At 48.3% G+C, this 57,671-nt stretch carries 47 protein-coding genes (1 of these 47 only partly in view); 25 read left to right on the top strand and 22 right to left on the bottom strand.

Features of this window, described 5'->3' with window-relative positions:
- Positions 1-8: 8 nt before the first annotated feature.
- The 3 genes from EL633_RS27140 to EL633_RS27130 all read right to left on the bottom strand — a co-directional run bounded on the left by EL633_RS27140 (position 9) and on the right by EL633_RS27130 (position 3,825).
- Positions 9-2,444: a phosphoketolase family protein gene (locus tag EL633_RS27140; protein WP_126630401.1), complete on the bottom strand. Its 2,436-nt coding sequence runs from the start codon at positions 2,442-2,444 to the stop codon at positions 9-11.
- A 254-nt stretch (positions 2,445-2,698) separates the two neighbouring features.
- A complete protein-coding gene (locus EL633_RS27135; RefSeq protein WP_126630400.1) occupies positions 2,699-2,959 on the bottom strand; it encodes a hypothetical protein in 261 nt (86 codons plus the stop codon).
- 230 nt (positions 2,960-3,189) lie between these two features.
- Positions 3,190-3,825, bottom strand: a complete 636-nt coding sequence (locus EL633_RS27130; RefSeq protein ID WP_126630399.1) for an RNA polymerase sigma factor — start codon at positions 3,823-3,825, stop codon at positions 3,190-3,192.
- Positions 3,826-4,154: 329 nt separating this feature from the next.
- On the opposite strand from EL633_RS27130, the gene EL633_RS27125 reads away from it, so the two are divergent.
- Positions 4,155-4,919, top strand: a complete 765-nt coding sequence (locus EL633_RS27125; RefSeq protein ID WP_126630398.1) for an SDR family NAD(P)-dependent oxidoreductase — start codon at positions 4,155-4,157, stop codon at positions 4,917-4,919.
- A 121-nt stretch (positions 4,920-5,040) separates the two neighbouring features.
- Here the strand turns inward: EL633_RS27125 and EL633_RS27120 are convergent, their stop codons facing one another.
- The 4 genes from EL633_RS27120 to EL633_RS27105 all read right to left on the bottom strand — a co-directional run bounded on the left by EL633_RS27120 (position 5,041) and on the right by EL633_RS27105 (position 12,666).
- Positions 5,041-5,403, bottom strand: coding sequence for a hypothetical protein (locus EL633_RS27120; protein WP_126630397.1), 363 nt, complete (start codon positions 5,401-5,403; stop codon positions 5,041-5,043).
- Positions 5,404-5,576: 173 nt separating this feature from the next.
- Entirely contained in the window at positions 5,577-6,359 is a 783-nt protein-coding gene (locus EL633_RS27115; RefSeq protein ID WP_126630396.1) for an SDR family oxidoreductase, read from the bottom strand.
- A gap of 80 nt (positions 6,360-6,439) precedes the next feature.
- On the bottom strand, positions 6,440-7,528 hold the full coding sequence (locus tag EL633_RS27110) for a hypothetical protein (protein ID WP_126630395.1): 1,089 nt from the start codon (positions 7,526-7,528) through the stop codon (positions 6,440-6,442).
- 116 nt (positions 7,529-7,644) lie between these two features.
- Positions 7,645-12,666: an NACHT domain-containing protein gene (locus EL633_RS27105; RefSeq protein WP_126630394.1), complete on the bottom strand. Its 5,022-nt coding sequence runs from the start codon at positions 12,664-12,666 to the stop codon at positions 7,645-7,647.
- Between the two features lie 343 nt (positions 12,667-13,009).
- On the opposite strand from EL633_RS27105, the gene EL633_RS27100 reads away from it, so the two are divergent.
- The 10 genes from EL633_RS27100 to EL633_RS27055 all read left to right on the top strand — a co-directional run bounded on the left by EL633_RS27100 (position 13,010) and on the right by EL633_RS27055 (position 24,991).
- Positions 13,010-14,662 (top strand): RecQ family ATP-dependent DNA helicase, encoded by a 1,653-nt coding sequence (locus EL633_RS27100; RefSeq protein WP_246039267.1) that lies wholly within the window; start codon positions 13,010-13,012, stop codon positions 14,660-14,662.
- A gap of 607 nt (positions 14,663-15,269) precedes the next feature.
- Positions 15,270-17,546, top strand: a complete 2,277-nt coding sequence (locus EL633_RS27095) for a S53 family peptidase (RefSeq protein WP_246039266.1) — start codon at positions 15,270-15,272, stop codon at positions 17,544-17,546.
- Positions 17,547-17,869: 323 nt separating this feature from the next.
- Positions 17,870-18,643, top strand: coding sequence for an ABC transporter ATP-binding protein (locus EL633_RS27090; RefSeq protein WP_246039265.1), 774 nt, complete (start codon positions 17,870-17,872; stop codon positions 18,641-18,643).
- 12 nt (positions 18,644-18,655) lie between these two features.
- Entirely contained in the window at positions 18,656-19,912 is a 1,257-nt protein-coding gene (locus EL633_RS27085; protein ID WP_126630392.1) for an ABC transporter permease, read from the top strand.
- 115 nt (positions 19,913-20,027) lie between these two features.
- Positions 20,028-20,708, top strand: a complete 681-nt coding sequence (locus EL633_RS27080; protein WP_126630391.1) for a response regulator — start codon at positions 20,028-20,030, stop codon at positions 20,706-20,708.
- A gap of 92 nt (positions 20,709-20,800) precedes the next feature.
- Positions 20,801-22,096, top strand: coding sequence for a sensor histidine kinase (locus EL633_RS27075; protein WP_161982481.1), 1,296 nt, complete (start codon positions 20,801-20,803; stop codon positions 22,094-22,096).
- Between the two features lie 105 nt (positions 22,097-22,201).
- Positions 22,202-22,648 (top strand): DUF1622 domain-containing protein, encoded by a 447-nt coding sequence (locus tag EL633_RS27070; protein WP_126630389.1) that lies wholly within the window; start codon positions 22,202-22,204, stop codon positions 22,646-22,648.
- Positions 22,626-22,973: a DUF1622 domain-containing protein gene (locus tag EL633_RS27065; RefSeq protein WP_126630388.1), complete on the top strand. Its 348-nt coding sequence runs from the start codon at positions 22,626-22,628 to the stop codon at positions 22,971-22,973. Before EL633_RS27070 ends, EL633_RS27065 begins: the two co-directional genes overlap by 23 nt.
- Before the next feature lie 425 nt (positions 22,974-23,398).
- Positions 23,399-24,331 carry an LLM class F420-dependent oxidoreductase gene (locus tag EL633_RS27060; protein WP_126630387.1) on the top strand — a complete coding sequence of 311 codons (933 nt, stop codon included), beginning with the start codon at positions 23,399-23,401 and terminating at the stop codon, positions 24,329-24,331.
- Positions 24,332-24,787: 456 nt separating this feature from the next.
- Complete coding sequence (locus tag EL633_RS27055; RefSeq protein ID WP_126630386.1) at positions 24,788-24,991, top strand: helix-turn-helix domain-containing protein; 204 nt, start codon at positions 24,788-24,790, stop codon at positions 24,989-24,991.
- Positions 24,992-25,597: 606 nt separating this feature from the next.
- Here EL633_RS27055 and EL633_RS37235 read toward each other — a convergent pair.
- The 3 genes from EL633_RS37235 to EL633_RS27040 form a co-directional block, all read right to left on the bottom strand.
- Positions 25,598-26,380 carry a hypothetical protein gene (locus tag EL633_RS37235; RefSeq protein ID WP_176599712.1) on the bottom strand — a complete coding sequence of 261 codons (783 nt, stop codon included), beginning with the start codon at positions 26,378-26,380 and terminating at the stop codon, positions 25,598-25,600.
- An 88-nt stretch (positions 26,381-26,468) separates the two neighbouring features.
- The gene (locus tag EL633_RS27045; protein WP_126630385.1) at positions 26,469-27,080 is read right to left on the bottom strand and encodes a DUF6230 family protein; all 612 of its coding nucleotides are present in this window, start codon (positions 27,078-27,080) and stop codon (positions 26,469-26,471) included.
- Between the two features lie 146 nt (positions 27,081-27,226).
- The gene (locus tag EL633_RS27040; RefSeq protein ID WP_126630384.1) at positions 27,227-27,826 is read right to left on the bottom strand and encodes a DUF6114 domain-containing protein; all 600 of its coding nucleotides are present in this window, start codon (positions 27,824-27,826) and stop codon (positions 27,227-27,229) included.
- Between the two features lie 637 nt (positions 27,827-28,463).
- Between EL633_RS27040 and EL633_RS27035 the strand changes: the two genes are divergently transcribed.
- The 11 genes from EL633_RS27035 to EL633_RS26985 all read left to right on the top strand — a co-directional run bounded on the left by EL633_RS27035 (position 28,464) and on the right by EL633_RS26985 (position 40,212).
- Complete coding sequence (locus tag EL633_RS27035; RefSeq protein ID WP_126630383.1) at positions 28,464-29,936, top strand: MDR family MFS transporter; 1,473 nt, start codon at positions 28,464-28,466, stop codon at positions 29,934-29,936.
- 411 nt (positions 29,937-30,347) lie between these two features.
- The gene (locus tag EL633_RS27030) at positions 30,348-31,724 is read left to right on the top strand and encodes a cytochrome ubiquinol oxidase subunit I (protein ID WP_126630382.1); all 1,377 of its coding nucleotides are present in this window, start codon (positions 30,348-30,350) and stop codon (positions 31,722-31,724) included.
- 14 nt (positions 31,725-31,738) lie between these two features.
- Positions 31,739-32,764, top strand: a complete 1,026-nt coding sequence (locus tag EL633_RS27025; protein WP_126630381.1) for a cytochrome d ubiquinol oxidase subunit II — start codon at positions 31,739-31,741, stop codon at positions 32,762-32,764.
- Between the two features lie 5 nt (positions 32,765-32,769).
- Positions 32,770-33,009: a hypothetical protein gene (locus EL633_RS27020; RefSeq protein ID WP_126630380.1), complete on the top strand. Its 240-nt coding sequence runs from the start codon at positions 32,770-32,772 to the stop codon at positions 33,007-33,009.
- A 215-nt stretch (positions 33,010-33,224) separates the two neighbouring features.
- Positions 33,225-34,496, top strand: coding sequence for an acyltransferase family protein (locus EL633_RS27015; protein WP_126630379.1), 1,272 nt, complete (start codon positions 33,225-33,227; stop codon positions 34,494-34,496).
- Between the two features lie 166 nt (positions 34,497-34,662).
- A complete protein-coding gene (locus tag EL633_RS27010; RefSeq protein ID WP_126630378.1) occupies positions 34,663-35,151 on the top strand; it encodes a hypothetical protein in 489 nt (162 codons plus the stop codon).
- A gap of 119 nt (positions 35,152-35,270) precedes the next feature.
- Positions 35,271-36,695: a PQQ-binding-like beta-propeller repeat protein gene (locus tag EL633_RS27005; protein WP_126630377.1), complete on the top strand. Its 1,425-nt coding sequence runs from the start codon at positions 35,271-35,273 to the stop codon at positions 36,693-36,695.
- A gap of 113 nt (positions 36,696-36,808) precedes the next feature.
- On the top strand, positions 36,809-37,246 hold the full coding sequence (locus EL633_RS27000; protein WP_126630376.1) for a DUF5946 family protein: 438 nt from the start codon (positions 36,809-36,811) through the stop codon (positions 37,244-37,246).
- A gap of 1 nt (position 37,247) precedes the next feature.
- Positions 37,248-37,946 carry a response regulator transcription factor gene (locus EL633_RS26995; protein ID WP_161982480.1) on the top strand — a complete coding sequence of 233 codons (699 nt, stop codon included), beginning with the start codon at positions 37,248-37,250 and terminating at the stop codon, positions 37,944-37,946.
- Positions 37,947-37,969: 23 nt separating this feature from the next.
- The gene (locus EL633_RS26990; protein ID WP_126630375.1) at positions 37,970-39,445 is read left to right on the top strand and encodes a sensor histidine kinase; all 1,476 of its coding nucleotides are present in this window, start codon (positions 37,970-37,972) and stop codon (positions 39,443-39,445) included.
- Between the two features lie 26 nt (positions 39,446-39,471).
- A complete protein-coding gene (locus EL633_RS26985; protein ID WP_126630374.1) occupies positions 39,472-40,212 on the top strand; it encodes an SDR family NAD(P)-dependent oxidoreductase in 741 nt (246 codons plus the stop codon).
- 222 nt (positions 40,213-40,434) lie between these two features.
- On the opposite strand, the gene EL633_RS26980 is transcribed toward EL633_RS26985, so the two are convergent.
- Together EL633_RS26980 and EL633_RS26975 are read right to left on the bottom strand one after the other, a co-directional pair.
- Positions 40,435-40,842: a hypothetical protein gene (locus tag EL633_RS26980; protein ID WP_126630373.1), complete on the bottom strand. Its 408-nt coding sequence runs from the start codon at positions 40,840-40,842 to the stop codon at positions 40,435-40,437.
- Positions 40,843-41,086: 244 nt separating this feature from the next.
- Positions 41,087-41,575 carry a pentapeptide repeat-containing protein gene (locus EL633_RS26975; RefSeq protein WP_126630372.1) on the bottom strand — a complete coding sequence of 163 codons (489 nt, stop codon included), beginning with the start codon at positions 41,573-41,575 and terminating at the stop codon, positions 41,087-41,089.
- Between the two features lie 1,105 nt (positions 41,576-42,680).
- Here EL633_RS26975 and fdh point away from each other — a divergent pair.
- From fdh to nrfD, 3 genes are all read left to right on the top strand, one after another.
- Complete coding sequence (gene fdh / locus EL633_RS26965) at positions 42,681-45,785, top strand: formate dehydrogenase (protein WP_246039340.1); 3,105 nt, start codon at positions 42,681-42,683, stop codon at positions 45,783-45,785.
- A 91-nt stretch (positions 45,786-45,876) separates the two neighbouring features.
- On the top strand, positions 45,877-46,647 hold the full coding sequence (locus EL633_RS26960; RefSeq protein ID WP_126630369.1) for a 4Fe-4S dicluster domain-containing protein: 771 nt from the start codon (positions 45,877-45,879) through the stop codon (positions 46,645-46,647).
- 76 nt (positions 46,648-46,723) lie between these two features.
- Positions 46,724-47,803 (top strand): NrfD/PsrC family molybdoenzyme membrane anchor subunit, encoded by a 1,080-nt coding sequence (gene nrfD / locus EL633_RS26955; protein ID WP_126630368.1) that lies wholly within the window; start codon positions 46,724-46,726, stop codon positions 47,801-47,803.
- A 123-nt stretch (positions 47,804-47,926) separates the two neighbouring features.
- On the opposite strand, the gene EL633_RS26950 is transcribed toward nrfD, so the two are convergent.
- The 10 genes from EL633_RS26950 to EL633_RS26905 all read right to left on the bottom strand — a co-directional run.
- Complete coding sequence (locus tag EL633_RS26950) at positions 47,927-48,832, bottom strand: class I SAM-dependent methyltransferase (protein ID WP_161982479.1); 906 nt, start codon at positions 48,830-48,832, stop codon at positions 47,927-47,929.
- A gap of 304 nt (positions 48,833-49,136) precedes the next feature.
- Complete coding sequence (locus EL633_RS26945) at positions 49,137-51,488, bottom strand: glycoside hydrolase (RefSeq protein WP_161982478.1); 2,352 nt, start codon at positions 51,486-51,488, stop codon at positions 49,137-49,139.
- A 186-nt stretch (positions 51,489-51,674) separates the two neighbouring features.
- The gene (locus EL633_RS26940; RefSeq protein ID WP_161982477.1) at positions 51,675-52,724 is read right to left on the bottom strand and encodes a LacI family DNA-binding transcriptional regulator; all 1,050 of its coding nucleotides are present in this window, start codon (positions 52,722-52,724) and stop codon (positions 51,675-51,677) included.
- Positions 52,725-52,831: 107 nt separating this feature from the next.
- Positions 52,832-54,736: a serine/threonine-protein kinase gene (locus EL633_RS26935; RefSeq protein WP_126630364.1), complete on the bottom strand. Its 1,905-nt coding sequence runs from the start codon at positions 54,734-54,736 to the stop codon at positions 52,832-52,834.
- Between the two features lie 331 nt (positions 54,737-55,067).
- Complete coding sequence (locus EL633_RS26930; protein ID WP_126630363.1) at positions 55,068-55,292, bottom strand: KOW domain-containing RNA-binding protein; 225 nt, start codon at positions 55,290-55,292, stop codon at positions 55,068-55,070.
- Positions 55,293-55,308: 16 nt separating this feature from the next.
- On the bottom strand, positions 55,309-56,043 hold the full coding sequence (locus tag EL633_RS26925; protein ID WP_126630362.1) for a hypothetical protein: 735 nt from the start codon (positions 56,041-56,043) through the stop codon (positions 55,309-55,311).
- A gap of 8 nt (positions 56,044-56,051) precedes the next feature.
- On the bottom strand, positions 56,052-56,252 hold the full coding sequence (locus EL633_RS26920; RefSeq protein WP_126630361.1) for a hypothetical protein: 201 nt from the start codon (positions 56,250-56,252) through the stop codon (positions 56,052-56,054).
- 5 nt (positions 56,253-56,257) lie between these two features.
- Entirely contained in the window at positions 56,258-56,728 is a 471-nt protein-coding gene (locus tag EL633_RS26915; RefSeq protein ID WP_126630360.1) for a pentapeptide repeat-containing protein, read from the bottom strand.
- A gap of 107 nt (positions 56,729-56,835) precedes the next feature.
- Entirely contained in the window at positions 56,836-57,090 is a 255-nt protein-coding gene (locus EL633_RS26910; protein ID WP_126630359.1) for a hypothetical protein, read from the bottom strand.
- Between the two features lie 397 nt (positions 57,091-57,487).
- Positions 57,488-57,671 carry the 3' portion of a hypothetical protein gene (locus tag EL633_RS26905; RefSeq protein ID WP_126630358.1) on the bottom strand. Its footprint extends 50 nt past the window's final position, so only the last 184 of its 234 coding nucleotides appear in the window; its start codon lies beyond the right edge, outside the window — the gene reads right to left on this strand; it ends in the stop codon at positions 57,488-57,490.

Here is a 57,671-nt window from a genome sequence, read left to right as displayed (position 1 = left end):
GTTGGGTTTTACGCCTGCCACTGCCATTCTACGATTTCGCGTGGATCTGAGCCATGATCCTCAATATATTTGCGATGTGCCTCCAGACGATACTCATAATCGCTCACACGTGCATTGGCTAATGCTGCTACCTTTGGATTATGGGCTGCCGCTTTGCGAATGGCCTGAATAACAATCTGGTAACGGCTGGTGCCATTACGCACATTCATATCGAATGGCGTTGTCGTGGTGCCTTCTTCTCGATAACCATTGATGCTTATGCGTCCAAGATTAGGGCGTCCAAATAGCAGTTGCTCAACCGCTGATGGATAGCCATGAAAATTGATAATTACCGGACGGTCAGGTGTGAAGAGGGCCTCGAACATTTGCTGGTCTAGACCGTGTGGATGCTCGGTGTTTTCCTGTAGTATGAACAGGTCTGTGACATTCACGACGCGGATGCGTAGTTCTGGCAACTCATCGCGTAAGATTTGCGCGGCCGCCATCACTTCCAGGGTGGTATTGTCGCCAATGCCCACCAGCACAATATCTGGATCAACACCATTGTCGGTACTTGCCCAGGGCCAGATTGAGGCGCCGGCGCGACAATGGGCGATGGCCTCATCCATCGATAACCATTGTGGCATGCGTTGCTTATTGGCAATAACCAGATTAACCTTATCTTCACTTTGCAGACAATGATCCATCGTCGAAACCAGACAATTCGCGTCCGGTGGAAGATAGACACGTGCGACCGCGGCTTTTTTATTCAGGATGGAATTGATAAAGCCAGGATTCTGGTGTGAGAAGCCGTTGTGCTCCTGCCTCCACAAGGTGGATGTCTCCAGGTAGTTTAACGATGGTACCGGTAGACGCCAGGCAAACTCTTTTGAAAGTTTTAAGAACTTGGCGAATTGATCCGTCATCGAGACGATGATATTTAAGAAGGCTTCATAGGATGGGAAGAGTCCATGGCGGCCGGTGAGAATATATCCTTGTAGCCAGGCTTCACAGTCATGTTCACTCAAGACTTCAATGACCTGACCACCCTGTGCAGCGACTTTTTCATTATGGGGTGGTACCGGCCATTCATATTCTCGAGGTTTGACATCCAGTACCGCACCTAACTTGTTCGATTGCAGTTCATCCGGACTAAAGATGCGGAAGAGGTGAGGATTGCGCTTAATAACTTCGCGTAAGTAGAGAGCCACTTGCTCCATCGCGCTGACATTGTTTCCTCCCCGGCGGGTGGGCATCCCACGATCTTCCTGCGCGGCAAAGTCTTGAATTGGCGGCAAATCTAAATCCCTGGCGATTTTTCCGCCATAGGTATGTGGATTACTACCCATTCTCTGATCTCCGATGGGACACAGATTGAGTAGTTCCTGGCGTGGTCGGCCCTGCTCATCAATAAGTTCTTCAACGCGATAAGAGCGCAGCCATTGCTCAAGTAACTTTAAATGCTCAGGATTCGACTGGGGATCTGTAATGGGTACCTGGTGTGAGCGGTATGAGCCAACGAGCGGCTCTCCATCCATCTCAGCGGGTGCGGTCATTCCTTTAGGGGTACGCAAAATGATCAGGGGCCACTTTGGCTTTTCTATGCGCTGACCAGAACGGGCCGCTTGCTGAATCGCTCTAATCTCCTGATAGCCCCAATCCATTGCACCATACAACTGGGCATCCAGGTCCGCATCTTCTCCACCCTCGACGAACTGCACTTTATAGCCGTAGCCAGTGAATAGCGAGAGCAATTCATCATCTTCCATCGTACCGTAGATAGTTGGATTGGAGATTTTGTAGCCATTGAGATGAAGAATTGGCAGGACTGCGCCTGACTCAACCGGATTGATGAATTTGTAGGAGTGCCAGGCTGTAGCGGTGGGACCCGTCTCTGCTTCTCCGTCACCAACGATGCAGGCGACAACCAGATCAGGATTATCCATAGCGGCACCAAACGCTGTAGCCAGGGCATAGCCCAGTTCACCACCCTCATGGATAGTACCGGGCACACCAGGATAAAGATGGCTGGGGAAGCCGCCGGGCCAGGAGAAGTTGCGTACAAAGGTATGTAAGCCTTTTTTATCGAAGGTCAGAGCAGGATAGTATTTGTTCAGCGTTCCTTCTAGATAAAGATTGGCTAAATTCGCGGGAGCGCCATGACCGGGTCCGGTGACCAGAAACATGTCCAGATTATTCTGTTTGATCAAGCGATTGAGGTGAGCATAAACAAGATTGATGCCTGGACTTGTTCCCCAGTGTCCCAGCAGCCGATCTTTAATATGCTCAGGTTTTAATGGCTCCTGCAGAAGCACATTATCGCGTAGATAGATTTGCGCCACCACCAGGTAATTAGTTAAGCGACGATAGCGGGCGATTTCATCTAGTTCATTGGTATGGGTTTTACGAATATCCCCTACCGCGATCTGTCTTTGTGTCGCTGGCTGGGTAATGTCTTTAACCATAAAAAAATCTCTCTTTTCGTATCACTCAACTGTAAGAAATACAAACAAACAGTTGCCTTACATTTCGCTATAGCCATTGTGTTCTGATGCACTCTTTACTGGTCTGTGCAGTATCAGAAGTACTCACAATCTGTACACGAAACTGTCGGATAAAAAAGGTACTCCCGTTTCATGATAGCGCGAGATCGAAAATTGGACAAAATAAAAGGGCGGATCGAGTACTCTCTTTAATCCGCCCTTGATAGTTTACCCTACTAAGAACTGGTGCCTTGATGGATGTGCTTGCTTAACTCTTTCTGGCTCTTTTTGTCCAGATGCGTTGAGAGATCTACACCACCACCAGTGGCGGCACCACTGGCATCATACAGGGAATCCTGGCTGACCGCGTCACCCTCATCACCTGTATCTGGCATGGTCACTTTATCATCTGTATCGGCCATTTCCTGCCGACGTTGATCCTGTTGCGCATGCTTCGAAATATGGTGAGTTTTCGCTTTTTTCTGTGGCTCGCTCATGGTAAATCCTTCCTCTTGTACTAGTACTACCCTTATAACACGATTGTAGACAGCAAAAAGAGCCTCATCCATTGCCCTGTAAACAAAGATAGATTGCCTGATCGCTCATGACCTTTCGTGCCTGTCGCACTCACTTCTTTTTCGTGTGTGAAATTGAGCGGTGGGTGCACCCACCGCTCAATTTCACACACGAAAAAGAGCTAGTACTGAAATATGTGTAGATAATGTTCTTAATATGCGTGGCTGTTAATAATGCCCTCTTTCATAAGCTCTTCGCGCAAACGTGCCTTAGCACGATTGAAATAGGTCTTGACCGTTGGTTCCGGTATGTTGAGAATGTGCCCAATTTCAGCAAAACGTAAATTTGATGTATAGCGCAAAATAACCACTGCCCGGGATTTGAGTGAGAGGGTGTTGATTGCATTTTGTAGGATTTCTTGTAGTTGCTTCTGTTCAACTACCTGATCGGCACTTAAACCGGTATCCGGTATGCTAAAAATACTTTCTTCGCTCTCCTCATCATCTAGCGGGGTACACTGCGAAAATGTGAAGGTAGTGCGAGCGCGTTTCGTGCGTAGCTCATCTATACAACAATTATGTGCAACTTTGAATAGCCAGGGTTTTAATGGTTTGTCCAGATTAATCGTTGGTAATGTGGTGTAGAAGCGTATAAATACGTCTTGTAATATATCGCCAGCCAGATCTGGATTATTGATAAACCTGGAGATAAAGCGAAAAAGCAAAGGAGTATAGTGTTGTACTAATATCTCAAAGGCGTTTTGATCGCCGTTCATGGCTTGTCGTGCTAATAATGCCTCTTGTACGTGTGTGTTCTGGTGGTGAGTTGCGTGTTGTTGCGTATACATAATGACTTTCCCTATTTCTCCCTACTAAATCAATTGGCTTCGCTTTCAGCGTATCATGTTCATATGGAACATTTCCATGGAATTTCTGGTAAGTAGCAGGGAGAAATAAAATTTTAAGCATATATTAATCAGGCTAAGTTTGGCCTTAGATATTGATGAGTTTACATTCCAGGATTGCAGTACTGGAGGTTGGAATGAAAATGTGCTGTATGGAAAGATTTTTAAAAGAACTTACGTATATAATGTGTTCGTATGTTTGACTATTTTGTTATTGCGTAAAATTAAGTAGAATGCATTTTATTGTTGTTTTCTATGAAGGGAGCAAAGTGATGCGCCTGGAGAACAAAGTAGCTTTAATTACCGGATCTGCTCGTGGCATGGGGCGAGCAGCGGCAGAACTATTCGCCCGTGAAGGGGCCAGCATTATTCTGACAGATATTGCAGAACAAGAAGGAGTTGAGACGGCTCAAAGTATTCAAGCCGCAGGTGGTAAGGCACTCTTTGTACCCGCCAACGTTGCCAGGGCGGCAGATGTCCAGCATCTGGTAGAGACAGGCGTCAGTACTTTTGGCGCGATCGATATCCTCTATAATAATGCGGGTATTATGCCAGCCGCGGATACCAGCGTGATTGAGACCAGTGAAGAGACCTGGGATCATATTATGGATGTGAATCTGAAAAGTACTTTCCTCTGTTGTAAATATACGTTACCTTATATGCAGCAGCAAAAAGGTGGATCAATCATTAACATCTCTTCAATGGTTGTTTTTCTCGGCTCTACGGTGCCTCAAGAGGCCTATGGCGTCTCTAAGAGCGGATTACTGGCCTTAACAAAATCCCTGGCGGTCCAGTATGGTCCCATGGGCATTCGTTGTAATGCCATCTGTCCCGGACCGATTAATACTGGTTTGCTTGATCATCTTTGGACCAGTGAGGAAGAGCGCAATCGTCGTCTTCAGCGTATCCCACTTGGTCGTTTTGGATTGATCAATGATATCATTTATTTTGCCTTATACCTGGCCTCAGACGAGTCCTCCTGGACAACTGGCACCTGGATGACGATCGACGGAGGCATATCCTCTAATTACTTCTAAGGTGTCCAGGATCGTTGCAGATAGGTACGGTACTCTACGTCAGGAAGAGCTCAATGTAGATGGGGCGTAGAGTCTCGATGGCTCCTGTTTTGTCTCCATGCTCTTAATTTGGCCTGTTTCACTATTGTTCTTCAAGTGGGGCAGAAGGTTTGCGATATTTGCGATCCCATTCGGCCTTCCTACGTTGTGTCTGGGCTTGTTCTGCCAGGTTTGTATACAGGTTTTCGCGCTCATGTTTGGTGGCTGAAGCTGACGAAAAAGGATGTTCCTCTGCATAATGGTCAAACCACCAGAGTTGCTCCTGCGCACGTTGCGCGATCAAGCTGAGGAGTTTGTCTGCTTGCAAGGAACTGGCGATATAAAATGCAGAGACCAGTGCATGGTATGAAGCTTCGAAGTGACCTTTGGCAAAGGTTTCACGATTAAGCGCCATGAGTTGATCATATATTTTCTCAATATCGTCATTGTCTTCGGTCTGAGACATACTAGTTTCCTTATGCTGCATAACTTATTTTATATTCCAGTTCTCTTAGTTTATTACAAAAGGGCAAGCCGAGGAAATAGTTTTTATGCTGGTTTGAGGATAAGAGAGGTAATGGTGGGGAGATGTTGCCGGAGCGATCCGGAAATACTATGTCCGGATCGCCTGGTTGGGGATTAGCCTGTGATGAGTGAGGAGGCTCCGTCGATCCAGATTTCAGTGCCAGTAATATGGCTGGAAGCATCTGAAAACAGGAAAAGCGCAAGTTGTCCGACTTGTTCCGATGTTGCCGCTTTCCCTTCACCCAGTGGAATACGGCCTTTTGGATAGTCAACGGGAAACTTGATACGGTCCAAATCTCGCTGCTGTGTATTGTCGTTGATTTCTGTATCAGTGGCGCCAGGACATATGACGTTGACGCGAATATTGTGTGGTGCCAGTTCTACTGCTAGCATCTTTGTCATGGCGACCTGACCGGCTTTGGTGACTGAATAGGCGGTGGCGCCAGTATTGCTGAATACACGCGTTCCATTTACGGATGCGGTGATTACGATAGCGCCACCCTGCTTCTTTAAATGTGGGACGCTATGTTTGATCGTCAGGAATGTGCCGGTGAGATTAGTATTGATGGTTTTTGACCAATCGGCCTCAGTGAGTTCTTCGATTGGTGCCCAGACGCCGTTGATACCGGCATTGGCGAACACAATATCCAGCCGCCCCCAGCGATCGATCGTCTGTTGGATGGCTTTTTGTAGCTGATCTTCCTGAGCAATATCAGCTGTGATTGGCAGCCCTTCTTTGCCATATTGGCGTATCTCGGCGGCCGTGGCTTCAATTTCTTCCGCTGTATGACTGATCAGCGTAACATTGGCCCCTTGTTGAGCCAACAAGACTGCTGTTGCTTTACCTATCCCCGAGCCTGCACCTGTTACCAGTGCTACTTTGCCGTTAAGATCCATTTTTCATTTCCTTTCTACATTTTACAGGATCAGTATTAAGATCTTATGTAAGGCACGAGCGAAACAAAAAAAGGTTTCACCTACTCTGGTTTATCGTCCATGTGATAACCAAACAAGGTACTGATGAAGTAGTGGTCGGCATTGGCAAAATTATAGAAAACATTGTTCTCAATGATATCGAATTTATTTAATGGTGCAAGTTGGCCATCAGGCATCATCGTGAAGTCCCGAAAAAATTGATGATCCAGTTTTCGTTCGCCCCATTTGCTGCCGGTGGTGACATCAATGGCATCGATGGCAGAGTTTACCACATGGCCCGCCAGTTTCATCATGGATGTTTCTTTTTCTAGAAATTCTTGCTGAATACTATGTGGTAGATTGGCCGTGACATTGATCTCGGCAGTCGCTTCCTGTACCTGATCTCCCAATCCTCTTTTGAGTGCCTCAACGCGATCAATCTGCCAGCGAGTCCCGACCAGACCGCGCGTATTACCATCGCCGCTAAAGGTAATTAAACCTTTTAAGCCAGTCATCGGGCGTTGAATGGTCGCATCAGCAGGCAGATCAGCGGGCAGACCTATATCTTGTTGAATCAATTTATCTACGCCGCGCTTTGTTTCTCTGGCTTGTAGACGGCTGATACGAGTGCTGGTTGAGGTTAAGCCCAGATCATAGTGAAAGCCAGTCGTTTCCAGGTAGCCTTGCTCATGATTCGGTAAGATAAAATCAAAGCTGGTATTAACTGCGACACGTTGATTGCGCCGCATCATCTTGCGCTCAACCATTGGAAGATGAACCGTACTGCGTGCTCGTACCGATAGATGTTTGGAGGAGACCAGATATTGATCCAGCCCGGCGCGTATCTGACCATTGGTCTCTTCATGACCATAGCGGAAAATGGTAATCTCATCACCAAAGACATCCTCAAGCAGTCTGGTCATGCCAACACTGGATTTACCAATCGCGCCAGCCTCTTGAAGATGCATGGTAAATGCGACACCATTGCGATGGGCCCGTTGTCTCATTGCTTTAAGGATATTAATAGTTGGAATATCTCCCCGCAGGAGTTGTCCTGCATTACCAGAGAAAACCATGACAGCCGGGACACTTTCGGTAGGATGTTCAATCGTTAATATACGACCTTTCGTATCCGATTTATTGATAAGCATAGAAGCAATAATCCTTTTAAGGTAACATGAAAAGGGCGACTCTTATCGCCCTCTACATACGTTATATCTTATTATGGCACGGTTTAGCCTGCTAAAGGAGATACTTTTTTATCATATTATGGCCACCAGAGACCAACCTCTAATACTGAACCTGCAACATTGAGTACCGTCTTATCTCCCCCCAGGTGATGGATGGCGGGGATGAGTGTCGTTAGTTCAATGAGTGCTTCCCGACGAGCCGTGCGTGCCAGTAGATGGAGTATCTCGCCCAGAATAGGATAAAGGATGCTGGCGTTCGATTGCTCGACCCATGCAGGAGCTTGTTTAAGTAATTGTATAACAACATGGGGATCATCTGTTTCGTGCATATGTCGGACAACTAACTCGAGTAGACGTAACCAGCCAGCCGGAGAGAGATCCGCCTGGAGTGCCGCAAGGACTTGATCTTGTTGCTGCGTACTGTGTAACGACCAGATTGCCTGTAACATCTGGTCATAAAGATCCTCTGGTAGGTTTGGCGCCAGATATGTCAGGTTCCATCCCTGCTCATCTTCATTGCTCAGGCGATCTAACAGATCTAGAATCTCAGCTGTTACCACGCCTCGCTGCTCATCTGAAAGGTGGGTTGTCAGTACTGTGATGGAACGGAGCCGTAACTGTTTTTCCCATCGATCCCCGATAAATCCCTCAACATATTGTTGGATCGATTGGGAATTGACAACAATCTGCAACATTGCCATACATTCCTCTACAGTAAGATAGCTGACCAGCACTTCAATGATCTCAAGTTGTTGTTCGGCAGAGTCTAAGCGCATTGCATCATATTGTATCTCTTTGAGCTGTTCCTCTGTTGCGTAAGGTAAGAACGCCTTGATTACCTGCATCCATTCAACCGTGCTCTTGATCTGACGTAGTTCAGTCCAGACATTATCTAGCATGCTTTGGGAAAGGTGAGGTATCAATGTTAGCAGTAAACGTGTTTGCAGGCTTTTTGAAGATAGCTTATATAAATAACGCTGGATTGACGCGAAAAAATCCTCTGAGAGATATGGAAGCAGTATATCAAGAGCATGTGGAAGTAGTCTTTCTAAAATATTGAGCAGCATATTTTCTTGTGGGATCGTTTCGATGGCTGTGAAAAACGCATAGAGTTCTGCTTCAGGAACGCGATCCGCCAGGCGCGCTAACATGCTCCAGTAAGAATAGGCGTGGAAAAGTTCGGGTAGCATGTCCCAGACTGGCTTAAAATAGCTTTCTGGTACATAAGGCGCGAGGATTGTTAATATTTCCGTCCTTATTTCAGAATTGTCTAGTATCTGCGCCCTCTCCCAGATACGCACAAACAGTGTCGCGGATAGATGCGGTGCTATGGTTCGTAAGAGCAAGGTGGACGGATTTTCTTCGGCGTTCGTTAAAATAGCGGACCAGAGTGAAGGGAAAAAATCATCCTGCATGCGTGGTATTAACAGGCGGAAAAGTTGTGTCTGTCTCCCCTGATTGGAAAGGGCGAGGACCGCTTCCCAGGCGCGGGTAAGGGATGCTGTAGGGATGCGGGGGATAAGCATCTCCAGCAGGTTGATGCGCCATTCAATATCCTGTGTGGCTAACGCTATTTCTAATAAGCGTGCAATTTCTGTTTGTGATGATACTTTGCTTCTATTGACCAGGATCTGGGTACGCCAGCGTGGATTTTGTAATTTGTGGGTTGCGTTGAGAAAAGCGACAAAATGTTCTTGTGATACATATGGTGCCATTTTTTCTAAGATCAGGGTTTGCGCGCCTTCGTTCTGCATGCCTACCACGATGTCCAGTACCTTTTGATCATTTGTTGAGGATATGTATGGTACAAAGGTGCGCAGGATAAGTGCCTGGTTTTTCTCCTCATGCATTGTTAGGCTGGCATCTAGCATGATGTGTGCTAATTCAGGTGACAGCTTTTCATGCAAGAAAGGTGTACAGGCTTGAATGAACTGAATGCGTGGCGCCGCATCCTTGATGAGTTGGAGTACCTGTAATATTTCCTGTATTCTTGTGGCTTGCTGTGCTTCTGGCAGTGTGGCGACCAGCGCTTCCAGTACCTGTGCGCGTTTTTCTGGTTCTTGCATATTACGGATGATGGCCAGGGCTGAGGATAAGAGCTCATCATGTAACTGTGGTGCCAGGGCCAGCAATACTTGTGCCTGATTGGCCTCATTAAAGAAGGCCTGTACCGTTTCTAGGGCTGTGGCAATACGCTCTAAAGGCAGGCGACCACCTAATTTTGTGAGAATATGGGTCTGCTCTTCTTCACTACGGCTTTGCCAGGCGATATTAAAGATTTCTGCGAGCATAAACTCAAACAAACGCGCCAGGGCGGTATCAGATAAACGTGGAGCGATCGCCAATAGCGTTTGCAGGCGTTTTTCAAGGTTGGGCATCACCTGGAACGAAGCGGACATATTAAACTGAGAGGTCACAAGCTTATCCTGGAGTGGTTCCTCCAACTCTGCCAGTAACCATACACGGTAGCCAGGATCCTTGATGGTCCAGATAACTTCCAGCAATTGAGGTAGTAATGATTCCGGGATGATGGGACCAAATTGCGCTAACAGCGTGGCCCGGTAGCCTTCATCCCAGGTGATAGTAGCCGCATCCAATACCGCTGCGAGCGCTTCTGTAGAGAGCCGTGGCAATAATGGCAGCAGCACATTTGTACGTGCCTCTTCACTTTTAAGCTTCAGGACGGCTTGTAAGAAAGGAGAGAGCAGGTCATCCGGCATATGTGGCATTAACGCAGCCAGGGCATTGGCCCGTACCCTTTCATCCCAGTGATAGTTGATCTCATCCAGGGCATACTGCAATTTATCCGTGGATAGAAATGGTGCCAGTTTTAGCAGCATCTCGATGCGATAATCAAGATCCTCGATATTTTTTTCCAGGGAAAGTGTCTCCTGCAAATACTCTGTTTTTAATCTGTCAGGCAGGTAGATAACCAGTTCTGTTAGTAAGCGCATCTGCGACAGACCATCTTCGATGGAACTGGCATGTTGTGAGATGGTTTGTAGTGCCTCTTCTGGTAGATGTGGAATGAACGCGAGTAGGGCCTGAATTCTATAGCGTTCCTCTTGTAATGCTTGTATATCTGCTAACAGCCGTGCCTGTAGACTGGCTGGCAGATAGGCCGCCAGTCCTTCATAGGCCAGGCCGCGATATTCTTGTTCCTCGATTGCCTCGGCCATCTCTAGAAGGTGTACCAGCAGGCGTGGATATGCTGCGCAGAAAGGAGCTATTTCAGCCAGCATGCCAGCGCGGTCAGCCTCGTCTTCAAAGCCTTGAATCACATCCAGAATTTGTAACAGCAGATCTTCTGGAAGCCCATAAGCCAGCGCAAGGAGCGCATCGAAACGCAGATAATCATCTTTGATCTCCATGGCAGTATCTAACGCTTCATGGAGAATATCTGTCCGTAGTGGTTCCTGCACATACGAGGCCAGACCCACCAGTTCCAGTGCCCTGGCTGCAAGATCATGTAGCAGGCGGATACAGGCCAGTCCCTGTGCCGGTGTCCATACGCCTGTTTTAACTGCCTCTAGCATCAGCCTGGGAGAGATGCTGTTGGTCATGCTATTGACGCTGACCTGGCAGAGCAGGCCGCGTATTTCGTCTCCAAGATAGGGAAGGGGCTCAGAACTGGATGCCGCCTCTTTATCTTCCAGCTCAGCCGCTTGTCGGGCCCGTTCAACATCGCTCAAGAAACCAGATTGTGCCCGATCCAGCGTTTCCCAGGCTCGTCGCCAGCCATTGCTGACCAGTGAGAGAAGTGTCTCTGTACTGGCTTGCGCTCGGTCCAGGTGGGCTCCATAATACTGGATGATGTATGGTGAGGCAGCCTGTGGTGCCAATGTTTCTGTATTGAGTGCCGCGAGCGTTTGCTCGCCCCAGTTCAGGAAGCGCTGTTCAATGGCCTGTCGTTCTGCTGTGTTCAGGCGTTCCTCATAAAAATAGCTACCAAGTCGAGGATGGCTAAAGACATAACCTTGATGGACGCCATCGCCGGTGACAAAGCGTGCCAGCGGGGCCAGATGTGGCTCAATTTCTGCCTCACGAAAATTTTCCTGCTGTGCTGTCAGACTGACAAGGTCGCGTTTGCTTAATGGGCCTAGCGCACTGGCCAGAAGATTAAGCATTGTCTGCATGGTTGCTTCACGTTGCGGGGCCTCATCTTGCCAGAGTTGGCGTTGATCTTTCCACCAGAGCTCAAAATAGCCGCTCAGGCCAGGCTGAATGGAATGTAGATCGGTAGTCGTAAACTGCGATGTCTGCTCACCACGTTTCCATAAATCATCGACATAGAGGCGTACTAATAATGGGTCACCCTCGCTTAAACGATAGAGCTCAGAGATCATATCGATACGCTCACTTAAAAGATCCAATGGAAAACCCATTTGCGCGAGAACATTGGCGATACCAGGACGATCCAGTGGCATGAGCTCGAGTGTGCGGGCTAATCCTTGCTCGCCCCATCCCAGGCGTGCTAACCAGGCGCGGGTATCTTGATCATTGGCAAGTGAGCGGGCAGATACAACGATGCGTAGGCCCGGTGGTGGATTGGATGGGAAAAGCTGAGCGCCAGCACTCCAATCGGCCGCCTCATCCACGCCATCCAGCACCAGCAGGAGGCGCCGGCCTGCTGGCAGTGGGCGCATTAGATAAGCGGCCAACAATGAGCGCCAGACTTCCTCCGAGATATTAGGATCAGCCGGAATGTGTTCTCCATGCAGTGATGCCAGTAATGCGACCAGAGCAGGAAAGGTGACGCCTGCGAGATTCGTGCGAAAGCGGATGCTGACTGGAAAATATGCGATGGCCAGTTGCTGGCGAGCAAAGAGTTGCTGGCACCAGCGTAAAAGTAACGCTGATTTCCCGCGGCCCGCAGGAGCGGCAAGAAGCAGATATGGTTCGGCCCGTGGATCTTCAAGCCACCGATCCAGACTGGCAACGTCTTTTGTCCGCCCTCCAAATGGGACCGGTTGTTGTGGGTGACCCAGATATTCAAGCAGGAAATTTTTTACACGGGTCACCACATCCATTGGCAGATCGCGTAAACCTTGCGTAAAGGTGTTAATGAGATAGTTTGTATTGCTCTTCCCATCCTGCATCTTGAAATCCTTCTCTTGCGCTAAATATATACAAATAGTAAAGTTAGAAATACATATCAAAAATACAGTCCATTACTTAAATGCATCTCGTAAAGTGAAGTCTACCATAGAGTTTAATGGCTACGCAAGGACAAAGGGACGGAAAAAGCAGGCTGGATTTTGTTGGTGCTGATGATAAAATGCTACCTATTTTTAGCGGGTTTTGTCACCACTATGCATTGTAATACGTATCTGAGGGTAAACATAATCTATGTATTTTTGTGTGTCAGGTGATCCTGTTTTTTGCTAGCGTTTATGAGTTGTTTAAGTTCCAGCTGATAGAGGTACAACAAAGGGATTTCCAGTGAAGAAGCCAGAAACAAAACAGAACTATATTGATGGTTTTATTCATAATATACTTGGCTATGAAAAACTACGCCCAGGACAAGAAGATGCGTTGCGTTCTTTGCAGGAAGGCCACGATACATTAGCTATTATGCCAATCGGTTCGGGCAAATCCTTGATTTATCAGGCGGCCGGTGCTTTGATACCAGGTCCAACGATTGTTATCTCTCCCCTTATGTCCTTACGATACGATCAACTCCACTCGATTCAGGACCAGCACATCGGATCCGCGGCTGTGATTGATCCCTCGCAAAATCCGGCAGAAACCTCTCTTGCTTTTGAGCAATTTGAAGGTGGTCAGCTTGAATTTTTGTTTCTCGCTCCTGAACAATTCAATGATCCTAATATTCTTGAGCGCCTGCTAAACATGAAGCCCTCACTCTTTGTTGTTGATGAAGCCCATTGTATCAGCGAATGGAGCCATGATTTTCGGCCAGCCTATCTGGTGCTGGGTGCCATTATCGCATCCCTGGGTCATCCCAGAGTGCTTGCTTTAACGGCCACAGCCTCACTGCCGGTTCGTAACGAAATTATTGATCGTCTCGGTCTCCAGCAGCCTCGAATTGTTGTCAAAGGTTTTAATCGTCCCAACATCTGGCTCGGCGTAGAGTGCTTCCAGGATGAGGCAGAGAAAATGCAGGCATTACTCAAGCACGTGCAGGAAGCCCAGATGCCAGGAATCATTTATACGGCCACCCGAAAACAAGCCGAGTCCCTGACAAAAATGTTGCAAGCCAACGATCTTAAGGCGCAGTTTTACCACGCTGGACTCAAGGCCTACGACCGCAAGTATCGACAACGGGCCTTCATGGCTGACGAGATTGATATTATCGTTGCCACCACTGCCTTTGATATGGGCATCGACAAGTCCAATGTGCGCTTTGTCTTCCACTATACTATCAGCGACTCCGTGGATTCTTATTATCAAGAGTTTTGCCGCGCCGGATGCGATGGTGAGTCAGCCAGGGCCATCTTATTCTACATGTCCAGGGATTTCGGTGTGCGTCAGTATCTAGCCAGCGGTGGCTACATTAATACGGACCAGATTGCATTAGTTGTTGATGCCCTCCAGGCACATGCAGGGCCAGTAGATCAAGCTGCGTTAAGGGCCGAACTGAACCTCTCGCAAACAAAATTTACCCACATGATTACGCGTCTGGAAGAGATTGGTGCCATTACACTTTTGGAGGATGGCTCTATTCTGCTGACAAAGGATCAAGAAGATCTGAAATCAAGCATCATCGAAACCATGAGTAAGCAACAGGCACGGCGCCAATTTGAGCGCTCACGTATTGAAATGATCCGGGGGTATGCCGAGTGCGGTAGCTGTCGTCGTGCCTACCTGCTCAACTACTTTGGGGAGCCATTTGAAGGTTCATGCGGTTTCTGCGATGTCTGTGTCAGTCATCGGGAGCAACCCATACAACCAGACAGTATGCCTTTTCCAATTACCAGCCATGTACTCCATGCATTATGGGGAAAAGGCATGGTGTTGCGCTATGAAGATGATAAGATTGTAGTCCTGTTCGATACCGTCGGCAATAAATCCCTTTCGCTAGAAGTTATCAAGGAAAAAGGATTGCTCACGCCCATTTCCACATTTTATCAATAATCTCCTCGCGTAAATTCAAGCGCAGACACTTCTCTAATTTTTTCCTCAAAAGAGTTGCCATTCAGGAAAATCGCATAGAACATTGATTATGCTGATTTTAGGGTTGACAAGTAAAGCAGATCATTTGCTATAAATCAAATGATCTGCTTTACTTGTCAATCTTCCTCCTCATAAATACGTAAGCGAGTGCCGTAGACGTGAGGTGTTCGCAATCATGGGTAACTCTTCTTTTTATAATAGATCACATAATTAATGGTGTGAATAGAATACATTTTTATTCTTATACTGAAAACATGTCTTTTTATACTTCCTATTTGTCTTACTAGAGTCTTCTGTAATTTTTTTTGTATATTTGTAAATCCTCGTATTAATTAGTTCGAAAAGAGTATGGATAGTACTGTTATAAGACATGATAGACACGCATTTTCAGGTAAGGCGCGGGGCAGGCAAATAATTATACTATTAGCATAGTAGTGCGTGACAAGATTGAAATGATGAGCATTGTGGCTTCTCTCTTCTTTATTTGCAATCGTGCAATAGAGTAATTATTTCATGGATGTCTACTTTCTTGTCACTTGCCAGTGGTTTTTACCATATTGGAGGGTTCGTGAAAAGGACTTTGACCCACAAGTGGCTATCGCGTCTGACTATTACGTCGTGTGCCACACTTCTCGCACTCCTTTCGCTGCTGATGCTTCAGCCAAACATCCCAACTTTTGCGCGCCAGACGGTCTCTAATGGAGGTCATCATACGCTGCCTGGGCATCTGGCTCCCGTGCTGAAAAAGTTTAAGCCAAAGAATGGAACCAACAAAAGCAATCAGTTGCAATTGTCTTTGAGCTTGAACCTGCGTAACCGTGATGCCTTGACTACCTTGATCGCGGACCAGAATAATCCGCTTTCGCAGTCATATCATCATTATTTAACGCCGCAGGAATTCCTGGATACGTTTGGACCGACTCAGCAGTCCGTGGATGATGTCGTCTCTTATCTACGTAGTCAGGGGCTGCATGTATCTTCTGTATCATCTAATCGTACGTTGGTGAATGCTTCTGGATCGGTTGCCAATGTCGAGAAGGCGTTTAGCGTGACCTTGAATGACTATGCGATCGATGGTCGCACGGTTTATGCACCTGCCAGTGATCCAACTGTACCTGATAGTCTGGGCAGCGCCATTTTAAATATTGCCGGCCTGGACAATGTGGCTCATTATAAACATGCTGCCACACAGGTGACGAATCAGCCTCATACCGGTCCTGGTGGTGGTTTCACGCCATCCGAACTGCGTACCGCTTATGATGTGAATTCTTTGATTAGCAGTGGAGCCAATGGTAGTGGTCAGACGACCGCAATCTTTGAGCTTGATGGTTATAAGGCCTCGGACGTAAATACCTATCTGAGCAACTATGGCCTGGGATCTGGAAAATATTCGAATGTGCTGGTTGATGGCGCGACCAATACAGCCGGCGCGGGTGCGATTGAAGTTGAATTGGATATGGAGGTTGTCTCCGCCATTTCACCTGGAGCCACCCAGAAGATTTATATTGGACCCAATAGCACCACTGGTGTTAACGACACCTATAACAAAATTGTTACTGATAATACTGCTAAAGTGACCAGTATCAGCTGGGGTGAGTGCGAAGCCAATTCTGGCAATTCAGAGCTGGCCGCGTTAGATACTATCTTTGCTCAGGGCGCAGCCCAGGGTCAGGCCTTCTTCGCTGCCTCTGGCGACTCCGGTGCCTATGACTGTGGTGGTACGACACTTGGCGTTGACTCGCCTGCCGATGATCCTTATGTTGTGGGTGTCGGTGGCACAAAATTGACCGTTGGTAGCGGTGGTACCTATAGTAGCGAATCAGCCTGGGGCAGCGGCTCCTCTGGTGGCGGTGGTGGCATCAGCAGCTACTTCAATCGTCCCAGCTATCAGACTGGTCCAAATTTGACCAACGCCAAACGTGAAGTACCCGATGTCTCAGCCGATGCTGATCCCAGTAGTGGCTACTCGGTTTACTGTACAGTAACCGCGGCTAATTGTTCTAGCTCTGGTTGGATCTCTGTAGGTGGTACGAGTGCGGCTGCACCTCTGTGGGCTGGTATTGCTGGAGATGTGAACCAGTACCTATTTTCTCAGGGCAAAGCTGGTCTAGGCAGTGCCAGTGCGAAACTGTATTCCCTTTACAACACTGCACAAACCTATACTCCCTATCATGATGTTACTACTGGTAACAACCTGTACTACTCGGCAACTGCAAACTACGATAATGCGACGGGTGTAGGTACGCCAGACGCCTGGAATATTGCACGCGACCTGGCTGGTGGTAGTAGCGGTACACCAACGCCAACCCCAACGCCAAATCCAACAGTGACCCCAACGCCAAATCCGACCCCGACCCCGACACCAAATCCGGGTGGAAACATCCTGACCAATGGTGGCTTCGAGAGCGGCTCCAGTTCCTGGACCGAGAGTTCCACCGGCGGTTATGAGATTGTGGATACTAGCAAGCCACATAGTGGTACCCATAGTGCTTACCTCTGTGGATACAACTCTTGTACCGACACCATCTATCAGACAGCGACCATTCCATCGAGCGCGACAAAGGTAACGTTGAGCTATTGGGTCTATATCAGCACCACGGAGACAGGGAGCACCTGCTACGACTACTTCTATGCACGCCTCCGTACCAGTACCGGCTCGACCATCTCAACACCACAGACACAGTGTAACGCCAACGCTAAAGGTTGGACACAGTATAGTTTTGATGTAACATCGGCCCTTTCAAGCTATAAAGGTAAGCAGGTTCAGGTGTACTTCGCTGGTACTACTGACTCTTCACTTACTTCCAGTTTCTATGTTGATGATGTTGCATTAAACATCAATTAATCTCAATATGACCCTGACCTCCCCTTCTTAATCTAGTGCTGGCGGTCCTGATAGAGTGCAACGGAGCATTTTATCAGGACCGTTTTTTTTATGTGTTGTTGTTTGCATTACTACGTCATGCTTGTCAGGCATGACCATGACTTTTGACATAGTCAATAGATATGCCTTTCCGTACTTCTCCTTCCATCCCTCTGCGCATTATACTTATCTCAAGCTTACATACAGCAAATAGTTTCGTCTACGAGGTGAGTATTCCTATGCAAGAAGCATTTAAAAATTCTTTTTCACATACCATGAACTCAACGAAAACAGGACCAATACATATGCCGAATGATGCGCGCATGGTTGAAGTTGAGGTGCAGCATCTGGTTAAGAACTTTGGTAAACATGAGGCGGTAAGGGATGTCTCTTTCACGATTGGGAAAGGTGAGATCTTTGGCTTACTGGGTCCAAATGGCGCGGGTAAGAGTACGACGATCAATATGTTGTGCGGTTACCTGAAACCTACCTCTGGTGATGTAACGATTAGTGGACTGACCTTGTCTGCGCATCTGCGTAAGGTCAAAGGCATTATCGGCGTGGTGCCGCAGGAGATTGCACTCTATAAGGATCTGAACTCGCTGGAAAATCTGGAGTTCTTTGGGAAAATCTATGGTATGTCTAAAAAGGAATGTCAGCAGCGTTCAGAAGAACTGTTACATTTTGTGGGACTCTATGATCGGCGCAAAGATGCCGTCAAGACATTCTCTGGTGGGATGCAGCGCCGAATTAATATGGCGGTTGGCCTGATGAATGAGCCTGAGTTCTTGATGATGGATGAGCCAACCGTGGGCGTCGATCCACAGTCTCGTGAGAACATTTTTACCACCATTGAGCAGATACGCGATCAAGGGACGACGCTTCTCTACACCACACACTATATGGAAGAAGCCGAACGACTCTGCGATCGTATCGCGATCATGGATGAAGGCCAGATCATTGCCTTAGGTACTCTGGAACAACTGCTCGCCTTACGCGATCAGCAGCAAGAAGTTCAGCGCCCCCATGGCTTACAAGAATTGTTTATCCAATTAACTGGTAAAACGTTACGCGATTAAAAGCGAGGAAATATGAAAACACTCTGGTATATTGCTACGAAGGACCTCCTGCAGGTGGCTAAAGATCGAAGCGCATTGATGTTGATGCTGGTTGTCCCACTGGTCCTGATTGCGGTTGTCGGTTTCGCCTTCGGCAACATTCTGGGAACTGGTGGACCCTCACAACTCAAGGTTACAGTGGCTTTGAGTAATCATGATGATGGTGGTATCGGGAATGCTATTCGGGATGCGCTCAAAATCAATACCAAAGACCTTGTGATTACAGTCAATGAGTATGCTGATACCGCCCAGGTGACTGAAAAGGTTAAGGCGAACAATAACTCAGCGGATGTGGGTATCGTTATTCCCGCAGGTGCCAGCCAGGCTGTAATGGGTGATGTACAGTCAGGGAAGACAACGAAAGATTTGATCCAGTTTTATACGTTGCCTAATACGACGAATGCACCGGTGACGGTGGTGCGGGGTATTGTCAACAATGTTATCCAGGCGCAACGCATCGGTAAGGTTTCTGCCAGTCAGGTACATGCGGTCTGTAATCAGCCGGGGAACACCTGTGTGCCACAGACTATTAACGATGCCGCCATCAGTACAGCCGTCATAAGGGCCAGCCAGACCAGTGATCAAGCTCTGGTACCCCTGACAGTAAGCCAGGCTGAGAAAGTTGGACCTTTTGATCAGGTGGTGCCCGGCTATGCGGTCTTCTTTTCGCTGTTTGGTTTGAATGCGGTGGCTGCCACGATCCTTCAGGAGCAGGAGGACGGAACGTTTCGCCGTTTGTTGATTGCGCCGATCCAGAAATATGCGTTGCTGGGTGGTAAGATGCTGGCACAGTTCCTGTTGACGCTGGCTCAACTGTTGGTACTGTTTGCCGTTGGCTACTTCGTCTTCAAAATGCATATTGGTTCCTGGCCGAGTGTGATTATGATCCTGATTGCGACCAGTTTTGCTGCTACTGGCCTGGGTATTCTGCTCGTGTCATTGATCAAAACACGGCGTCAGATTAGTCCTGTCGTTACCCTGGTAACGCTGGTCACTTCAGCCATTGGTGGTGCCTGGTGGCCATTGTTTACTGAGCCAACCTGGATGCAGCAGTTCGCGAAGATTGGTATCACTGCCTGGGCTATGGAGGGTTTGAATGGAACCATGATGTTTGGTAAAAGCTTTTCGGAGGTGTTGCCTGATATTGTGGGGCTGTTGATCTATGGTGCCATCTGCTTTATTATCGCTTTACGCTTCTTCCGCTTTCAACCCAAGACAGTAGTTGCGTAATCTTGACTATCCATACCTCTGTTAGACCAGACTTACGATGGTTTGACAGAGGTATTTTCTTCATTGATAATAGCTGGGGTGTACTATGCATTATGCGGGAAAGAGATGAATGTTTATGGCTGCTGAAATTAGCATTTTGATCTGCGAGGATCAGACTTTGATGCGTCAAGGGTTGCGCACGATTCTTGAGTTGGAACCTGGTATGAAGGTGATCGGAGAGGCGGCTGATGGGGAGGAGGCGGTGAAACGTTATCAGGAGTTGCATGCTGAGCACCATGAGCCTGATATTATATTGATGGATATTGAGATGCCACATATGAATGGTGTCCAGGCTACGGCCGCGTTGATTAAAAGTAGCCCGGAGGCGCACATTATTATCCTGACGACATTTGATTATGAAGATTATGTGTTTGATGCCATTAAAGCGGGTGCGATGGGCTATCTGCTGAAGGATGTGCCAGCGACCGAGTTGATGGCGACGATTCATAAAGTCCATGCGGGTGAGCCATTTATCCAGCCGAAGATTGCGAATAAACTGCTGATCGAATTTGGTCGCCAGGGACGAAGCCCCAAAGCGCCATCCACACTACGTACTTCTCCGGAAGAAGAGTTGAGTCCACGCGAAATAGAGATCCTCAAATTGTTGGCAGAAGGTGCCAGCAACCGTAAAATAGCGGAACGATTGGTGTTGGCAGAGGGCACGGTCAAAAATCATGTCTCAAATATTCTCAGTAAACTGCAGCTAGAAAATCGTACTCAGGCTGCCCATCTTGCTCGCGAGCGCAAGTTGTTGTAGCGATATGCTTGCTATGTATTTCGTACCTGGCAAATATAATGTGTTCTGTCGCAGGTAAAACAAGGCTATGCTTGAGAGAGGAAGATATCGTGATGCAGTCCGAAATAGAGAAAAATGAGGTCTCTTTTCAGCGTACTTTCAAACGGACAAGAATTGGTTTTGCTACTTTTAGTTTCATTTATCTGCTGGTTCTAAACATTGCTGTGCTTGCGAGTACACCTACCTATATGCATGATTGGCATGGGGTGACCTGTATTGTGTTCTCCATTATTGCCTTTTTATTGTATGCCTTCCCAACAATTATGGATCCTCAGGATTGGCCTCCGTCATTGCCTTATGCTTTATCAGTGTGGGGGAGTATGTATCTGATGGTTGCTCTGCTCTCCTTGATTAATACTAATTATCTCTGGGCTTTCTATCTGGTTTTTAGTCTGAGCTTTGCTTTATTTAGTTCGCGCCGCCTGCTGCTGATGGTTAGTGTGGTCGCTTTTACGATGTTTTCTTTTCAAGGCTTGTGGGTCTGGCCGTTAAGTTCTGTGTTTCTCTTCAGTATTGTCAGCCAGAGTATGACTATTTTTGGGCTGACCGGCTTGAATATGCTTTTCCAGGGCTTGCTGGCAGAACGCTATGAGCGTACCAGACTTTTTCGCGAGCTTAGTGAGGCGAATGTCCAATTGGAGGAGGCCCATCGTCGTCTGGAGCAGTCTGTGGAGCAGGAGCAGGAACTGGCGGTATTGCGTGAACGTACGCGGCTGGCTCGTGAAATGCATGATACGCTTGGCCATGCGCTGGTATTGATTGCGGTCAAGCTAGAGGCGGCCCAACGTTTGCGTCAACGTGATCCTGAACGCTGCGATCAGGAGCTAGAGTCGACCAAAGGGATTGCCCGTGAGAGTATGGCGGGCTTAAGAGCCAGTATTGCTGATCTGCGCTCACCAGCATTGGAACATGAACGTATTCAACAGGCCCTTGAGCGCTCCGTGCGGGAGTTGACGCAGCGCTGTGGCCTGCGCTTCACCTATACCCTGCAAACAGATATGACTCGTCTGCCGGAAGTACTTGAAGAGACATTGTGGAAGATCTGTCAGGAAGCATTCGCTAATATCGAGAAACATGCGCAGGCGACACACATCAACTTGAGTATCAGCCAGTGTGAGAATCAGTTGCTTCTGACCATTCAGGATGATGGGATTGGCTTACCAGAAGCATATTATCACTATCTGGATGATGGCACGCTCTCATGGCAGAGTCCCGATGGTCATTATGGTTTGCGCGGTATGCTTGAACGCGTTGAAGATGCTGGTGGACATCTTTCTCTAAGCTCTGCACCTCATAAAGGGACAACAGTGGAAGTCAGGCTGCCGCTGATGGGATTTGTAGTGGTCTAAGTTTATCATCTGGTTTGATTGTAACAATGACGGGAAAGCAAGAGTGTTGAACTATGGTATAGATAACAACATTGTCGATAAAGCTTTTCTAAAAGAGGTAGGTATATGGAGTCATTGTTAAAAATATTGACCGGATATTTTGCGGCAGGAGTCGAAGGGGTTGCCGGCATCATTATCGCCTTTGCCGCGCTCCAGGCTGCACTACAAGCTTTGCTTGTTTTTGTTGGTAAAGGACAATGGTCAAAGAATGCGCAGGAGCCACAGATTGAAGCTGTACGCCTGAAATTGGGACGCTGGCTGGCCCTTGCCCTGGAGTTTGAGCTGGGCGCCGACATCCTGCGTACCGCCATTGCCCCCACCTGGTCTGAGATTGGACAGTTAGCGGCTATTGCCGCCATCCGAACGCTACTCAACTACTTTTTACAACAAGAGATCGACCGAGCGGCTCATCGTCAATCTGGGTTGCTTCCTCAAGCGGATACCTCACCGGCAGAACAAGCACCGGATGTAACGAAGGGAGGGATCGCAAATGTACCTCGTATCCATCTCTAACCTCTTTACTGTATCTATCTGGGCTTCAATTATTGATTTTCTCGGAGCCCTGCTGATCGTTGCCTATATGCTTTTTGCTCTGGTTGGCTTGCTCAGGACCAAAGATATCTCCAGGGCGCGTATTGTGGTTACCGATGGTATCATTGCTGGCTTGAACTTTAAGCTGGCTGGCACCCTTCTGCGCACCATTGGATTACAATCCTGGCATCAGATCCTGATGTTCCTGGCGATCCTGATGATTCGTACCATCCTCAAGAAATTCTTTAGCTGGGAACAAGCCAGGCTACAACAAATAAACAATGAAACCCCGGTGACCGTAAATTAGAGCATACTGCAATCTTATCATAGGCAAGCCCTCCACTCATGTGTGTCGTGTGTGTGGTGCGCAACCGCGCACCACACACACCCAACCTGGCGTCGCATGATTTTTAACAAATAAAATCGGTACAAAGCAGGAGGTGCAGGAGGGCGGTGTGCCCTCCTGCCGGGGAGTGGGGTGTCCCCACAAAATTCCCCTCCTCCCCCGCCGTAGGCGGGAATTAGACTATCAGACGCCAAAAAGGAACATGAACAAGCCCTGGATATAAATAGATAACGTTTGCTATAGGTATGATTGAGGTGATAACCTATAAGCAGGCAATGCAGCCATAAGGATGTAAAAATCAGCGACGCGACTACATTATTTCGAGTAGGAAGCAGTTAACTGCATTGTTTTTTTTGTATACCGCGTATTTGTGAAAGAGGATATGTATGAAGTTTGGAATTTCTCTTCCTAATGGTTGGAAGATGAGCCTGGTAGACATCAAAGATCCTGTCGAAGCTTATGAGACAATGACTAACGTAGCGAAAACTGCTGATGAGACTGGTTATGAGGCCGTCTGGTTAGTTGATCACTTTCATACCATCCCTCAACCGACACAGGAAGTTACTTTTGAATGTATGATGTCGCTGGCGGCCATTGCGCGCGACACCAAACGGATCCGCATTGGTCAGATTGTGACCTGTAATAGTTATCGCAATCCTGCCCTGCTGGCGAAAATGGCCAGTACCCTAGATGTACTGAGTCATGGTCGCCTCAACTTTGGTATTGGTGCTGGTTGGTATGAACATGAATATCGCGCCTATGGCTATCCTTTTCCCGACGCACCTGAGCGTCTGCGTATGCTCCGCGAGGCCCTGCAGGTGATCCATGCGATGTGGGAACAGGAAGAGGCTACCTTTGAAGGAAAGTATTATCAGATTAAGGGCGCGATCAATCAGCCAAAGGGTGTCCAGAAGCCACATATCCCCATCCTTATCGGTGGTGGTGGCGAGAAGGTCACGTTGAAACTGGTGGCTCAGTATGGTGATGCCTGTAATGTTGGTGGCGATCTTAAGACCCTGACGCACAAACTAGATGTGTTAAAACATCATTGTGAGACTGTGGGCCGTGACTACAACAGCATCTATCGCACAACCGGATCATTTTGTTCGATCGCTGACACCGATGAAGAAGCCATGGCACTTGTGCCTGCATCCGTCAAACAAGGACTCACAGACACTGCATTGGTTGGAAGTCCGGAGACGATTCGCCAGCGTATTGCAACATTCGAATCTTTGGGTATTGATGAGATTATCATTGATTTCCCCAGCGCGACCGACCTCACAGCAATCCATCGCTTTGCCAAAGAGTTTATCGCGTAAGCTTACGCAGGCCAGGGGCGTTCCGGTGACTATTACCGGAACGCCCTCTTTTTATATTAAGGATGATAGAGAGGCCGTATCTGGACGTATACGTATACGTACACGTGTACGTCTTTTGTGAAAAAGCCTTTTAGAGTCATATGATACAAAACTGTGACATTGGATATAGATATCTATTTCTAGTTGAGTACGTATCGATTCTTCTTTTACCCACACATATAATAATCTTTATAAAGATACTTATTTTTTGTCCTATGCGCTTATCTGTTCGTGTAATCTTCTGTGTTTTCCGTGCCCGCTTTCTATATGGTACGTAAATTTATTTACAAGTATCGAACAATGTTATACAATGTCTATGTTACACATCTTACAACCTTTCCGAGGTTTTCTTTTTCGTTGTTTAAGCACCCCTTTTACTGTTTTCTTTTGTATATGTTTAAGAAAAGAGGTTAGCCAGTGAATAATCTTTTAACTGTATCTGAAGTTGCTGATATGCTTCGGGTGGATGGCACAACTGTTCGACGTTGGGTTAAGGTCGGTGTATTGGAAGCGGTTACATTGCCTCATACCAACACACGTCAGGTTTATCGTATCAAGCGTGAGACCGTTGAGAAAATTTTGTTGACTACATCGACGGATTCAGCTTCACAACCTTCTTAGTTGGTATCATGATCATCCAAGGCAGTGTGGTTGTTTCCGCTGCCGCCCTATATTGTGTTTGTGATACTTTTTTTTTACTCCAGTGTTAGTAGTGGCCAGCCATTATCGTGATTCAGCAGCGATACAGCCAGGTGAAAATGCATGTTGTTGCCTTTATACTGGTCCACGTTCACGGTACTTCCATATAAATATAGTGAGGTATCAATATATCGCATCGCTAAAGATGTAGGCAGCATGATGTTTTCTGTGTTGTCATACATGGCGGTGGGATCAAAGTTGAATCATGATTACATCCGCTATTCCCCTTCATCTTCTGTGTAGGATAGTACTTTTAGATACTTTGTTTTTTAGCAGATATACTCATTTATTGAGTAATCGGGAATTCAGGTACTGACGGTTACAGCCTGTAGAAGCAAACAAAGGATCTATGCCAAAGCCATCTTCATATTCATTGATATGGTTAGAGGAACAATAGTACTATCAGCCTGGTGCAAGTAAGTGCTTGCTATACACTTTTTGTCCTGAAGATGAACCAGGATGGCTGGCCTGTTGAGCGAGGGTCAGAAGAGTCACCTCACTAAATGTACGGTGAAGGGACCCTTCTGGTTAGGATGAGCACCAGCAAATAAAGAGCAAGCAGCGACATTTTTTATGTGGTGGCGTGGGTGTAAGCGTCGGCGTTAGACCCGGTTGAGGCGTTGGTGTCACCGTAGGTGTTGATGTCGCGGTCGGAGTTGGTGTCGTACCAGGTGTTGGTGTGGCTGTTGGTGTTGGCGTATCAGTTGGCGGTGTAGCCTGCATATGTGGCAGGTCGGTGGTAATGGCCAGTTGAAAGCCGGTAGCAACAAATACATCCGTGTTCAGTGAGCGATCCACCGTTAAGGTGACATTTCTCATAATCAGTTGCTTTACCGTACCGCCGGTAGCGAGCACGAGCAAGTCGGCTTTATTGGCAAAGCTTTTGAGTGCGGTCCCTATATCTTTGAACAGACTGGTTTTAATCGCTACACCCGTTGTTGTTACTGTTCCAGTTGACGAGAGCAGGAGCGCCGTGCCGTTGAATGGATGGCTTAAGCTAAATCCGTTCATGGTGGCCGTGGCAAAGGTGAGTGTGGGATAGAGAGGATCGGGAAATAAGCTCAGATGCGCGTTGGTGCCGATGATTTCGGTTGCTTCCAATGTATAGTTGCCCGTTGCTGCCAATCTTCCTGCGGCGCTCTTCGTCATGTAATTCATCGCGCTATCAGATGTCGCGAATGTACGCACCTGATTAGCCGGTTGGGCATAGACCACCAGAGGATTGATGAGCAGAAATAGGACTGCGATGATCACGCCAGGTACAAGGATGGGGATACACAATCGTATAAAACTGCGTCGTACAGAATACACGTATCTTACTCACTTTCTATATCCAGGGTAAAGATAGATGGAGAGATCCCGGATTGCCAGGATCTCCTGAGAACGTTGAGTATGCCTTTTACTTGACTGAGAGGGTTAACCCTGGTAGGGTCATGCTGTTGGCGATCATGTAGGGTGCGTTGATTGTGACATTGTTTAAGGTGGCGCTCTGGGCATCGATCTCAAAGGCATTGCCGTTGGTATTACTGTTTACAGCCTGTCCTCCGAAGGTTGCCGAATCTGAGGAGAGTCCTGCCAGATCAGTTGTGAGACCAGTGGTCGTGACGGCTGTATTCTGTCCCGCCTTTAAGGTAACGGTGACGTTACCAACAACTGGTAGGGAGACCGTCTTTGTAATCACCAGGTTTGAGAGCGTGCCGTCAAGTTGATTCACGGCTACCGGGGATGCGTTATCGGCTCGGGATATGCCTGGATAGAGACGAAATCTGGTTGTTTTAATCGTCGTCGCCTGAACCGTTACTGGGACTGGTACTGCCGCCGCCATCGCGATGGCTCCCTTGCTGATAAGCATTGTGATCCCGCCGAGTATCAATAAGGCTAGCAGCATCACCGTCCAGAATATGGAGCGATTGACGGTGCCAATGGCTGGATTTTGTTCAGATTGCTTCTGCTCTTCAGTCGGAAGCTGTGACCAGATCGGGTTTTCTGTTGGGAAATCTAGCTGTTCCATAAATTTTCACACCCGCTTTCAAAAATAATGTCAATCCTGGTTATGATAATGATGGGAATGCTCTCCTGGCTCGTTATTGCTGCCCTTCTTTGGAAGGAAGGTGACGATACGTTACCTTGTTGCTGAAATACGCCTGCATGAGAAGATCAGTGTGGTCGAATAAATAGGTGTTTGATCGGTGCTGGCAGCTTGAAGCGAGTACGATGATGGGAGCGAGAAACGGGCTGCCAGGCAATCCCCATTGCTCCTCCTGTGATGCCCAGTAGCATGCCTATACCAAAGCCACCGGCAGCAACAATGAGCGATACTAATGAGAGGACAACGGCGATTGAGCCGGCGACAAGCGCATTGGTAGGAGCCAATAATTGGATGAGTCCCATAACCAGAAGCAGACCTCCGACCAATATGCCCGCCCAGATATTACTACCTGGCAGGAGTGCAAATGGCAGCAATGCAGCCGGACCCCAAAGTACCAGCAGGCCAGCCAGTATGATTAAAATGGATCCCGTGAATGGACGTGTGCGACGCCACAGCTGAAATTGTGACCATGTGCGCCAGTCATCTGTCCGGAGTGAAGCTTTCTTTGAGCGCCTGAACCACTGAAGGCGTGGCTGGACCTGCATCCAGCCCATCGAAAGGCGTTTCCGCATCCACTGTATTCGTCCTGTTGCCATCGGTGTACTGGCTAGATTTTCTTCAGCTTTGTCATTCCCAGTCTGAACCTGAACTTTCGTTGGATCAGCCATGGCAAGAACCTCCTTTGTTTGCTCTCCATCGAGCACCTACCCTTTTGCCTCATGGTAGGTTACAAGCCTTGATACATTGTGCCATTTTATGGTGCAACGATGCACTTTATGGCATATGTCTAGAGCAGTAGTAAGAGCATACTCAATAAATACAGGAGAGAAAGTATCTATACGTAATTGATTGGCTGGCCCTCAATCAATGTGCTTATATATAAAAATATAAAGATACCTGTCATACCTGTCAAGTGAAGATGAAAGAAATAGCAAAAATGGTGGAAAATACTAGTGAAGTTACCAGCGTAAAGAATGAGTAAAGTAAGGACATACGTGAGCGTATGTATATAGGCTGTAGATAATGTGCTATAGTACCTGACTTCAGGTAGACCTATATAGCGAGTATGAGTCGTTTATGCTTTGATGCTGATGTATTGCCATTTAAACGAATCATAAAATATGTACAATTTGTCCATAGAAAAAGGTGACTGAAGTAGGTCACTGTTCGTCCGAATAAGAAGCAGCCACATACATCTGGGTCCATATGGGCTTGTATTGTCATTTCAGGAATACTCCTCAATTTTTAGCTGCCACAATGATAAAAAATTATGTCTCTCACTTTGCCGTATTTGGAGTTGGTCTTATGCATTTCCCTCGGATTAGTCCTAAAGTCTCTGTTGGTGTTGTCTTTGTAGCTGCGATGTTTATGAGTATTATGGATTCCACGATTGTTAATGTTGCTTTACCTTCATTAGCCCATGATTTTGGGGTAGCGGGGACAGCAATAGAGGCGGTGGTCGTGGCCTATCTGGTGAGTCTGGCGATTGTTATTCCGGTTTCTGGTTGGTTGGGGGATCGCTTTGGGACAAAGCGTATTTTTCTATCTGCTCTGGCTCTGTTTACGATTGCTTCTGCTTTGTGTGGCCTGGCGACGAGTCTGCCGATGCTGGTGGTCTTCCGCGTCTTCCAGGGATTAGCTGGTGGCGCGCTGGCTCCAGTGGGTACGGCTCTCCTGTATCGCACGTTTCCGCAAGAGGAGCGAATCCATGTGTCGCGTGTGCTGAATATTCCTACGGTGTTTGCGCCTGCGATGGGTCCTGTAATTGGTGGTCTGTTGATTGATAAGTTGTCGTGGCACTGGGTCTTCTATGTCAATGTGCCGATTGGTGTACTGGCTTTCGTCTTTGGCCTGTTGTTCTTGCGCGAGATGCATGAGCGTGTGAATGTGGGCTTTGATGTAGCGGGCTTCTTGCTAGCAGGTTTTGGGTTAGCGCTGACCATGTATGCGCTGAGTGAAGGTCCATCCCAGGGCTGGACGAATCCTGGTATCTTGATAAGTGGCGCGCTCGGGCTGATGACGCTGGTCGTGTTTGTGAATATTGAGTTGCGCGTGAAGCAGCCGATGTTGGATCTACGCCTGCTCAAAAATCGTCCGTTCCGTACCTGTAATACGGTGGCACTCTTCTCCGGTGCGGGTTTTATGGGACTGCTCTATGCCGCTCCACTATTTTTGCAAGTTGGGCGTGGGGTGTCTGCTTTAACCTCGGGTCTGACCACGTTTCCGGAGGCCTTAGGTGTGCTGGTCTCGACACAGATTGCCGCCCGTCTCTATCCTAAAGTGGGTCCACGCCGTCTGGTGATCTTTGGCTTGAGCTGTGTGACCATCCTGATGGGTCTGATGTTCTTTGTGGGACAGAATACTGATCTCTGGCTGATGCGCATCCTGATGTTTTTGATTGGTGCCGGGATGGCCAGTTCTTTCATTCCGATTCAGGTGGCGGCTTTCGCGACCATCTCGCCAGCGGCTACGGGACAGGCTTCAGCCCTCAACAATGCCCGGCTGCAGGTTGGTGCATCTCTTGGTGTGGCATTGATTAGTAGCGTGATCAGTTTTGTTGGCATCACGCAGGTTAACGCTAACGGGGCTGTTGTTGCTAATCTCGCGTCCTATCATACCGCGTTTATCGTCTCCGCCATTCTCGTGTTGATTGCGACCGGAATTGGCTTCACGATCCATGATAGTGATGCCGCCAGCACCATGAAGAGTCGTCCCAATGAAACCGCCAAACAAGATGCAATTCTTGATGTGACCCCAGGGGTTGAGGCTGTTCTATAGCTCTGATAACGCCATGTGCAAGTTTTCCACATACCCACTCTTTAAGGAGGAACATGGCGAGGCGGTCGCGATCGCCTCGCCATGTTCCTCCTCACAACAAGCGAGAGCCGTAGGCGCGAGGTGTGAGGGATAAAACTTGCACACGGCGTTAGAGAGGTTCAGGTATTCTTATATTCATAAACCTCAAGGGAAGAGGCAGCATACCTCTTTCCTTGAGGTTTGCTTTTGGGTAAATGAGAACTGGCTGAAATGGAACCTATCAGGCGCCAGGCCCGAATCTATGAGGGAAGCTAATGCGACTTTTCTTTCTACTTGAACGTGTCAAAAATAGTAAGCATGGAATGATGTTTAACCAGAAGAAGATCGTGTGGTTAAGCCAAGGCACGATGAATATAGTAGAAGGAGTTTCCTATGTCTGGTCTGCTAGCTGCCCGCTCTCAAATGGGCACATCGCTGGTATTCCATATCATTTTTTCGGTGCTGGGCGTTGGTATACCGCTGCTGCTATGTCTGGCGGAGGGAATGGCCCTTGTTCGTAAAGATCCTGTATGGATGACCCTGGCTCGCCGTTGGGCGAAGGCTGCTGTGATTATTTTTGCGATTGGAGCAGTATCAGGTACGATTGTAGAGTTTGAGCTTGGATTGCTCTGGCCTACCTATATCAAGTTTATTGGTGCTGTAATTGGGCCGTTATTTGCCTTTGAAGGTTTTGCGTTCTTCCTGGAAGCGATCTTCTTTGGTATCTATATGTTTACCTGGGATATTCTGCCTCCGTTCTGGCATTGGGTGACCTCTTTCCCGATCTGGATCGGTGGCCTGGCTTCGACCTGGTTTATTGTGACGACGAATTCGTGGATGAATACCCCGACCGGCTTTGTGTTTAAAAATGGACAGTTGACGGGGATCGATTCGCTGCAAGCAATTGCTAATCCCAGTACTCCTTATGAGACGGTGCATATGGCCCTGGCATGTTATGTTGCCTGCGGCTTCGGGGTGGCGGCCATCTATGCCATTGCAATGTTACGTGGGAAGCGGGATGATTATCATCGAAAAGGCTTGATGCTGGCACTGGCTATGGCAACGATTGCGACACCACTCCAGATTGTCAGTGGTGACTTTAATGCTCGCTACCTGGCGACCGCACAGCCATCCAAACTCGCTGCCATGGAAGGTGTCTTCAAAACATCCAGTCATGTACCCCTGCATATTGGTGGAATACCGGATGAGAAGACTGGAACTTTTATCCTTGCCATTCCGATACCGGATGGTTTGAGTCTGCTGGCTACGTATAGTCCTGATGGCGTGATACGTGGCCTGGATTCTTATCCACCGCAGGATCGCCCGGATCCTGTACCGGTCCATCTCGCGTTTGATGGGATGGTTGGAAGTGGTTTCTTTACCCTGTTTGTGGCCCTCGTTTTCTGGTTTCTTTACTTTAAACGCAAGCGGATCATACCCGAGCATAAATTGTTGTTAATGGGTGTGGCCCTGTCAGGCCTGTTAGGCTTCCTGGCTGTAGAGCTAGGCTGGATTGTCACAGAAGAGGGTCGGCAGCCCTGGGCAATTTATGGGCAATTGCGTACAAGTGAGGCGGTGACCACGGCTCCATTCCTGGGTGCAAGCTTCCTGCTTTTCGTGCTCATCTACCTCATCCTGGCAATTACTATGACCGTGCTGTTGCTGCGACAGGCGCGTACACCGTTGCCAGAAATGACCTGGGAGAAAGTTTCCAGTGGAACACAGCCGCATAATACTGCTATTAACCAAACGATGAAGGTCGGTTCGTAAGAGAGGATAAATGGATGAGCCTGGCTTATGTCATATTGAGTATCATCTGGTTTGCGCTGATCGCGTATGCGGCCTTTGGCGGTGCGGACTATGGTGCCGGCCTGTGGGATCTGGTGGCGAAGGGCGACACGGCGAAGAAACAGCGCGAATTAATCGATTCCGCGTTGGGACCGGTGTGGGAGACCAACCATGTTTGGTTGGTTTTCCTGGTGGTTGGCCTGTTTTCAGCCTTTCCGGTGCCCTTTTCCATCATCTGTATTGTGCTGTTTATCCCCCTGGTGATAGCCTTGATTGGCGTAGTGTTACGCGGCTCGGGCTTTGTGTTTCGTACCCATGGGTTGCGTGGACGGAATGCACTTATCTGGACTCAGGTTTTCAGCGCGTCCAGTGTTCTGACACCATTCTTTCTTGGGTTGTCGGCCGCAGCGGTAGCCAGTGGACGTATCCGGGTAAATCCTGGCACACCGGCCCAGACCGATCTTGGCTCTATCTGGCTGACCCCTTTTACTGTGATGATTGGTTGTATGGCGGTCGCTTTATGCGCGACTCTGGCCAGCGTGTATCTCACGGTTGAGGCGAGCAATAGCAAGGATCGAGATCTGGCCGAGCTGTATCGACGACGTAGCTTGATCACAGGAGCCGTCACAGCGGTTCTGGGTGCTATTGGACTGGGTATATCGCCTATCTATGCGCCTCTGTTATGGCAAGGTATGCTTTCACGGGCTATCCCGCTGGTAATCGCCACTATGTTGATTGGTCTGGGGACGGCCGCAACACTCTACTGGCGCTACTACCGGATTGCGCGCCTGCTGATAGTTGGAGAGGTCGCCTTCTTACTTGGCTCATGGGGCGTCTCACAGATACCATATCTTATTCCTCCCGATATAACTGTAGACCAGGGAGCAGGCTCACCTAGCACATTATTCCTGCTACTCATTGGAGTTATTATTGGTATGGTGATCATCATCCCATCCATTTACTTACTTTTGTACCTCGTCAAACTACGATCGGGTATGGGCTTCTTTCAGAGAGGAGAATAAGCATCATGGAAGCCGTCATCGTCTATTGTCTGGTACTGATCTTTTTTGTTGCACTCGGTATTTTTACTGCCGCAGTCTTACTCAATAATCCTTATCGCCTGCCTAAGCCGTCTATCAGTGACGATCCGGCACAGACCGTACCAGCAAAGTCGAGCTCGAAATCCGTGTATGTGCTACTCGCACTGTTTCTAACCTCGATGCTGGTTGCCTTTGTCAGCGATCGAAGACGTGCCCATGTCTCTTGACTCCTCATAGTATGATCTTCTCAGCATAAAAGCGCCCATGGCGGATCGATCCGCCATGGGCGCTTTTATGCCTGCTGTTTAAGCGCGATCCATTATCGCAACAGTATTGCAACACTTTTTGTACAGCTTTGTGACATGGCCGACACAGCGGACCGCTATTCTTAACTCTAGCAGAACGAAATCACGCAACTTTGATAGCAGAGGGAATAGCGGTTATGCAGACAGATACAATAAAAAAGCAAAAAGCCGATAGGATTTATTACTTTGATTGGCTACGCACAGGTGCATTTATTATTGTGGTACTGATCCATTGTATTCATATGTTTAGCGAATTATATATTACAAGAACAGGTATGCCGGCTTTTATCACAAATGAAGGCGAGGCCTATGCCCTATCATTTGTGGCGCAATGGTGTATGGCGCTCTACTTTCTATTGGCCGGTGCCAGTACATGGCTGACCTTGCGTCGTAAGGGTCCGCGTCAGTTTATCCAGGACCGGGTCAGGCGTCTACTGGTGCCGCTGGTGGTTGGTTTTGTGCTGCTGGTACCGTTACAGACGTACTTTGAGATGGTGAGTAATGGACAATATACTGGCACGCTACTACTCTTCTATCCCTATTTTCTGGAAAGCATCTTTTTTGCTGGCAAATTCTCGCTGATGGTTACCAGCATTCATCACTTGTGGTTTCTGCTCTACCTGTTTTGCATCTCGCTCCTGGCGCTCCCACTGTGCCTGTACCTGCGTAGCGAGCAGGGACAACGCTGGATCAAGCGGTTAGTCAAACTGTGTTGTGAGCAACCTGCTGGTATAGTGGTGTTGGCCTTGCCCATTGCTGTAATCCAGATCACTCTACGTGCGTCTTTCCCCGTTTACTGTAGTCTGACCGACATTGTGTGCTGGCTGCTCGTCTATATGTATGGCTATATACTTTTTGCCGATCCGCGTTTCCGCTTGATCATCCAGCGTCAAGGAAAGGTAGCGCTTATTATCGGAAGCTCAGGCTTTATGTTGATCCTGCTCGTGTGGAAGGCAGGTCTGCTCCACAACTATGATGTACAGCCAGATTATTCAGTGGGTTGCCTGCTCTTTCAAGTCCTGTTCAGTCTGCTCCTCTGGTCCTGGCTCCTGGTGACCCTGGCCAGCGCGGATCAATACCTGAATGTGGGTAACTCATGGCTTAAATATGGGAGCGAAGCCTCATTCTCGTGGTACTTACTCCATTTTCCGGTAGTAGTTGTGGTTGCTTACTACATTCTGCCTCTCCAACTCAATGTGCTGGCAAGCTTTGCCCTGATTGGTCCTGGCTCGTTGATGCTCACATTCGTCTTGACCGACCTGTTGTATGTAAAGCTACATGGTATGCGAACTCTATGGCAGACCTGGATGCAGCCGACCTTGACACGTAGATTTAGTGGTCAGCATCTCAACTTTCCCGCACACCAGCCACAATTTGGACGCGTCATAACTGGTAAATTAGACGGGTAAACACCCTCTGGTTCAGGAGGCATGTTGGGCAGAAGAGAGGATGAGAAACGGCTGCGTGTGGTGCTTGTTGTGGGCGTAAGGATATACTCATTCTCTTGTTTTCCCAAGTTTCCTAGTCTTATAATACATGCTAAATCGAAAAAATCCAGAAAGGATTGACTCTACTATGAAAATAACAATTGGACCGATCTCTTTAGATCTGCTTTTATGTCTTCGTCTTTGGTGGCCAGCAATCGTCTTTATTGTGTCGTGCGCGGGTGTGTTCCTGCCTTTTTCCCTGTTTTTGCCGGTGGTTGACCAAATTGCTCCTCGTTTCATCGGAGGAGTGTGGTTTTTACTGCTTATATTCTATGTTATTCTTGGAGTCGCCTTTACCTATTTTGCCGCCCGTCTTCTTCGTCGTTCCTTTGGTTCAGAAGAATGGCGTGTCCAAAAACATATGGTCATCTTAAGCGGTTTCCCTTTTTACGCCTTTCGTCTCGTTTTATTGGTGACAGGCATTTATGTCCTACTCAATCCTGCTCTGAGTGCTGTTGAGATGATTGGTGCGGTGGTAGCCATCTCTTTCATTGGCACTGTTGGTTTCGCTCTTATCTCATGTAGCTATGTGTTTCTGGCCCTCTTCTTTTTACGTCGCTCACCGGCCGTTGTTTAGCAGGAAAATATAAAGTAGGACCCATTCCGACAGCGCATTTTCAGTTTCATTTCAGGTCCCTTCCGTATACTGTCTGGCATAGAGAAGCTACAGATAGTATGAATTGATGGAGGACCAACATGCAGGCATTTTCGAAACAGGTATGGACACAAAAGCGGCCAGGATTCCTTATACGTATGTTGAGTATCATACTTATGGCTATACTGGTAGGATGCAGCCAGCCCGATAGGAAGCCAGCCGTCTCGGCTTCGAATCCTACCCCAATCTCGACTCCTACTGCGATTCCTGCGCTCGATCTCGTGCATAACACCGTATCCCTTTCCATAATGGCCGATGTTGTGTATGCGGGTACCCAGGAGCAGGGGGTATACGCCTTTAATGCCAGAGATGGTAAGAAGATCTGGCAGGCTGACATAACCGGCATCGTCTCCTGGCAACCCACCGTTGCTGATGGCATTATCTATGTGACGTCATCCACCGGGGAAGGTGGTTCTGTCTATGTATCAGCCTTACGGGCTCATGATGGCAAGCTCCTCTGGCGGTATCACAGCGACATGAACATGAATCTGGCTGGCGTTGAGAATGGGATGGTGTATCTCTCGACCCTCGCTCAGGTTGTCGCGCTCAGGGCTACGGATGGTATAGAAGTATGGCATGTGGACAATAGCGCGGACCAGGCGTTGCTGGTTGAGAAAGATGTTGTCTACTTGAATCAAGTCTCATCCTTTTCGGCACTCAACGCCAGAAATGGTGTGGTCCTCTGGACACATCAACTTGCTGACAGAACAGATGTCCTGAAAAGCAGTAATGGAACGGTCTACATTTGTTGTGACAAAGGAAAATTTGCGGCTCTGAGTGCGCGTGATGGCAGGGTACAATGGAGTCAGACGATTGATGCTACTATGGCGCTAACCCCACAGATCGTCAATGGCATCGTCTATCTCCAGGCAACAAAAATAAATCTTGGAGACTCTACTACACCTACTGCCAGTACCTCTTTCCTTCCCTTGTTCGCATCCACTGGAAATATGCTTAAGGGCGCCAGACAGACACAGAGCGCGCTCCCACTTAAGCAGGGACAGACATCTCTCTATGCGTTACGGGCTAACGATGGCAAGGTTCTGTGGAAGCAAATGGGGAAGTCAGGCAATGATGGCTTTGCCAACTGGTTCCAGGTCGAGCAAGGGATTGTCTATAGTATGACCACAACCTCAACGCCTACCAGTACCACAAGTACATTGGTGGCCTTACAAAGTGAGAGCGGGCAACCCCTCTGGCAGCAAACCAATAAAATTGCTGCAACTCCCTATAGCGCCTGCATTCGTGATGGTGTGATCTACCGCCTCGGTGCCCAGACCGTCGATGCTTTATCCGCCCGCGATGGCAAGCCACGTTGGAGCTATCAGCTTGCCGGTAATGCCTATGATCTACCAATTGCCAGCGCGCAAAACCTCTACGTTGGTACTGACAATGGTCTCGTCTACGCTCTGAATCCCAAGAATGGGCAACTCCAATGGCGTTATAATACGCACAGCCATGCTTAAACGTCTCCAGGCTTCCATACTGAATAGCGTAATTGGCTGTATTACAGAGGATATGTTTAGTTTATACTGGATAGATAACAATGTGTATGCATACCATGAAGGGGAGTAATGAGATGCCTGAACGCTGTGCCGAGTGTGGCGCCGTACTGCCTGCGGGAAGAACGTGCCAGAGCATTTTTGATGAATGCCTGGGGTTGGAAATGGCCAATCCGGCTTATTATGGGCAGGTCCACATGCTGACAGTGGCTTGCTTTATGATTCAGCATGGACGCTACAGTGATGAAGCGCGCAACTGGATCGCAACACAAATCCAGGATCACTTGAATGGTGTCCCGGTCCAGTATATTCGCCAACGTGCCGCTGGCGGTGTGAAACAAGCCAATCGTTCCTGGCAAATTATGCGCGAAGCTGGAGCGGCACCACAACCCAGGGTTGACTGGTCAATCACTATGGTCGATATCGTTCCTTCTTTGCAAGATGCTTCTCTGTATTGCAATCAGATAGAGCGCTGGGCACGTGCCACCGTAGATGAGATGAAAGCTATTAACTAGCATGGGAATAGAGATACCGTTAGCCATTCTGGTGGTTGACGACGATATCCGGCTTCTGAACGCGCTGCGACGTACACTGACATACGCAGGTTATCATGTGACCACTGCGGTCACTGGCAAGGATGCTCTTAACCAGTGCAGGCAACGCCCGGCTGATCTGGTTATCCTGGACCGTATGCTGCCAGATATGGATGGCCTGGAGGTATGTGTCGGGCTGAGGGAGCGTAATCAGGATATGGCGATCCTGTTGCTCACCGCTAAGGACGCCATCGCCGATCGGGTGGAGGGTTTAGAAGTGGGGGCCGATGATTATCTGGTGAAACCATTTGCGCAAGCCGAATTGTTGGCTCGTATCAAAGCATTGTTGCGTCGTCGTCAGCCGCCGGATGTTCAGAAAGGCATGCTTGGCTTTGCCGATCTGGGACTGGATACCGCCACGCGTCTGGCCCGGCGTGGTGATCGGAGCATTGAGCTCAGTACCACCGAATATGAGCTGCTCGCGCTTTTCATGCGCAATCCCGGTATCGTGCTAACGCGCACACTTTTACTGGATCGCATCTGGGGGAGCGATTTCGAGGGGGGCCCCAATGTCTTAGAAGTCTATATTGCCCATTTGCGCGCAAAATTGGAGCAAGCAGGAGAGTCCCGCATTATCCAGACGATGCGAGGCACCGGTTATGTGCTACGCCAGCCTATATAAAACGAAAGAGCGTTACACTTACTATGTATATGCCATTACAAATACGGCTGACAGGCTTCTATCTCTTGCTCCTGCTCAGCGCCCTGATCTTCTTTGGCCTTTTGATTGATCAGCAGGCTACGCAGCGCGCCTATGCTGATCTGGATATGAGCTTACGTAGCCGTGCTGAGAGTGTGCAGCTTGGTAAAATGCTTCTCACCCAGCCTGGTAGCGTACCCGCTATCCTTCCAGGCATCGCTGGAGTTGGTACAGAAGGCGTCGCCATTGAGATCCTGGATCAGCGACTGCACCTGTTGGCCACCACTGATAGTAATCCAAAGGATTTCATGAAGCCTTCATTACAAGGCTCAAAAGGCGATCCCATCCCATGGGACGAGCAGGCGGCCCGGACCTTCCTCCAGCATCCCCCTGAGAATTCGTATAGCCAAAATAGTATGTATAGCACCATCACGTACCAGGGTCAGCGAATCAGAGTATATAGCACCATAAACAGTGTTTTTGGCAGTACCCATATCATCCAGACTGCCCGTTCAGAGCAGCCGATTGAGCTCTCGCTGAGAACTTTGCGCACGCTGCTCTGGGGTGCAGGTAGCCTGATTATTGCCTGTGCGGCCATGGGAGGATGGTTGATTACTCGTGGCATCCTGTTCCGTGTGCGCCAGCTCACGCGGACCGCCCATGATATTATTCAGAAGCAAAACTTTAGCCAGCGGGTGCGCTATTCACCTCAGAGTGGGAGCGACGAACTCTCACAGTTGACCATGACATTTAACACCATGCTGGATCAACTGGAGAGTCTCTATCTCTATCAACAACGCTTTATTGCCGATGCCTCACATGAGCTACGGGCCCCCATTACCTCGATTCGCTGTAACCTTGACCTCTTAACGCAGACCGCGAACCTCCCTGCCGAAGAAGCGCATGAAGCTCTAGCTGACACCAAAGACGAAGCTGAGCGTATGGGACGCCTGGTCAACGACCTGTTAACCTTAGCGCACGCCGATGCCAATTCTCACATGATCCAGTCTGATAGCCACCGACAGCGCATGTACCTGATTGATCTGGATAGCCTGCTCCTCGATGTCTTCCGGCAATATCGACCAGATACCGACCAAAAACTTCATCCCCGGCTACTGCTACAGGATATTACTCCGGTGCAGGTCGTGGGAAATATCGACCAATTAAAGCAAGCTTTGGTTGCCCTGGTAGATAATGCGCTCAAATATACGCCTACAACTGGAACCGTCACCCTCAGCCTCGTTATTGATGGCCCATGGAGCGTTGTCAGTGTCCGTGACACCGGTCCAGGAATTGCTCCCGAAGATATGCCTCATATCTTTGAGCGCTTCTATCGTTCATCTCAGGCGCGTACGCAGCATGGTAGTGGGCTGGGTCTGGCTATCGCCCAGAGCATTATCCAGGACCATCGTGGTATGCTACATGTTGAAAGTACGCTTGCTCAAGGAAGTACTTTTACTATACAGCTTCCCATTCATTGATGCTATGTAGAAAGGATTCATTGTTGATGGATTTAAACAATAAAGTCGCGCTGGTCACTGGTGGTGGGACCGGTATTGGGCGGGCGACATGCCTGGCATTGGCACAGCGTGGTGCGGCTGTCGCTGTCAACTACTCACGTTCCGAGACTGAGGCGCAGGAAACGGTAAACGCGATTACTCTGCAGGGTGGCAATGCCCTGGCCGTACAGGCTAATGTGTCTCAAGATACCGAGGTACACGCGATGGTGCAGACCATTGTGAGCCAGTTTGGTAGTATCGATGCACTGGTCAATAATGCCAGCATCACCCGCCACATCCCTATGGACGATCTGGAGGCAGTTACTGAAGAGGCCTGGGATGAACTCTATGCGGTCAACGTCAAAGGCATGTTCTACTGTGCCAGAGCGGTTGCTCCCTTGATGAAGAAACAGAGGCAGGGAGCCATCGTCAATGTTGGCAGTATCGCCGGCCTCTCGGGAGCCGGATCTTCACTTCCCTACGCCGTATCGAAAGCGGCCGTCCATGGCTTAACCCTCTCCCTGGCCAAAGCGCTGGCCCCAGAAATCCGTGTATCTGCCGTTGCACCAGGAGCCGTCGCCACGCGCTGGTGGGCAGGCCGAGAAGAACAGATGCAACGCTTAAGCGGAAACGTGTTATTACAGCGTATCGCCACCCCTGAAGATATCGCGAAGATGATCTGTTCAATGCTGGAGCAAGAAGCTATGACCGGTCAAATCATCACGGTAGATAGTGGCCAGACCCTATAACAAGTATTTCTCTATGAGATAAAAGTTATAACCTGCTACAAAAAAATCTCCGGCAATGTCAGTCAGCAATCTACCTGTAATGAGGCTCTCCGTCCTTTGGGGGGATGGTGGTAGGGGAGGATTGCAAGGACACCTCGCGCTCCGTCATGGGCTGCTGCTTTTGCACCCCACTTTCCTCCTCAAGGACATAGAGCCTGTAATGACATTGCCGGGGAATAACTTTTATGGAGCGTAGCGGGAAAGTGCCTGATTGTTATCATCTGCGGTCTGGGTGCGTTGTGCGGGCGTCACACAGACAAGATCATTCGGACCCGCTTCACGCCAGACATAGCCATTGCGGCAGCTAGACGGTCCATAGGCGCCATGTGGATTGACGCGATAGCGTGCCTGACTATTATCAAAGGCGGCCTGGGTGCGTTGATCGGGGGTCACACAGACATGATCGTCGGTAAATGCCTCGCGCCAGACATAACCAGAGATGCAGGTATCTGGACCATATGGCCCTCCGCTGGCATGGCTGGCTATAACATAGTGGAAGCTTGCCGCATGGCTTGTCGATATATTGGACATTGCCATGAGTTGCAAGAACATAAAACTAAGCACAAGTACAGCTAAACACCTTCTAAGCATAGAGCCTCCTTTTATGATTTAGAGCACTTTCTATTAGTATAATTGTGCTTCCAAAGGATTGATGGCACATAATAGTTATTTAACGCCATATGCAATTTTTTCCTCTGCAAAACAAGTGCGCGCCGTAGGCAAAAGGTGGGAGGGATAAAAATTGCACATCGCGTTATTTATCAATAAACCAGACGTGACAGATACTCTCATCCGTCACGTCTGGTTTATAACTATAGGGCAACATTCGATGGTCTCAGGGGATATCATCGGGTGGTCGTGTCTCATGCATCTGTTCTGGACTAATTACCGTATCTCGTAAATTGGCCCCAGCAAGAAAGGCACCTGTAATCTTCGCGCTATTGAAATTCGCCCCATGGAGATCCGCATCGATAAGATCCGCATCCATCAGATTTGTCGCACTGAGATCCGCACTATCCATTAGCGCAGCATGGAGTTGGCAGCCACTGAGATCAGCCCCATGTAAACGAGCATGCGAGAGCGTCGCCTGTTTAAGATTACAGCCCACCAGACTCGCATACTCCATACTGGCATCGCTCAAATCAGAGTCCGAGAGGTCTGCGCCACTCAAGTTCGCCCGATTGAAATTGGCCCCAACCAGTGAAAGGCCATGGAGATCAGTCTCATTGAGATCCGGACTCGCCTCGGGATGCTCATATCTCCACAAATTCCAACGCTCAACATTGCCTTGCTTCAAGAGCTCAACGAGTTGTAGATCTGGCATTTTAACCTTTCCTTTCTATCTCATTCGGAAAAACAAACACAAATCCACACTCATCCAACGTCTGGAACCCAGAATAAGTTTCCATCGCCTCCCCACACTCGAGTCCATGCACACCGCCACCCTTAAGCGCTGCATTTAATCTCTGGCTCACAACCATACGTAAGTGCTGTAACTGAGTCCATGCACACCGCCACCCTTAAGCCCATGCCCATATTGTTCCATGTACACCGCCACCCTTAAGCTCATGCCCATATTGTTCCATGCACACCGCCACCCTTAAGCTCATGCCCATATTGTTAAGAGAGTGCAGGAAATGTGCGATCGCACATTTCCTGCACTCTCTTAACAATGCAAGTTCCCGTCAGGGAACGAGTGCGGGTGCCTGCTATCAGCGCGATAGCAATAACTAAAATAACCAATCATCAACACAAACGAAAAAGGATGATGGTAATATGAGACTTTATCACCATCATCCCTTATTGGGTATCCAGTCAAAAAGAAAGTGTTGAGGTACGTTGTAAGTTACAAACCACTCTAATGATCCAAGAGCATAATTGACATTCACGAATCACTCATAGATTCGTCAGATCTATCCTCCGAGCGTCACAAAAACGCTCACATCAGCACCAATTTACTAAGGAAGTTCCATGACATCCTGTTCAATCCTCAGTAAAAATTTGGGATGTCCACAAGATTATTTGTAAGTGTTTTGTCCCTCCTTTTGATGATCCTCTAATAGATGCCCATGATATTTATGGTACGAGTCAAAAAAAGAGAAGGTAACTCTAGTTCCCTCGCACTATTTGTCGAAAAAAAATTCTCAGACGAGACTCTTGATGTATCGTGACCTGCCGTAACTCAACAGAAAAATGAGGCTTTTTTTCATTTTTTCCGTGAAGTCAATATAAGGAATAATCTTCTGTCGGTTCAGTTTATTGAGGAAAGGTACATTAATATGACGATATTTGCAACCTTCTTTGGTAAGTGGACTCAGCAACTGACTCCTGGAAATATCGATAAAACGCTACATGAACACGTAGGGGCCGTTCCTAATCCTCTGAGTAAGCGTAGTAAACAGTTACAGCCACGAATCCATGACGCAAAGATGTTTAAAAGCGTCTGTCCATATTGTGCGGTTGGCTGTGGGCAGCGAGTGTATGTGAAGGATGGGAAAGTCATCGACATTGAGGGTGACTATGATAGCCCGATTAGTGGTGGTTGCCTGTGTCCAAAGGGGAGTGCCAGCTATCAATTAGACATTAATGAGAGGCGCGTGACAACAGTGAAATATCGCGCTCCTTATGCGACCGACTGGGAAGAGAAATCATTAGCGTGGGTGATGGAACGCATTGCACAAAAGATCTATGAGACGCGTGAAGCAACCTTCCAGGAGAAGAATGAGGAAGGGAAGCCAATCAACAATACGACCGCTATTGGTTCCTTGGGTGGAGCGACCCTTGATAATGAAGAGAATTATCTGATTACCAAGTTTTTTCATTCACTTGGTATGGTCTGTATTGAGAACCAGGCCCGTATATGACACAGTTCTTCAGTACCGGGTCTCGGTGCAAGCTTTGGGCGGGGTGCCGCCAATACTTTCCAACAGGATTTACAGAATAGCGACTGCATTTTGATTGAAGGCAGTAACTTTGCCGAAGCCCATCCCGTCGGTTTCCGCTGGGTTATGGCTGCCAAAGAGAAGGGTGCGACCATCATTCATGTTGATCCGCACTTTTCACGTACCTCCCAAATGGCCGATATTTATGCCCCTATTCGGGCAGGGACCGATATTGCTTTTTTGGGTGGTATCATTAACCATATTCTCCAAAATGAGCTCTACTTCAAGGAGTACGTACAGGCCTATACCAATGCAACCTACATCGTCGGTGATGAATATCAGGATACCGAAGATCTAGAGGGCGTTTTCTCTGGTTGGAAGCCGGAGCATAAGGCGTATGACACTGATACCTGGCAATATAAGTTCACGGAAAAAGGTAGCTCACAAATAGAGGCGAAAGAAGCATCGACCGCCCAGGGTGCGTCCCGCAAGGGCAATACTGATGTTCACCATGAACAACATGTGATGCCTGATGCGCAAGAAGGGCAGGGGCTATTACCTCATGCGCATCCAAGCCAGATTCAGCGTGATGAGACGATGCAAGATCCACGCTGCGTCTTACAGGTCATGAAACGCCACTATGCGCGCTACACGCCAGAAATGGTCTCCGACATTTGCGGTATTCCGCAGGAATTGTTTTTCAAGATCGCCGATACTTTAGTCAAAAACTCGGGCCGTGAGCGTACAACCAATCTCTCCTATGCTGTTGGCTGGACCCAGCACATTGTGGGTGTCCAGATGATCCGTACTGGCTCTATTCTTCAGTTGCTACTGGGAAATATTGGGCGCCCTGGTGGTGGTATCTTGGCTCTGCGTGGTCATGCTAATATTCAGGGTTCCACCGATATTCCTACCCTCTATAACCTGTTGCCTGGCTATCTGACGATGCCGAACGCGATACGTGAGGAATATGATTATCAGACCTATGTGGAGCACAATGCTCAGGATGCTGGCTGGTGGGTGCATTATCTTGAATACTTTGTCAGCCTGATGAAAGCCTGGTATGGTGATGCGGCGACCAAAGAAAATGATTGGGCTTTCAACTTCCTCCCGAAAGTCATTGCAGACCATTCAGATCTGCCGATGTTTGTGAGCATGAAAGACGGCAAGATGAAAGGCTTCTTCTTAATGGGCCAGAATCCAGCGGCCGGAGGCGTCAACGCTGGTTTTCATCGGGCTGCCATGGAGAAATTAGATTGGCTGGTTGTTCGTGATCTCTTTGAAATTGAATCCGCAACCTACTGGAAACGTCCAGGTATTGATCCCACGAAAATCCCGACGGAAGTCTTCTTCCTTCCAGCCGCCTCACATGTTGAGAAGGAAGGAAGTTTTACCAACACGCAGCGCTTGATCCAGTATCGTGACCAGTGTATTGAGCCACCAGATGATGCGCGCTCCGAGAACTGGTTTATGACTGAACTATGCCTGCGCTTGAAAGAGATGTATAAGGACAGTACAAAAGAGCGCGATAAGCCGATTCAAACGGTGACCTGGAACTATCGGCGTCAGGGACCTCAGCAGGAACCGGTGGTTGAAGATATTGTCAAAGAGATCAATGGTTATCGCATGGCCGATGGACATGTAGTGAAGGACTTTACCGAGCTGAAAGCGGATGGTAGTACCGCGTCGGGTTGTTGGATCTTTAGCGGTATTATGCCGGAGGAAGGTAAGAATCTTGCACGTCGCCGTGAGCCAGATGACTATGTAAGTCTGAACTGGTGTTTTACCTGGCCAGCTAATCGCCATATCCTCTATAATCGCGCTTCGGCTGATCCTGAGGGCAAGCCATGGTCTGAGCGCAAAAAGTATCTGTGGTGGGATCCCGAGCATAAAAACGCGGATGGGAGCACAGGTCGCTGGGTTGGATACGACATTCCTGACTTTCCTACTACCAAAGCACCGACCACCAAAGCCGATCCTGATGGAAATGGCCTCGATGCTCATTCTGGTGCCTCTCCTTTTACCATGAACGTTGAAGGGGTGGGCCGACTCTATGCTCCAAGTGGTCTGACCGATGGTCCAATGCCAACACATTATGAACCTATAGAATCGCCCGTGAACAATCTACTGTATCCTCAAACCGAAACGAATCCAGTCGTCAAATACTGGGACCGGCCAGATAATCCTAAACATGGGCATGAGAATCCTGATTTTCCGTATGCCATTACCACGTATCGTGTTACTGAACATCATGTGAGTGGTGCTATGTCACGCTGGCTGCCCTGGCTGTCTGAATTACAGCCAGAACTCTTTGCTGAGATCAGTACAGAGCTTGCGGCGGAAAAAAGTGTCAAGATGGGTGATTGGATCACCATTTGGACCAAACGTGGTGAGATTGAGGCGAAAGCCATGGTTACGGAACGCATGCCTCCCTTAAAGATTAGCGGGCGCACCGTTCATCAGATTGGCTTACCTTTCCACTGGGGATATGCAGGTGTAGTGAAGGGCGATATTGCGAACGATTTGTTGCTTCTGGTAGCGGATCGTAATGTCTCTATGCATGATGCCAAAGCTTTTACCTGTAATATGCGTGCTGGTCGTCGTGATCATCGCGATGAAGATGGTAGCTATGTTGCACGTGAGTTGCCGTAGAGTTATAGATATGGATGTTTTAATTCAGTGCGCGGTGTAACCTGCGTCTCGGGTAATTCACGTTCAAAGTAGTATCAAAAGGGAGAACCCCATGGGGAATAATGGTTTTTTTACAGATACGACCCTCTGTATTGGTTGCAAAGCCTGTGAAGTTGCCTGTAAGCAATGGAATCAGTTACCATCTGATGGTTTTAAAATGAGTGGGTATAGCTATGATAATACGGTTGCCCTTTCAGCTACTACCTGGCGACACGTTGACTTTGTTGAGCAGAAGCATTTTCCCGATGGGAGCGGAAAACCAGTGAACTGGCTGATGATGAGCGATGTCTGTAAACATTGTACCCATGCTGGCTGTATGGAAGCCTGTCCAACAGGAGCGATCATTCGCAATGAATTCGGTGACGTTTTTGTGCAGCCAGACATCTGTAATGGCTGTGGATATTGTGTCCCTTCCTGTCCATTTGGCGTAATCGATCGCAACGAGACCACCGGCAATGCCGCCAAATGTACCCTCTGCTATGATCGGCAGAAGGATGGGATTGAGCCAGCCTGCGCCAAGGCCTGTCCAACCGATTCAATTATCTTTGGCGATGTTGACGAATTGAAAGAGCGGGCCAGGAAACGCGTCGATACCCTGCACGATCGCGGAGTAGACACTGCTTATCTCTATGGAGTTGACGAAGATACCAGCGTCGGTGACCTCAACGCCTTTTTCCTGTTAACTGAGCGCCCCTCTGTCTACAACTTACCAGAGAAGCCCCGACTGCCACAGGACAATGTGCTGCCTGGATTTATGGCATGCTTTGCGGCGGGAGCATTACTCACTGTAACTACCTTTTTCTCTTTATGGAAACATGTATAAGAAATGAGCAAAATTGTGTTTGCAAGACTACACACCATACAAGTTCTATGCCTGAATAACAGGCAGGAGAGATGCCATGGATAAGTGGAATCGGAGCCAGCCAGCGCGGTTAGGAGGCTCGGATACCGTCGTCTGGTATAATCGGGGAGGTCCCAAATCCGGCCGGGGAATAGCCTGGACAGGCAGGCCAGAGACCTATTATGCGCAGCCATTAATCAAGAAATCTCCCTGGAAGTGGCAGATTGTCTTGTACTTTTTCTTTGGAGGGATCGCTGGTGGTGCCTATCTGGTCACAACATTGGCCCACTTTCTTGGACTGGGGAAAAAGAATCCGGCTCTTATTCGTGTCGGGCGTTATACCTCATTCTTCTCTCTGCTGGTCAGTCCAGTCTTGTTGATCTGGGATCTAGGCCGACCGGAACGCTTTCACCATATGTTACGCGTCCTCAAGTTCCGTTCACCCATGTCAATCGGCACCTGGGTGCTCAGCGCATTCGGGATCTGCTGTGGATTGACCAGTGTTCATCAGATGGCCGAAGATGGATTCTTGAACTGGTTAAGCCCTATCTCGCGGATCTTCAAAGCATTGCCAGTTAAAACCCTGGAGACCATCGGCAGTTTTTTTGGCATCTTGCTGGCTTCATACACAGGTGTCTTGCTGGCCGCTACGGCTGTTCCACTCTGGGCCCGTGCCCGTTATATTCTAGGCCCGTTATTCCTCTCATCCGGACTCTCGACTGCACTGGCCAGTATATCGCTCATCCTCTCATTGGGCAAACCCGAAGAGGACGCCCTTGATCGACTGGATCGAGCAGAGATTGCTACTATGGTCACCGAACTGGCTCTGCTCTCTTCACTGCCTTCAACCCTTGGCCCGCTGGGCAAGCCACTGATCAAAGGCAAACGGGGAGCCCTTTTCACCTGTGGCACAGTCATCGGCGGCGTACTCTTGCCACTTCTGGGCAGACTCGGTTTCAGAATAAGCAGGAATGTCCCATCCCGTACTGTAAACATCGTGTCATCCCTGTTTGTTCTCATTGGGGGCTTAATCATGCGCTACGTATGGGTCTATGCAGGCCACGATTCCGCGCAAGATCCTGAAGCCACGCACGAGTACAACAGAGTAGAGTGGGAAGAGCTCACAAACAAACAATAAGCTTTGCCGATATAATAAGAAACCAGCCATGGTGAAAAATATAGCTGGCTTCTTATTATATCCTGGCCAGTAACGGGATCATAAGGCATTGGTTGTATCTCGCAACGGGACTTATAGAGGAGATTATTGTTTTTTTGCGATAGCAAAATAGCAACGGCTGTAGGCGTGTGCTTTTTCCCATTCATCGAGCATCGCTACATAAACGGCGTCAAAATTTGCAGGATTCACCTGTAGTTTTTCCACATAGATAGGTTTGACACCTGCATATGCGGACAGATGGCTTTTCGCCAGAAGTTGTCCACCATGTCCTCCCCATGTTCCCACGGGCAAATCATAGTGATACACCTGTTGTTCTTTTAGCTCAGGTAGCGCGGCCAGTAAATCGGCAAGATTTTCGCCAATGGCTGGCTGAATACCTCGCTGTGCGCAAAATTGCTCGATCCATGAGCTCATTTGTTTTCCCGCAACCCCTAATGGTTCGACACGGTGGAGCAGTTCAACCAGTTCGATCCAGCCACCAGGTTTGGTTACACGCATAAGTTCTTTGAGTACCCGCGGCCACTCGTTTGCAGGCAGCGCAGATGCCAGAAAGCGTTGATGGACATAATCAAAGGTATTATCTGGAAATGGCAGCCCTTTCAGCACATTTCCCACCACAAATGCACAGTTGGCTTCCTGCATCTCCTGAGCCACCAGCGGTATCTCAACATCCAACCCGTTAACCTGAGCCTGTGGGAATTCCTTTCCCATCTCCAGTACCCAGCGTCCTGTACCACATCCTACATCTAAAATCATCGGTTCAGTAATGTGTGAGATTGAAGCAATATGATTCGTTTTAATCGCTTGCTTTAGCAAATGATGCTGAAAATCCAGGCGATTAATCTCTCCAAGATCCTTTGGCAAAACATAAGGCACGTCTTGTCGATAGCGGCGTCCTTGCAAGATCACCTCGATAGGTTGGCTCTCTTCTTTCGCCGTAACCTTGCCCTGTTGTGTAGATTTTTGCTTACGGAATGGAAACCATGACATAAATATATTTTGCTTTCCACACGGCACCGTGTATAGTAGCCATTTCTGACAGAACATTCAAGTGTATAAATAAAAAGCTGCTACTATTTTATAATATGGCATGTCTGCACACAATGTTATTTTATAGATCATTGTCTATTTTCAGCGAGGGCAATGGAAATTTGTATATACAGGAAAGCAGGCAAGATATGTTCAGAAACGCAAAGGAATTGAATGAGTGTTGACATGTAAATAAAAGCATGGCTATACATGGATCCTATGCCAGTGTATAGCCATGCTTAGCAAGTAGGTGAGTTTTACTGTACTATGTTAAGCTGACATCATCAAGGGTGGCCCAGCCGGCGATGGCATGCGCATAATACCATATTTTAATACTCTGCCCGGCGTTAGCTGTGAATGAGGTGGTATATTGTTGATAACCAACATTACCAGCCACTTCAATATTTTTTACCTGCGTTCCATTGACATCCACCCCAAGTTGTACATTGCCGGTATTATTGGCGGCATAGGCAGTCAACGTATAGGTACGTGACGTGGGGGCGGTAATCGTCTGGGCCATACCAACATCACTAGAGGAGGTTGGATGCAGATAGGCATCATGGCTGCCACTATGTGGATAATTTGTTTCGATCCCGGCTAGATTAGCATGTACCTCACCAATCCAGGGAGAGAGATTGCCGGACTCAAAGCCTGGATTGGCCAGGAGCGTGGTTGCAGTCGTGGTCGCGGCATCGATCTCGACCCGATCGAGCGCTGGCCAGACATTGCTACTCTGAGGATTCTTACGACCCGTCACCGTAACATTCAATGTATGGGTGCCAGACGAAAGCGCAGGACTCTCCCACATGAGTTGATTCCCGGCGCGACGTGCCGCGTAAAAATCAACTTCTCTGGCTGGTCCATTATCGATAGAGACTGTTGCGATCCCCTCATTGTTATCCTTGACACCAAAAAGTCGGATCCGTGAGCCATTAAACTGCACACTGGCCGTAGCGCCAGCCGTACCGTTCCAACTGTTACTCCCATTATAGAGTCCAGATTGGTCATTCCCACAGCCATCACCACAATGGCCCCAGCCTGCGGAATAGTTAAACTGGTTGAGTCCGCTCCCCTGGGTGGCATCATCGACCTGCGTAACCGCTCCGGTGCCTGTGTAGTTGACACCATGGATCACAAAGGTCGTAATTGATTGAGCGGGCAATGTACTGGTAAAGGTATTATTCGTGATACCAACATTGGCTATCTGAGCTAGATTCTGATTGCTTGTCGTCTGATAGGGCGTTGCCGATCCACCCACACTACTAAAGTTTGACAGATTATAGGTAACATTGGTGCTGCCTGTTCCATCATTTGTGGTCACCAGGACCAGTGTCTGGCTGCCTGCATCATACGCGCTAAACGTATTCCCATCACTATTGCCGATCATCTTATAGCCGGGTCGCACAAACTTGCTATAATTGCCCAGTGCATAGTAGCGTGATGGATAGGTAATGTTGCCGCTGCTATCAGTACTGGCCAGGCCCCACAGATCATTATCGCTGCCACCATTGCCAGATCCGCTCGCATTGGCATAATTATCAGCAGCCTGCCAGATAACCCAGGACGCTGGATGCAGATGCTGCTCATCGGTAAGAATTTCATGGGATAAGGTCAGGCCTGCCGCGATTGGACTGCTCTGCGCGCCGGTACCCCATTCGGACATCCACAGGCGCTTATTGCCGTTCTGTCCAATAGTGTTATACGCATAATCGCGATCACCGGTGCTTCCACCATAGGTATGCGTGTTGTACTGTATTATCGCTGCCTTTGCGTTCGCATCGTAGGAATCATAGTCGTTATTCGATGCATTTACCGCTGTATCATCCGGAGCGGAAATCTGTGAATATGCCGACACGCCAGTCTGATCAAGTTTGGCTGCCAGTTTATTTACAATCGTATTCTGCGTTCCGGTGGATATATTCGAGCCTTCTTGATCCCCATTAAAGTTCCAGTATCCTGGTGTGGGTTCATTAAACGCTGCCAGCGTCTGTAAGGGTAAGCCCCAGGTATCATGAAAATGCTGCGCGATCGTCGCCATATAGCTGGTATAATCATCATAATGGCTACTACTCAAGTTCTCGCTATTTCCATTTGCGCCAGAAGTACAACTATTCGTTGTCATCCAGGCAGGAGGAGAATTCACAAAACCTTCAAAGACATTCGCGCCCCGGTCCTGAGCCGCCTGTAGCACCCAACGCTGATTTGCATCTTGCGTCCAATCATAGGCGCCAGCGGTCGGTTCGTAGGTAGGAATATTGGTGTAGACGCCGGCCTTCCCATTCGCAATCGCATTGTGGCAGACATTACCAGGCCCGTCGGCCCCAAAGTTGTAGCGCAACACATTTAGTCCGATCCCTGTATTTGGATCAAATAACTTATCGGCCAGCGGTACCCGTTGACTATCACTCAAGCTACCTGCCCAATTGGCCCACCAGGCCATGCTACTTCCCCAGCCTTGAATGGTCTGATACTGCTGTGCTGGATCAACACTGATACTATAGTCTGCTTGCGCCTTCTGTGACGTATGCAGAAACATGGATAGTCCCGCAGTGACAAGCGCAGCAAGTGCGATCATACGCACCCCCAGATGGATCCGTTTTCCATAATGACGAAACATTGTCATCTTCTCCTTCGTACATCGGTACAAGATTACGCCTACTCGGACACTCAAACGAAAATATCATCCCCCCGACACCTCATTTCATTAGAGGCCCCCACAACTTGAAAATACCTGGTATAGGGGATCGATCCCCTATACCAGGTATACCATCTTCATCTTTTATTGTCAATAGTTGCCAGGGAGTTATTTAAGTGAACTACCCATATGGATGGATCTCGCATATGGTGCTGCTGTGGTTTGGCGCACAACTAACTCAACCGGTAATGTGATCGTCGCAAAGCTCTCTATTTCAGCGTTGATCAGCGCGAAGAGATGCTGAGTAGCTGTTTTGCCGATCTCGGTGGGAGATTGATGGATCGTTGTTAGTGGCGGTTCGACAATTGTTGGTAGCGCGATATCATCAAATCCGATCAATGACAGATCGGCTGGAATAAGCAGATCATGATTGTGGGCATAATACATCGCGCCAGCCGCCATCCTATCATTCATACAGAAAAGTGCGCTTGGTCGCTGCTCTCTCTCCAATAGCTGCTGCGCAACCTGATAGCCACTCCCGACATTAAAGTCACCATAGCCAATCAGCGCTGGATCAAGTTGAATCCCCCATTCAGCCATTGCCTCACGCGCACCCTGTAGCCGCTCATCGACCGCTACCACGAAATTCGCGGGTCCACTGATAATACCAATGTTGCGGTGTCCTAACTCCAGCAGATGTGCTAGTGCCAGATAACCGCCCAGACGATCGTTGGAATGAACACTATTGATCTGCTTAAGATCCTCACGATATCCTGCTGAGACGCGTGGAATCCCCAGTTCATCCAAAATTGTATCATCGATACCACCTGCATGGGATTCCAGTGTCACCACACCATCCACGTAGCCAGTTCGTAAGAAGCGATCATAGACGCCGCGCTTATCTGTCGGCTTAGGCATAAAGAGGAGCACACTATAATCATAGTCGCTGGCAGTACTTTCCACGCCCAGCACAATGTCCAGGATAAAAGGATCGTGAAATAAATGTTCAGCATGATAGGGGACGATCAAGCCAATGACATAGGTACGCTTCCCCTTGAGTCCACGTGCCGCCAGATTTGGCGAATATTGTAACTGCTCCATGGCCTCGAGTACGCGCTTTTTCGTTTCTTCGCTTACATAGGGGGTATTGGATACGACTTTAGAGACCGTGGTTTTAGAGACCTTTGCCAGGCGTGCGACATCATAAATGGTAGCCATGCAGCATTTCATCCTTTCAAGGATACAGACGTGTGGGGGCTTAGGTTATTTAGATAGTCATTGATTAAAGGTTATGTATAGACGCTGCTTCACCCTGTATTGATGACTCAAGGAGCAAGCCATAAATGGACCCGGCTATCGTCTCCGCCAGTAGCAATATATGTACCGTCTGGTGACCAGGCCATGGCGCGAACGGGCGCGCTATTGGAGAATGCCAGGAGTTTGAGGTTGGTTGTCGTATCCCATACCTCTACCATTGTATCCTCACCGGCATAGGCGAAACGCCTACCATCAGGTGACCAGGTAACGACCGAGATCGCTGTGGCATAGCGATAGCTGAGTACTTCCTGACTTGTACTCGTGTCCCACATCTGTACCATGCCATCAATCCTTCCACAGGCGACACGTGAGCTTTTATAGATCTGCGAGTTCAGGCCTGGACTGGAGAAGGAGGCATAGACGCCTGGTGACCAGGCTGTACTCAAAATCTGGGCTGGCGGACCAGGATAGGTGGCAATCGTTCTGCCCGTGAACGCCTCCCATGTTTGCAGCGTTGTATCATTCCCGCCAGAAACAATATGATAGCCATGTCCGTGGAACGCTGGTGGTCCATTGGGAGTCCATGCCAGCGTATTCACACTGGCACGATGTCCCTGGTAGACGGTGAGCAATTTACCCGTAATCGCATCCCACACATGTACCGTTCCGTTGCTGCCAGCGGTAGCCACAACATTCTGGATTGGCGACCAGGCCAACGCGTTAATCTTATGCCCCTGGTGGCCAGCATAAGTCATGCGAAAGCTATTTGTGGCTATCTCCCAGACATGTACCTGTTCATCGCTACCAACGCTGGCAATACGTAAACCATCAGCTGACCAGGCGACCAGACGTGCACTTTCAGAAGGATCTTGAATGCTCTTCTCTGTTTGTGTGGTCTGCGCATTCCACACCTGAAGAGACTTTTCGCCACTGGTGGAAGCAATGTGTGTACCATCAGGCGACCAGGATAAAGAAAGGATGCCTTGTTGATGACCATTGTAGCTAGAGACAAGGGTACCAGGTGCCCGAGACTTCATGATAGATACTTCATTGCGCACCGGTGTGGCTATATTTTTTGCCATTGGAGTTACTGGAGGCAGTAAATGAGCTGGCGTTTCAACCGGAACCGTGGCTCGTTCAACCATTTCTGTGGTGGTGCCTGCAAGTTTGCTGGCCTGTTCAAGTGCGATCGCAAAGGCCCGCACGCTGGCAAAGCGCCGTTTATAATCTTTCTCTAACGCTGTAAGCACGACCTGTTCAACCGCTGGATGCAGGGATGGTATCTTCTCACGTAGCGGTGTTGGTGTCACACCAAGATGCTGGGCGATAGTTTCCGTCATTGAGCCATTAAAGGGTCGATAGCCCGTCAGCCACTCATAAGCGATAATGCCCAATGAATATTGATCACTGGCCGTACGAGGCTGTCCCTGTATCTGTTCAGGAGCCATATAAGGAAGGGTACCAGCTACATCCTGAACACGTTGTGATTGAACTGTTTGCATGATCAGCGCGATCCCAAAATCACTCAGGAGAATCTCATTGCGCCTGCCAAGTAAAATATTTTCAGGCTTGACGTCCCGATGAACCAACTTCTCATCGTGCGCATATTGCAATGCCTCAGCCACCTGTTTCATGTATGCGACCACCAGTGGCAATGGCAGAGGCGTCCCATTTGGATGGCGTTGGCGTAGCGTCCCATTAGGCGCGTAATCCAGTACCAGAAATGGTGTCGTTCCCTCAACGCCAAAATCTAGCACACGCACGATATTGGGATGAACCAGACGAGCAATATTACGGGCCTCAACATAAAACCAGTTCATTGGATCGTCTGCCGCTTGCATCTTAAGAACCTTGATCGCTGCCTGCGTACCAAGATAAATATGTTCTCCCAGATAGACCTCGGCAAAGGCCCCTTCTCCTAATAGGCGTGTAAGCTGATAATTGCCCATTTGTTTTTTGCTGTAAGATGCCATATCCAAACTCTCATGAGGAATAAACGCTATCCCTCTTCTCCTGTTCAGCTGTTCTCTATAATGTTTTTACGTTTGTATGGAAGTTTTTTTGTTTGTCAATCGTGATAAGGGGCTGCTGGCTTGAGTAGTTGACTGACTTCTCTTCAAAGGCATGCGCTTCAATCGTGTGAGCGGCATTCACGATTACCTTTTAATAGCATATCATACGGAGAGGAGATCAAGTGGCTTTCACTCATGAGGAATAGTGCCAGGCAATAAAAAAGAGTGCTTTCTTAGAAGCACTCTGAACAGGCCAATCCCGAGCTACGACTTTCTCGGAAGAAATTTTGTATTACGCCTGTTTTCCAGCCCCACCCGCTTTCAGCTCTTGCTGAACAAAATCGATGTAGGAATCCTTATCGCAGTAGGCTGAAAAGACTCTGGTCTCCTCTGTGGTATCCATGACCACATAGACTACGCCACCATCGGTCGCGTTAACACTCCCTTGTTCGCCTGTTTGCTTGATCCGTACGCGGTCACCTTCTTGAAAGTAGGTTCCTTCTTGTGTTGTTTCCATCTGGATATGTTCCTTCTTACTTCATTACTTTTACTGGATAGCCTGGTTCATTCATGCGAGGGCCAAAAAACTCGATACGATAACGACCGCTTGACGTTGTCACCTCGCAATAATAGCAGAATTCTGGTAAGGATACCTTTCCATCTTGCTGGAGCGCAGGCATCGTTTGAAATCCTTGGACCGCTTCATCCGCGCTTGCATATTCCTCGACATGTCCATCCGCGGCAATGATCGTGTAATGTAAGCTGGCAGGAAATTGGATGAAGGGTTTTAGAAAGGTCGTATGACTATTTTCAGCAAAAATATTTTCAATCGTGCTGGAGAACCAGGCTTCCCAGGATGAATTTGCGAAGTTTCCATGGATGCTATCAAGGTAGTAGAGCCCATAACTGATGCCTGAGGCTTCATCTGGCAACTGAGGGGTTGAACTATAGATAATAGCACGCATGTTTTTGTTGGAACTCCACATGGTATTGTTTCCATATGCGTGATTCCATGTATGTTCGCTATAGAGCAGAAGCGGATTCCCCTGTTCATAGTGCTGGCGTGCTTCTTGTCGTGAGAGTTCTTTCCAGGCAGATATTGGAATATAGGTGCTGGTAATATTTCTAAAGGCTTCGGTAAGATGAGGCACGGAGAGCTCTGTGCCATCGGACAATTTGGCGTGATAGGTTCTTTCTATCAACCATTGTTCGGCCAGCGTATTCGTATAAGGGACGGTCTGTCCCTCTGGCCTCGTTTGGGTATTCATAATGCTACCTACCCGTTCTCGATCAGTTTGCTATCAGGCAAACTTTTGTGTTCCTCATTGAAAGTGTTGACATATAAGTATGCGTCATGACGAACATCAAACGATTTGACCAGTCGATCATTTGCAGAAGGATCCTGGTCTGCGGCAGCACGCTCACGGACCAGAAAGATTTGAGGTGATAAGCATTGGACGTAGTAACGATTTTCCATGAAAGTTAAACCTTAACTGTTTCTACTGCAGGTGGTGTAATGGTAACATCTGGTTTATCGAATAAAGCATGATCAAAAATGGTACGAGCGATATTTGCTCCGGTCAGGTCGGCGCCACGCAGGTCCGCATTGCTAAGATCGGCCCCATGCATATTTGCTCCACAAAAGCGTGCCTGGAAGGCGTCGACGCCATGCATCATCGCTTTTTCAAGATTGGCACCGCTTAGATTCGCGCCCTCTAAATTTGTGTGCCGCAGGTCCGTCTCTCGCAGATCCGCATCTCGTAGATCCGCATATTGGAGATTTGCTTCAGTGAGATCAACACCGTGGAAATCGATACCACGCAGATCAGCGTTGCGTAGATCTGCCTCATGGAGATTCGGCTCGAGTGCCTGGACATCATAATGGTCACGACGCCATGTATTCCAGGTCTTGTTTCCAGCTGCCAGCAGCTCAATATGTTTTTTTAAGGCCATTGTATATTTCTCTCTCTCTGTAGGGCAAGGTCCATCCACAAATTTTCTGTTTTATGTATGAAGCACAGGGCATTTCACTATTCCTGTTATGCAATGTTCTTGCCCGTTTATTTTCGTTTATGCATGCTCTCAAGGAAGATCTGTTTATATCGTGTCCAATTGTTTTTCCCGACTCTCAACATATCTTTCAATAGAAACAGTTCAGCCTGGGGCAGATCCTCTTCAGCCTGATAACAAAGTTTACCGGCTTCCCGTTCCTTGACGATACGGAGAGCTTGCGTCACTTTTTCAGGTCCTTCAAGACGCTTTAGCTGATCAATGGCCTCAATGAAGATTTCTCTGGTCTGGGTAAACGTTTTCATTGTTGTTTCTTTTCCAGTACCACCTGGTACTATCAGATTTTTGCGTGAAAAGATGAAATGCCATAACAGACAAGCTGTTTAAGCAATTACTGATCTGGAAGAAGTAGTTGCAATGTGTAGGGTATGTGGCGGTACTTCTAAGAGAGAAGAGCAGTAAGCGCTAGCTGATAAGGGAAGGCTGGTTCATAAAAGTCTTATGAGACACTTTAATTATACACTATTTTTTGGAAAAATACAATATTAGTAAACATGCAAATAAGCAAATACATTATTTATGAAAAAACTCAGTCTTCCGCCGTTGAGATAAGGATCGGCAAGACCATCTTGCACCTTCCGGTTTCTCCAAGCGTATATTATTAAATATCATGCGGGGAATGTTCGTTTTGTTTATGCCGGACTAGAGGACTTGCCGATAGCGTTGTAATCTTTCCCAGGTGCGTTGGATGGGGGTAAGGCCATCAGGTTGTTCAGGTTGTAAACTGCCACGTGTGATTAAGGCAAAGCAGTTATCCTGGTGATATCTTTCGCGCTGAATATTATTGGGGAATATATCTTGTATGTAATGATATCCTTGATCTTGC

Source organism: Dictyobacter alpinus (genome assembly GCF_003967575.1).
In the GTDB taxonomy this organism is placed as follows: domain Bacteria; phylum Chloroflexota; class Ktedonobacteria; order Ktedonobacterales; family Ktedonobacteraceae; genus Dictyobacter; species Dictyobacter alpinus.
This window is presented reverse-complemented; position numbering and strand designations above follow the sequence as displayed.

Coding starts and splice junctions, on each gene's coding strand:
- EL633_RS27130 (WP_126630399.1), bottom strand. CDS start 3,825: ATGTATACGCAACAACACGCAACTCACCACCAGAACACACACGTACAA.
- EL633_RS26935 (WP_126630364.1), bottom strand. CDS start 54,736: ATGGCATCTTACAGCAAAAAACAAATGGGCAATTATCAGCTTACACGC.
- EL633_RS27085 (WP_126630392.1), top strand. CDS start 18,656: ATGAAAACACTCTGGTATATTGCTACGAAGGACCTCCTGCAGGTGGCT.
- EL633_RS27115 (WP_126630396.1), bottom strand. CDS start 6,359: ATGGATCTTAACGGCAAAGTAGCACTGGTAACAGGTGCAGGCTCGGGG.
- EL633_RS27045 (WP_126630385.1), bottom strand. CDS start 27,080: ATGGAACAGCTAGATTTCCCAACAGAAAACCCGATCTGGTCACAGCTT.
- EL633_RS26910 (WP_126630359.1), bottom strand. CDS start 57,090: ATGAAAACGTTTACCCAGACCAGAGAAATCTTCATTGAGGCCATTGAT.
- EL633_RS27005 (WP_126630377.1), top strand. CDS start 35,271: ATGCAGGCATTTTCGAAACAGGTATGGACACAAAAGCGGCCAGGATTC.
- EL633_RS26950 (WP_161982479.1), bottom strand. CDS start 48,832: ATGTCATGGTTTCCATTCCGTAAGCAAAAATCTACACAACAGGGCAAG.
- EL633_RS27140 (WP_126630401.1), bottom strand. CDS start 2,444: ATGGTTAAAGACATTACCCAGCCAGCGACACAAAGACAGATCGCGGTA.
- EL633_RS27070 (WP_126630389.1), top strand. CDS start 22,202: ATGGAGTCATTGTTAAAAATATTGACCGGATATTTTGCGGCAGGAGTC.
- EL633_RS26995 (WP_161982480.1), top strand. CDS start 37,248: ATGGGAATAGAGATACCGTTAGCCATTCTGGTGGTTGACGACGATATC.
- EL633_RS27080 (WP_126630391.1), top strand. CDS start 20,028: ATGGCTGCTGAAATTAGCATTTTGATCTGCGAGGATCAGACTTTGATG.
- EL633_RS27135 (WP_126630400.1), bottom strand. CDS start 2,959: ATGAGCGAGCCACAGAAAAAAGCGAAAACTCACCATATTTCGAAGCAT.
- EL633_RS27105 (WP_126630394.1), bottom strand. CDS start 12,666: ATGCAGGATGGGAAGAGCAATACAAACTATCTCATTAACACCTTTACG.
- EL633_RS26945 (WP_161982478.1), bottom strand. CDS start 51,488: ATGTTTCGTCATTATGGAAAACGGATCCATCTGGGGGTGCGTATGATC.
- EL633_RS27060 (WP_126630387.1), top strand. CDS start 23,399: ATGAAGTTTGGAATTTCTCTTCCTAATGGTTGGAAGATGAGCCTGGTA.
- EL633_RS27125 (WP_126630398.1), top strand. CDS start 4,155: ATGCGCCTGGAGAACAAAGTAGCTTTAATTACCGGATCTGCTCGTGGC.
- EL633_RS27015 (WP_126630379.1), top strand. CDS start 33,225: ATGCAGACAGATACAATAAAAAAGCAAAAAGCCGATAGGATTTATTAC.
- EL633_RS26915 (WP_126630360.1), bottom strand. CDS start 56,728: ATGGCCTTAAAAAAACATATTGAGCTGCTGGCAGCTGGAAACAAGACC.
- EL633_RS26920 (WP_126630361.1), bottom strand. CDS start 56,252: ATGGAAAATCGTTACTACGTCCAATGCTTATCACCTCAAATCTTTCTG.
- EL633_RS26930 (WP_126630363.1), bottom strand. CDS start 55,292: ATGGAAACAACACAAGAAGGAACCTACTTTCAAGAAGGTGACCGCGTA.
- EL633_RS26980 (WP_126630373.1), bottom strand. CDS start 40,842: ATGCTTAGAAGGTGTTTAGCTGTACTTGTGCTTAGTTTTATGTTCTTG.
- EL633_RS26985 (WP_126630374.1), top strand. CDS start 39,472: ATGGATTTAAACAATAAAGTCGCGCTGGTCACTGGTGGTGGGACCGGT.
- EL633_RS26990 (WP_126630375.1), top strand. CDS start 37,970: ATGTATATGCCATTACAAATACGGCTGACAGGCTTCTATCTCTTGCTC.
- EL633_RS26925 (WP_126630362.1), bottom strand. CDS start 56,043: ATGAATACCCAAACGAGGCCAGAGGGACAGACCGTCCCTTATACGAAT.
- EL633_RS27020 (WP_126630380.1), top strand. CDS start 32,770: ATGGAAGCCGTCATCGTCTATTGTCTGGTACTGATCTTTTTTGTTGCA.
- nrfD (WP_126630368.1), top strand. CDS start 46,724: ATGGATAAGTGGAATCGGAGCCAGCCAGCGCGGTTAGGAGGCTCGGAT.
- EL633_RS27035 (WP_126630383.1), top strand. CDS start 28,464: ATGCATTTCCCTCGGATTAGTCCTAAAGTCTCTGTTGGTGTTGTCTTT.
- EL633_RS27090 (WP_246039265.1), top strand. CDS start 17,870: ATGCCGAATGATGCGCGCATGGTTGAAGTTGAGGTGCAGCATCTGGTT.
- EL633_RS27075 (WP_161982481.1), top strand. CDS start 20,801: ATGCAGTCCGAAATAGAGAAAAATGAGGTCTCTTTTCAGCGTACTTTC.
- EL633_RS27025 (WP_126630381.1), top strand. CDS start 31,739: ATGAGCCTGGCTTATGTCATATTGAGTATCATCTGGTTTGCGCTGATC.
- EL633_RS27110 (WP_126630395.1), bottom strand. CDS start 7,528: ATGCTTATCAATAAATCGGATACGAAAGGTCGTATATTAACGATTGAA.
- EL633_RS27010 (WP_126630378.1), top strand. CDS start 34,663: ATGAAAATAACAATTGGACCGATCTCTTTAGATCTGCTTTTATGTCTT.
- EL633_RS26960 (WP_126630369.1), top strand. CDS start 45,877: ATGGGGAATAATGGTTTTTTTACAGATACGACCCTCTGTATTGGTTGC.
- EL633_RS27000 (WP_126630376.1), top strand. CDS start 36,809: ATGCCTGAACGCTGTGCCGAGTGTGGCGCCGTACTGCCTGCGGGAAGA.
- EL633_RS27120 (WP_126630397.1), bottom strand. CDS start 5,403: ATGTCTCAGACCGAAGACAATGACGATATTGAGAAAATATATGATCAA.
- EL633_RS26975 (WP_126630372.1), bottom strand. CDS start 41,575: ATGCCAGATCTACAACTCGTTGAGCTCTTGAAGCAAGGCAATGTTGAG.
- EL633_RS26940 (WP_161982477.1), bottom strand. CDS start 52,724: ATGGCTACCATTTATGATGTCGCACGCCTGGCAAAGGTCTCTAAAACC.
- EL633_RS27040 (WP_126630384.1), bottom strand. CDS start 27,826: ATGGCTGATCCAACGAAAGTTCAGGTTCAGACTGGGAATGACAAAGCT.
- EL633_RS27030 (WP_126630382.1), top strand. CDS start 30,348: ATGTCTGGTCTGCTAGCTGCCCGCTCTCAAATGGGCACATCGCTGGTA.
- EL633_RS27065 (WP_126630388.1), top strand. CDS start 22,626: ATGTACCTCGTATCCATCTCTAACCTCTTTACTGTATCTATCTGGGCT.